The organism is Kitasatospora sp. NPDC004272 (assembly GCF_053603035.1).
The window spans coordinates 1-57,332 of the sequence record NZ_JBSGET010000023.1; the positions used below are offsets into that span (position 1 = coordinate 1).

A 57,332-nucleotide genomic window follows, 5' to 3' on the forward strand; every position below is an offset into this window, starting at 1 on the left:
GGGACCCGCTCCGCGGGTCCCTCCGCGCCTTCGGCGCTCCGGTGCGCCGAGCGCTCCGCGCTCGGGCATCCGCGCTCCGCGCGGATGCGGACCCGCTCCGCGTGTCCGGCGATCGGCTTCGCCGATCGCGGCCGGGCGCTTCGCGCCCGGCTCGGGGCGCGCCTCCGCTTCGCTCCGGCGGCCCGGGCGGCTGATCATCGCTCAACTCGTCCAGGTGGATAGCGGGTTGATGGAGGAACGGCCTTCGGCTGGGCTGACTAGGGCAAAGGCCCGGCCTGGTGCGCACGGTACAGGCCGGCAGGGGCGAGCCCGGAAAGAAAACCACACACGTATACGGGTACGCAGGTGCGCGGGTACCGGCCTGTACCAACCCAAGAACAGACGTGGCCAACCAACCCCACCCCCACACCTGCATCACTTCCACACGCCAAACCACCCCGCCCACCCCAACACCCCCACCCCGAACCAGACAAGGCCGAACACCAGCCAGCACAACCACCGACCTCGCTACAGACCACCAGAACAAAATGGTCAAGCCCCAGCTACTGAACTTGAATGCGTGAAGTCGGTCAGCCATCCATGATCAGGCCGGTCTCGGTGAGGCAGCCGTCGACCAGGTCCGGGCGGTACTGGATCTGCTTGAGCCGGCGCTTCACGGCCCGGGTGATGTGGCTGAGGTCGGCGGCGGCGAGGTTGCCGATGTCGCGCTTGACCAGCTACCAGATGCCCTCCTGCGGGTTCAGGTCCGGCGCGTAGGTGGGCAGCTGGAACACGGTGAGCCATGAGGAGTTCGCCTCGATGAACTCCCGCAGCGGCTTGGTCAGGTGGAGGCGGACGTTGTCCCACACGAGGACGATCGGGCCGCCGAGCTGGGTGCGGGCGCGGACGATCGGGTCGCGGAAGTCGCGCCGGCCGAAGCCCTTCGGCTCGTCCTTGCGGCCCCGGTACTCGCGGATCGCGTAGATCAGCCGGGACCGCTCGCCCGGCTTGTAGCAGGTCATGCCGGCCATCGACACCCGGCCCGAGCCCCGGCCTCGCACCCGCACCACGGGCGTCTGCCCGATCCGGCCCCAGGTCCTGGCACGCGGCGGCGTCATCGACTGCCCGGCTTCGTCCTCGAAGACCAGCCAGGCTCCGAGCTCCGCTGCGATGCTCTTACCCGCGGCCAGGTCTCTTTCTTCCACACCTCGACCGCCGCGTCGTCGCGCTCGATCGCCCGGCGGGCAGGCTGCTGCCAGGACCAGCCGCGCCGCTTGAGTAGCTGCCACGTGCCCTCGACGGTGTACGAGACGTGGAACAGCCGACCGATCAGCGCCTTGATCCGCGCGAGCGTCCACCGCTGGTCCGCCCAGCCGTGGGCGAGCGGTCCACGCTCCAACTCCCTTTCCAGCCTGGCGATCTGGGCCAGACTGAGCCTCGGGCGGCCCGGTGATCCCTTCGACCGGACACCGGCCTCTCCGCGCTCGCGCCAGGCCCGGCGCCACCGCTCCACCGACCGCCCACTCACCCGCAGCGCGGCAGCGATCCCCCGGTTCTTCTCCCCACCCCCGAAGCGTTCCACGGCCTGCAGCCGGATCCGCTCACGCGCGGCCCTCTCGGCGTCGGTCAACCCGCCGCCCTGCGCATACCTCACAAAGGCAGGACTACCGGAGCCCGCCCACCGCTGTCAGGCAAACGGCTCCGACATCACCCAATCAAGTTCAGTATCCAACGGATCGAAGCGGAACGATCTTGGCCTTCCGGCCGATCGCCTTCGCGGTCAATCCGTAATAACGCACGTTCCCAACCCGCTTACGCTCCTCAAGGAACCCAGCCCCGATAAGCTCCTTACGAGTACGCGAGAACACCGTGGGCTGCCAGCCAAGACCACCGGCGGTGTCGTTCCGCGGATCTGTCCGGTTTGATCACGTGATGCCGAAAGTGGCACACGCCACGCCCCGGCGGCCATGCCTACAGGTGGGCGTGCGAAGCGGTCGCCGCAGAGCCCGGACCATCACGTTCCCGGGGCCGGCGCCGCCTGAGGGAGCGTTGGTGGTTGCCAGTGCTGTCAAGCCAAGTCGTAGACCGTGACGGGCACCTCACGCCGGATCAACTGCTCCACGATGAGGGGCTCGACCAGTTCCCAGCGACCGCCGGCAAGCCCGCAACCGATCCGCGGCATGTGCACCGAAGCTCGGAGTTGCAGCGCACGTTCGGCGACGATGGCGAGGGCGGCGCTGATGGCCTCGTACCTGACAGGTGGGGTGCTGCTGGGGCGGTAGCCGTGCTGGCCGATCATGTTGGCAACGAGGAAGCTGTCCTCTGCGGGCACGAACTGCACCGCGCCGAGCGCGAAGCCGCTGGTCTCCCGGTCGTGGTACCAGGCCTTGTATGCGGCCCTGGTCTGCGGCCAGCGTCGGGCGAGCGGCAGCACGAAGCCCTTACCCCAACCGCCCGCATCGTTGCAGACGTGCGCGATGATCTTCGGACCTTCACCCTGGGGTACGGTTGCGTCACCGACGACATAGCTGATCTCCTGAGCCACAGCGCGACTCTAGCCAGCGGGTCCGACAGTCCACCACAGCATTACGAAAATCAGCTCAGCAGAGCAAAGCCATTACGAAAAGCTACCCGGATTGATGCTAGCCAAATAGCGGGCGTGACTCGCTTGTTCGCCGGGCGGAGCAAACAGAAACGGGCATGGCCGCCGGATGATCACGAGATGTCGAGTACCTACTGACTTCGGCGCATCAGGATGAATCTGTGCGAAGTGCCTGATGAGCCTCAAGCGGTGGCTGCACCGGTGATGTGTGAGACATGCGGATAGGGGCGGGCTGACCGCCACAGGACGACTGCGTCGGGAGTCGGCGCGGATACAAGCAGCCGAGTCGTTCGAACAGGAGGTCAAACCGGCGGAGGTAGCCCGACTGGACCACGGTACCGCCTGTCGCCGCGCTGTCTGGAGGAACTCGCCGCGTATCTGGACCAGGGTCCGGCCGCGCACGGCTGGGTGGAGGACCAGGTCTGGACGGCCTCGCGGGTGGTCACGCTGATCGGGCGGAAGTTCCACGTCACCTACAGTGTCTCCGGGGCGATGCGGCTGCTGCACCGGCTCGGTTTCAGCCCTCGGGTCCCCACGCGCCGGGTGGCCGAGCGCGACGAGCAGGCCGTCGCCGCATGGAAGGAGGTGACCTGGGCGGAGGTAAAAGCGCCAGGGCGGCCTGCGGAGGCTGCATCTGCTTCGAGGACGAGGCAGGCTTCACCCGCCAACCGCCCAAAGGACGCACCTGGGGCCGACGTGGCCGCACCCCGATGGTGACCGTCAGCGACCGCCGCGCGGGACGCCTGTCCGTGGCGGGACTGATCGCGACGCGGCCCAGATCGCGCCCCCGGCTGTGCCACCGCCTTGTCACCCACCCCATGGGCAAGGGCAGGCGCCGCAGCATGGGCGAGCGCGACTTCATTGCCCTGGTCGACGGCGTCCAGCAGCTCGTCAAGGCGCCGATCGTGCTGGTCTGGGACCGCCTGAACACCCATGTCTACCGCACCATACGCGAGTTGGTCGCCGAGCGCACCTGGCTGACGGTGTTCCTGCTTCCCGCCTGCTCGCCTGACCTCAACCCCGTCGAGTGGGTCTGGGCACACGTCAAACGCAGCTTCGCCAACCTCGCCGCCATGTCCCTCGACCGACTCGAAGCCCTCGTCCGCAACCGGCTCAAACGCCTGCAGTATCGCCCCGACACCCTCGACGGCTTCATAGCCGGCGCCAGCCTGATCCTCGACACCCCAACCTCACCCTGACGCGCCGAAGTCAGTAAAGATGTCAACAACGAGTAGCTCTCCGGCTCTTCAGTAAAGCCCTAACTGGTTCAAGCAGTCTGAGCTGCTCTGAGTTTGGTGGAGTCCCCAAATCCAGGGTTACGATCCCGGCGTAAGGAGAACCATCTGCTGTGCCAGCACCACGCAAGTACCCCGACGAGCTCCGTGAGCGCGCGGTTCGTGAGGTCCGCGCCACGGGCTGCCCGATCGTGCACGTCGCGCGGGACCTGGGCATCCACCAGGAAGCCCTGCGGAACTGGGTCCGCCGGGCCGAGGCCGACGCCGGAGAGCGCGACGACCGGCCGACCAGCAACGAACTCGAAGCACTCAAGCAACTCCGTCAGGAGAATGCGGAGGTGCGGCGGGCCAACGAGATTTTCAAGGACGCCAGCGTGTTTTTTGCCCAGGAGATCGACCGTCCCCGGACGAGGCCGAGCAGGTGATCGCCCCCGCGTGACGGCTTCGGGGTCGATCCCGTCTGCCGGGCGCTGGACCTGTCGCCGTCGACCTACTTCGCCCGCAAGCAGCGTCCGAAGTCCGACCGCCGGCTGCGCGACGAGCAGCTCATGCCGCTGATCGCCCAGGTCCACGACGAGTCCGGTGCCACCTACGGCGCACGGAGGATCACCTGCGCGCTCCGGCGCAAGGGCGTCGAGGTCGCCCGGTGCACGGTCGAGCGGCTGATGGCCGAGCTCGGCATCGAGGGCGTCATCCGCGGCCGGCGACGTCGCACGACGATCCCGGACCCGGCCGCGCCGAGGCCGCCGGACCTGGTCGACCGTGACTTCAGCGCCGAGCGGCCCGACCAGCTGTGGGTCGCGGACATGACCTACGTGCGGACCTGGTCGGGCCGGGTCTACGTCGCGTTCGTCCTGGACGTGTTCTCGCGGACGATCGCCGGATGGCAGATCGCTGACCACATGTGGACCGAACTCCCCTTGGACGCGCTGGAGATGGCTCTGTGGCGGCCCCACTCCGGGCTGATTCACCACAGCGGCAGAGGGTCGCAATACGTGTCCATCCGCTACACCGAACGGCTCTCCGAGATCGGCGCTGCCGTGTCGGTCGGCTCCGTCGCGGACTGGTACGACAACGCGATGGCCGAGGCGCTGAACGGCACTTTCAAGGCCGAGCTGATCGAGATGCAGGGCCCGTGGACCGGCTTCGAGCAGGTCGAGCGGGCGATCTTCCGGTGGGTCACGTGGTACAACGGGGAACGGCTCCACCCCTCCCTCGACTACGTTCCGCCAGCCGAGTCCGAACACGACTACTGGCGAAGCCAGGAAGCAACACTGCAGTCCGCCTGAACACACGATCACGGACCCCACGAAACTCGGGACAGCTCACCTCAGTGACTGCCACCTACGCGGGACCGGTGTACACCAGGCCGTGCTCGGCGTTGCACGGCTCCACAACCGCGCGCTCGCCGGATAGGACAGCTGTATGGAGGCCCGTCCTGCACAGAATCAATGGAGTTCGCATTCCCACGGTTCGATATCCGGCTCACCCGGCGGAAGCTCTCCCTTGCAGTACTGGTAGAGCCACGTTGCCGCCCTGCGCTCGGCGTGCTTTTCGTTGACCGGCTCGCCCCGTTCGTCCAGTTCGAGGACGTTGGCGAAGATGGCGAAGCAGATCTCCGCCTGAGAAGGGGACTCACGGAGTTCTTCCCAGTAGTCGATCCCTTCCAGCATCGGATGACCCACCGAGCCACGGGCGAGCCATCCGGCGAAGCGCCGGAAGGCACCTGAGGTACCGGGACTGAGGTGTGAAGGCATGCCATGAATCTAGCCTCAGCCGGCCAGGGTCAGAGCACCGGCCTGGCTCCGGCCACTCCAGAGCTGACGGTGCCAACCACACCAGGCCTGACGGAACAACCATATAGGGGAGGGCTGCCCGCCGACTGCATGTCGGACCGGCCGGGGCTCGACTGGTGTCGGCGGGCAGCTGCCAGTCGTCTGCCCCCGCCCCGGCAGATCATGCCACCCCGCCGGGCAGCCGCCCTCCCGCATACGTGCTTCACTTCTGACTGGGCGTTTCATCCCTGAGGCTGGGGCTCAGGTTCCGCGCCAGGTTGGGGTGATCTCGCCGGTGAGTCGGCGGGTCATGAGGCTGATCATGGCGATGTGCACCATGGCTTCGGAGCGGGCTGGGAGTGCCTCGTAGTCGCGGGCGAGGCGTCGGTGGTTCATGAGCCAGCCGAAGGTCCGCTCGACGACCCAGCGTCGGGACTGAACAACGAATCCCCTGGTGGCGGGGTCGCGTCGGACGATCTCGACATCGATGCCCAGTGTGGCGGCGTGTTCGACGACGGCGTTCTTGTAGCCCATGTCGGCCCAGGCCTTGCCGACGGTCGGGTGCTCGGCCGCGACCGCGGTCAACAGCTGTCGGCCGGCGGTGTTGTCCTGGACGCTCGCGGCGGTGACCAGCACCACGAGCAGCAGGCCGATCGTGTCGGTGACGATGTTGCGTTTTCTGCCGACGATTCGCTTCCCGACATCGGCGCCCTGGCCTGCGGCAGGGACATTCGTGGAGGTCTTGATGCTCTGCGAGTCGATGATGCACGCCGTCGGTTCCGGATCGCGGCCCTCGGCGGCGCGAACCAGGCGGCGTAACAGACCATTGAGCTGCTCGAACACTCCTTCCTTCTGCCACCGGGCGAAGTAGGCGTAGACGGTCTCCCAGGGTGGGTAGTCGTGCGGGAGGTAGCGCCAAGGGATGCCGGTGCGGTCGACGTACAAGATCGCGTCCAGGAGGTCCCGAAGCTCGTGCTCGGGAGGCCGGCCGAACGCGAGGGCCCGCTCGGTCCGCGCTCGGCGCCAGGCGGTGAGAGCGGGCTCGACGAGGGCCCAGCGGGCATCGGACAAGTCGCTCGGATACGGTCGACGATCCGTCATGATGACGGCATACCGCAGGATCGCCCCTCTGCCCAGCGTGCGCGGCTTTCGAGAGACGAACAGGCTCAGACCCGGCATCCGTGGATGAGACAGGAGAAAGCACACAGTTCCGGCGGACATTCGCACAACAGCAGCACTCCCGCCTCCGAGGCCCCAAGCGCCACCGAATGCCAGCAGCCCAAGCAGCCCGAAAACCAGGATCAACCCACCCGATCACGGGTGAAACGCCCAGTAAGAAGTCGTCTCATTTGGGGATCATCCGGAGGAATCCGCCGAGCCAGGCGACGGTGGGCTCGATGACCCAGCGGTGGGGGACTCGATGCCTCGGCGGGCGATCCGGGCGGGCATCTGGGCGTCGGGCATCCGATGGTGGTCAGCGGGCCGGGTGAGGCCCCGATCGACGTCGAAGAACAGACCAATGATGCCCGCTTCCACTTCGCACGAATACGCACCGGTCTGCCCGACGAGGTGGCCGACGCTTCGGCGTTGCGCGGCTGGGGTGACACGGACGGTGCGGACACGCTCGCCTGGATCGCCGTCGATCCGGATCCCGACCGATGGCCGGTTGTGGTGTGGAGCCGGTCCAAGGGTCAATGGCTGGTCCAGGAGTGCGGAATGGCGGAGTTCTTCGTCGGCCCGTTTACGGGCGAGCTCGCCCGGTGTCCGCTGAGTGACAGGTCGCTCTGGGGTCACTTCGAACAGGAGTACATCCCCTGGTGGGGAGAGTGACTGCCAGTCAGCGGCGCCGGCCGCACGGGCTGACGCGCTTGCAGTGGGGATCCCGTGGTCGACCCGGGCGACCACCCGGGTACCGTCGTCCGTGCTGACGGCTGCGTGGAGAGGTAGCAGCTCGCTGTAGGCCCGGAGCCAGGCGCTCGGCGATCGGCACGCCCGAAGCCCACTGGCCCGAGTGAGATGACTTCCAAGGGCGTCCGCCGGTAGATGCCGGCAGCAGGGCAGGCATGGTTCACCCGATCATGGAGTTCTCTACGGTTCATGATCATCGAGGATCCGCGCCTCGCCAAAGCGGCCGTCGAGTTCTTCCTCGTCCGGGCCGCCGCCGTCGTTCACGGTCCGCTGCCTGATTCGACGCGCCTGGGCCTTCTACCGCTGGAACACCCGCCCTCGGAGCCCACTCATCCGATGTCCTACCGGCGGACGCCCTGACTTGAGGTGCGCGGGGTTCGCTTCGGCGACCGCGCGGAGCGTCCGGCCCCGCGCCCGCCGGTGTGGTCGGACGCTTTCCGGGGGCGCCGGGGGCGGGGCGTCAGAGTGGTAGTGAGAGGAGCGTGTAGCCGCCGATGTCGATGTCGTCGCAGACCTGGGTGAGGCGGTGGACCACGGCGGCGGCGCCGGTGCCTCCGAGGGGAGCGGTCAGTTCGACGGTGGCGGTCCCGGCGGCGGGGAGGTCGACCTCGGCGACCGGTCGGCCGAAGTCGTGGCCGGCTGCCCGGCGTTGACGCAGGTCGTCGAGGACCGCGTCCGGGTATCCGCCGCAGCGGGCGTCGGCGTCGACGGCGGCGTCACCGATCCACAGGTCCTGGCCCGGTTCCCGTCCGGTGACCTCGGCGCCCAGGGCGGCGAGCGGCTCGGCCAGGACCGGGTCGTCGACGTGGAACAGGGTGTCGGCCGGGGAGAGCGGTAGGCCGAAGCCGGGGAGCCGTTCGAACCCGGTGATCTGGAAGGTGCGCACGCACAGGGTCGTCCGGGCGTCCTCGCCGAACGGGTTGGCCAGGGTGAGGACGATCCGCTGCGTTTCGCCCTGCGGCGACAGCACGGTGACGTTGCGCTGGCCCACGTGCCGGTCCAGGTCGGGCCGGAAGGTGCTGGTCAGCGGGTCCGACAGCGAGGCGATCTCGACCACCAGGCATTCGTGGCCGCCGTTGACGAACACCGGGGTCCAGGGTGTCGTACAGGTCAGCGTCTCGGCGAGGCCCGCGGCGATCGGCGTGCGCTCCGAGGTGCCGATGAAGGTCGCCTGCTGGGGCGTCAGACCGGCGGACGGGTCCGCCCACCAGAACTGGGCGCGTACGCCGGGGGCGGCCGCGTGGCCGAGGTTCTGTGCGGTGACCGACACCGTCACGGGGTCGCCGGCCTGCACCCTCCCCCAGGTGTCGGCGGGTGCCACCGCGATGTCCGGGCTGGCGTAGTAGACGGCGCCGGGGGGCAGGGGCCGTGCCCCCTGGTCGCCGGGTGCGGCCCGCACGACGAGCCACGGGGTGTAGGTCGGCGGTGGTCCCTCGCCCTGGGGGCGGCGGGGCGTGTCATCGGCGGGCGGTGTCATGGTGGGCCTCCCTTCGCATTCCCTGGCGTCGTTCCCGGCGGTCGTTCCCGGCGGTCATTCCCGGACGACGGGGCCGGGGTGGCCGGCCGCGTCCTGGAACACCCAGGTCGGCCAGCCGATGCCGCGGTCCCCGTCGAGGTCCCAGTCGAGGAGCTGGGTCGTGGGGCTGCCGATCAGGGCGACCGCGACGTCGACGGCGTTGCCGAAGGCGCCTTGCGGGCTGCCGTTCGCTTCGGCGCGCTGCATCCGCAGCTGCCACTCGGCGGCGTCGAGGACGGTGGGCTTGCCGCCGGCGGGCGCGGCGAGCGGGTTGTTCTGGGTGGACGGGAACCGCGGTACGGCGCCGGGTCCGGCGTCGGTGAAGGTGAAGCCGTCCACGAAGTGCAGCGGCCACCACGGGCCCTCCGGGTAGGACATCTGCGCGGGTGGTTCGAGCGGCTCGGTCGGGTACTGCGGCCAGTTGCTCTCGTCCGGCGCGACGGGGGTCCACAGCGCGGCGGGGTAGCCGTCCCCCTCCTGCGCGGACGGGCTGCGGCAGGTGCCGAGCGCGGAGTCCGGCGGGACGACGGTGCCCCAGGTCTGGAACTGGATCTCGTTGTGGGCGAGTTGCACCGCGTACGGCGGTCCGAGCCCGCTCGTGCTGAGCAGGTCGTGGAACGCGTTCTCCAGGCGGGCGAGGAAGGAGTCCGTCCAGCCGGCCTGGCAGCGCAGGTTCTCCCAGCCGGGGTCGGTGGCGTCGTCCAGCAGTTCGACCGCCGCCCAGATCAGCGCCGCCGCCGCGGCCAGTCCGGCCAGCAGGTACTCCGCCACGGCGAGGATCGCCGCCGCGATCGCGCTCGCGATCTCCGGGACGGACGGGTCGGGCTGGGTGACCGGCGGCTGCGGGACGGACGTGCCGCCGACGACCACGCTGCCGTCCACCTCGACCCAGTCGGGGCGGTCGCCGCAGGCGTCCGGCTCCTGGATCCGGTGGGGCGGCGTCGAGCCGAGCAGCGCCGCCGAGCTCGTGATCCAGGTGGTCAGCCAGGTCATCGCGTACGCGCCGTCGAGGCCGGGCCCGTCGACGCCCGGCGAGGGCGGGTCACCGACCGCGTCGTGGTAGCTGTCCAGCCAGAGCGTGAGGAGTTCGGGCGGCAGGAAGCCGGTGAGGGGGACGCCGTCGCGGACGGCGTTCAGCACGAGGTCGGGTGCGATCCCCCCGATGGCGAACCGGTCCTGCAGTTCGGACCCGGCGATGTCGTCCCAGGTGCCGCACGGCGGGAGCGGTACCCGGCCGCCGGTGCCGGCCGGGAAGACGATCTCCTGGCCCGCGGCGCGCACCCGTTCCCTGGTGCGGTAGTAGCCCCACACCCAGGCGTCCACGTGGTGCGACACCCAGCGGTGGCGCCACCAGTGGGTCCGGTACGGCGACCCGACCACCCCGTTGACGAACGGGTTCCCGCACAGCGCCCCGGCGTACCCCGCGGTGGCGCCCAGGCCGAAGGCCCGGATCCGCGGGTCGCCCGAGGCGGCGGCCTTCTGCCGCAGCGCGTGCCAGAACGTCCCGGTGCGGTGGGCGTGCACGGTGTCGCGCGGCACCCAGGTGCCGGCCGGCCGGGCCTTGGGGCGCGGCCGGGTCTTGAGGATCGCGTCCTTCAGCGTGGACCTCAGGCCGCTGATCGAGGCGAACTGCCCCTGCAGGGCGGTCACCACGTCGGGCAGCCCCCGCAGGTCGTCCTTCATCGCCAGGAGCGCGAGTTGGTCCTTGTCGCGCACGGCGTGCTCGAAGCGGCCGAGCACGTCCTTCAGCGTGCGGAGGTTCGCCGCCATGCCCGGGGTGCCGGGGGTTCCCGCGAGCAGCCCGAGGACCGGCGCCCACACCCCGAACATCGGCGCGCTGCCGGCGGCGGCCGCTGGGTGGGTCGGCAGGAAGTCCCCGAGCGCCGGACCGAGCGCGCCGAGGCGGAAGAACGGCAGATCGGCGTCGTCCGGCACCGGGCCACCGCCGGAGCGGAGGGAGTCGAGCACGAGATCTGCAACCGTCAGCTGCGTGGGCACGCCGGTCACGACGCTTCACCTCTTCACGGGAAGCCGACGGCGGCCACAGGCGCTGGCGTCGCGTCATGCTCCACCGCAGGCCGTACGAGCGCGGTACTTCCACCGTGCCCCCGTCCTCACGCGGACGCAATCGGGGCGTTCGCGCAGTCGACCGGACCCGGTCCGCGGACGCGGACGCGGTTCGGGTGGACCTCGGTGCCCGGTCCTCCACGGGGGCGAACGCGCCCCGGGGGCGCTGCCTCCCTCCAGGGCCGGGAGCCTCCAGGGCCGGGAACCGGAGGACCGCCCCGCCGGGATGGGAGCCGGGGCGGGGCGGTCCCTCGGGTCGTGGGCCCGGTCTCAGAAGATTCCGGGGCCGGGGTTGAGGACGTGGCGGGGGTCGTAGCGTTCCTTCGCGCGCCGGAACTCGGGCCACGCGGCGCCGTAGTGGGCGATCCAGTCGGCCTTGGTGAAGGCGAGCGCGCCGATGGGGTAGCGCGAGCCGCCGACGGTGCGGGCCTTGCGGTAGAGCTCGGCGTTGCGCTGGAGCCGGTCGGTGGCGAACGCCGGGTCGGGGCCGGGGGCGGCGGAATTGTCGAGGATGTCGAAGAGGTACATCCACGGGGTGGAGTCCGCCCGGGGTTCCCGGAAGGCGGGGTGGTCGACGCCGTTGCGCTTCGCGGGGATGAGCAGGAGCAGGGAGCCGGGCGCGTAGTCGTGGGGGTCGAGTTCGGCGAGCGCGTCCTGTGTGAACCGCTCGATCTCCGAGGCGCTGAACCAGACGTCGAACCAGGGCTTGACCAGGTGGTCGTAGTCCAGGGCGGCGTCCATCTGGGCGACCAGCCGGTTGACCTGGTTGACCCAGTCCGGGTAGCTCAGGTCGAAGACCGTGGCGGCGGACGGGGGCTGGCTGAGGCCGCGCAGCAGGTGCTCGCCGTCGGGCGGGGAGCCGGGCGTGACGGGCACGCTGATGATGAGTTGTCCCACGAAGGAGGTCGCGGCCGGGGCCCAGGTGAGGTAGGCGCCGAGGACCTCTCCGCGTTCGGTGAGGGTGCGCAGGTCGCCGACGGCCCCGTCGCCGGTGGGGTAGGTGAACTGGTACGTCCTCATCTCGGGTTGCGCCGGCACCAGGTCGAGCTTGGCGCGCACGATGATGCCGCACTGTCCGAGGCCGCCGAGCGCGGCCTTGAAGAGGTCCGCGTGCCGGTCGGCGGAGCAGACCAGGACCTCGCCCCGTCCGGTGACGACCTCCAGTTCCTGGACGTGGTCGATCTGCAGGCCGCGGGATCCGGCGCCCGGGGAGGCGCCGCCGACCGAGAGCGTGCCGGCGATGGTGAGTTCGGTGTAGCCGGTGAACAGCGGCGGGGTGAGCCCCCGGGCGAACGCGGCGGTCATCAGCTCCGTCCACAGCACGCCGCCGTCGACGTCGGCTCCCTGCGGGCCGATCCGGTGGATGCGTTTGAGCGCGCGCATCTCGATGACCAGGCCGTTGTCGTTGAGCGACTGCCCGTAGGTGGTGTGGCCCTCCCCGCGCGCCGACACCTTGATGCCGCGGTCCGCGCAGAACCTGACCATCTTGGCGATGTCGCCGACGGACCCGGGCCGCAGGACCGCGCCCGGCGTGCGGGTCACGATGTGCCCCTGGTCGATGCTGTCAGCGGCTCTGCTGGCGGCGTCGAGGAGGATCTCACCGTCCAGGCGGGGCAGCCGGTCGAACGGGCCGGCGGCGGCGTCGGCCACCCAGGTCGCGGCGGCCGCGCTGAAGCCGACCGCCGCGACGCCGAGCGTCGCCCCCCTGACGAGCGCGCGGCGCGACAGCCCCTGCGCGCGGGTTTCCTTCTCCATTGCTTCCCCCTCGGTCCCGGTCGCACGGACGGGTCGTGAGGATGCGGTCGGCAGCGAGCGGGCAGCGTGCCGTACCGGGCTCAGGAGGTCCGTACGATGATCGAATCGAGCTGGAGGCTAGCACCGACTCGCGGGGTTCGTACATGCGCTGACAGATCGTTCGATTTCGAACGGGCATGATCCCCTCCGCGTTGTTTGAGCACAGACAACAAAGAGGAGTGAGAGCCCCGCCCGCGATTCCGTGCACGACCGGAGAAGGACGCCACCGTCCCGCAGTACCGCCGCGGCTCGCGGCTGCGGCGCGTGGAAAGCGTCGATCAGCGGGGCGGGGTGGGTCAGCCCTGTCGGCTGAGCTGCTCGGCGGCTCCGGCGGGGACGTGGTGGAGCGTGAGTGCGGGGGCGGCGGCCAGGATCGAGCGCTGCAGCCGCCGCAGGGCGGCGGACGGTTCCGCGCCGAGCTCCCGGTGCAGTGCGTTGCGCAGGCGCCGGTAGACCTCCAGGGCTTCGCCGCGCCGGCCGGAGCGGTGGAGGGCGAGCATGAACTGGCCGTGCAGGTTCTCGTGGGTGCGGTGCCGCAGGACGAGCACGGTGAGTTCCGCGAGCAGTTCGCGGTGCCGGCCGAGTCCGAGGTCGGCTTCGATCCGCCGGTCGAGCGCGTACAGCCGGATCTCCTCCAGGCGGCGGCGGTGCATCTCCAGTTGCGGGCCGGTCTGCACGTCGGTGAGGGCGGCGCCGGTCCACAGGGCGAGCGCGCCGCGCAGTTCGCGGGCGGCTCCGGAGTGGTCGCCGACGTCCATGGCCCGGTGGCCGCGGGCGGTCCGGTGCTCGAACTCGCGCACGTCGCTGCGACCGCCCGCGAGGTCGAGCAGGTAGCCGCCGGGCAGGGTGGTCAGCACGTCCTTGGCGGTGCGGGGGCCTCCGGCGGGCAGGGCGGCCTCGATGAGTTCGCGCAGTTGCAGGACGTAGGTCTGCAGCGTGGTGCGGGCGCTGCGGGGCGGGGTCCTCCCCCACAGCTCCTCGAACAGGGACGCCACCGGCACCACCTGGTTGGCGTGCAGGGCCAGCAGGGCCAGGACCTGGCGGGTCTTGGGCGCGGTGGGCGCCACCGGCGTTCCGTGTTCCCTGACGTCCAGCGCGCCCAGAACAGCGATGTCCACGTCGTCTCCTGTACGTACGTGAGTGGTGGTCGGTCAGGTTTCGCGCGGTTCGTTCGCGCCTTCCGTCCTGACCGGGCATCAGTAGAAAACGGGACGGGCGGTTTGTCAATGATGAATGCTTCGCTCCGCTTCACTCTCCGCCCTGGATAGGGGAGTTGACAGATCGCGTGGCTTCGCGGGTCGGAGCGCGGAGGCCCTGTCGGTCGGCTTGCCTTGCGCTTTAGGATACGAACTGAGCGGTTTTTTAATCGACATCGGCCTGTCCACAACAGCAGGTCGAGGAGGCACAGTGGCGACACAAGACAGGGCCACCCGCACCCGCAGGACCATCCTGCGGGCCGCGGCACAGGTCTTCGAGGAGCGCGGTTACCAGGCGTCGACGATCTCCGAGATCCTCGCCGCCGCAGGGGTGACCAAGGGGGCGCTCTACTTCCACTTCCAGTCCAAGGAGGAACTGGCACGCGGCGTGCTCACCGAGCAGGACATGCGGATCGTCGTCCCCCGACGCCCTTGCCGGACGCAGGAGTTGGTGGACATGTGTTTCACCCATACCCACCTGCTGCAGACCGATCCGATGGTCCGGGCCGGCGTGCGCCTCTCGCTGGACCAGCAGGCCACCGGGATAGACCGGGCCTCGGCGTTCCGCAGCTGGCGCGCGATCGTCACGGACGTGCTCGAACAGGCGCGGGCGCAGGGCGAGTTGCTTCCCCACGTGGTGCCCGGGGAGACCGCGACGGTACTGGTCGGGGCGTTCGGCGGCGTGCAGCAGATGTCCCAGGCGATGACCGACTACCAGGACCTGGCCGATCAGATCGCCGCGCTGCTGCGGCACATGCTGCCCAACGTGGTGCTGCCCTCGGTACTGGCCGCGCTGGACCTGGCCCCGGACCGCGGTGCGCGGGTGCACGCCGAGCTCGCGGCCGCACCGGCGGGCGGGGCGGTGGAGGGATCGGTGGGCGATCCCGGCGCTGCGGGCGGGCCGGCGGGCGGAGCGGCGGAGGTCCGGCCCGTCGGGGTGGGGTGACCGACCGGGCGGTCGGTTCTAGCGGAGCCTCAGGAAGCGGTGCAGCGAGGCCGTCATCGCGGTGACGAACGCCTCGCGCTGCGGCGGCGGGACGGCCTCCAGGGACAGGTAGGGGTTGAGGTCCTCCAGTTCCACCAGCAGGAGGTCGCCCGCCGTGGTGCGGCAGGCGTCCACCCGCTGGATGCCGTGGTCGAGGGTGTTCCACTCGATGAAGCGGCGGGCGAAGGCCAGGTCCTCGGGGGTGGGGCGGTAGGGGACCAGCTCCCACCGGCGGGCCGGGTCCGGGGCGTGGAGGGCGTACTGGAAAGCGTCGTCGACGAAGTAGAAGGAGACTTCGTGGTCGAAGTCGACCAGCGGCTGGAGCAGTCGGCCGTCCCAGTCCAGCCCGGGCAGGGCCGCGCGGTCGACGGGGGTGAGGCCGATCGAGTCGGCGCCGGTCCTCGGCTTGGCCAGGTAGCGGTCGACCTCCGGCAGCAGGCCGAGGTCCTCGGCGCGGTCGACGGTGGGGATGACCGGGAACCCGGCCGCCGTCAGGTCGAGCAGGTAGCCCTTGCCCGCCATGTCGCCGCGGCCGGTGAGCGGGTTGTAGACCCGGGTGCCGCACTCGGCGGCCCGTCGGCGGAACTCCTCGTACTCCCGGCGGTAGTGCAGGACGGGCCCGCTGTTGCGGACCACGACCGCGTCGAAGCCCGGCATCAGCGCGGCCGCGTCCTTCGGGTGGCACAGGGCCAGGTCGAAGTGCTCGCGCAGGCGTGCGGTCAACTGGACGTCCTCGTCGCCGTAGCGGCGGCCGCGCGCCGGGTAGGCGAGGTCGGTCACGAACAGGATCCTCGAACGCTCGGACACGCTGGCGTCCTCTCCGGTGGGCGGGCGGCCACTCTATGCGGCGAAGGGGCGGGGCGGGAGAGGAGAGGGGGAAGGGGGACGGCGGCCGGGGAAGGGGTGGTGCCCCTCCCCCGGCCGGTGCGTTCAGCGGCCGGGGCGGTCGGCCTTCTGCCGGAGGCGGGCCCGCGGGCGGGAGCCGGAGGCCGCGGTGCGGGGCGCGGCGGTGCGGGCCGGGCCGTCGGGCATGGTGAAGGCGAACAGGCCGGCGGCGACGGCGACCGCGGCCAGGACGTAGTAGCTGAGCTGGTAGGAGGCCAGCGGCGGTTGGGCGCGCCCGGCGCCGCTGGCGCCGAGAACCAGGACGGAGGTGACGACGGCCGGGGCGAGGGCGTTGCCGGTCTGCCGGACGACGGTGTTGAGGGTGGCGGCGTGGGCGATGTCGGCGCGGTCGACGGTGCTGAACGAGGCGATGGTGGTGGGGATGAAGACCGCGCCCATGGCGAGGCCGAGCAGGAACATGTAGCCGCGGAAGGTCCACAGGCTGGTGTCCGCGTCGGCGGTGGCGAACAGCAGCATCACGGCGGCGACGCCGAGCAGGCCGGTGCCGATGATCAGGCGCGGGCCGACCCGGTGGTAGACCGCGCCGACCACCTGCATGGTCACCAGGACGCCGAACGCCTCGGTGAAGGTGGTGCTGCCGCTGTCCAGCGCGGAGCCGCCGCGGGCCTCCTGGATGAAGATCGGCCCGAGGAACATCGCGCCCATCATCGGCACGTAGCCGACCAGGCTGATCAGGTTGGTGTCGCGGAACAGCCGGTCGCGGAACAGGCGCAGCCGCAGGACCGGTTCGGGCGTGCGCAGTTGCTGCCGGACGGCGGCGGCGAGCAGGGCGGCGCCGGCGGCGAGCGCGCCGATCACCTGGGGGCGGTCCCAGCCGAGGTCGGGGCCGGCGCAGACGCCGTACATCAGGGTGGCGGTGGCGGCGCCGCACAGCAGCAGGCCGGGCAGGTCGAGGCGGCCGGCGCTGTGGTCGCGGTGCTCGGCGAGGAAGAGGGCGCCGAACAGGACGGCGGCGGTGCCGAAGGGCACGTTGACGTAGAACACCCAGCGCCAGGACAGGCTGGTGATGAGCAGGCCGCCGAGCAGCGGGGCGATGGCGGGGGCGATCTGCTGCGGGATGACCATCAGCCGGGAGAGCCGGACCTGTTCGGCGTGGCTGAAGGTGCGGAAGAGCAGGGCCTGCGAGGTGGGCATGAGCAGGCCGGCGGCGAGTCCCTGCAGGGCGCGGGCGCCGACCAGGGCGGTGAGGTTCGGGGCGGCGCCGCACAGGCCGCTGGCGGCGGTGAAGGCGGCGAGGGAGAGCAGCAGCGTGCGGCGGCCGCCGTGGCGTTCGATCAGCCAGGCGGAGGCCGGGATCATCATGCCCAGGCAGACCGGGTAGATCACGACGACCCCGGTGAGGGCGGCCGGGGTCAGGTCGAACTGCCGGGCGATGCTGGGGAGGGCGACGGTGGTGATGGCGCCGTCGATGATGCAGATGAAGGTGGTCAGGACAGCCATGATGGGCACGACACGGCGCTGGCCCAGGCGGGTGCTCATAGAAGCTGAGCATACTCACTATGATGTTGCTCAGGAAACCTGCGGGACTGCGGAACCCGAGGTCTTCGGGGGCCGGCGGACCCGAAGCGGATGGAGAAGTCACGGCATGGCAGAGGAAGCGGCCGCGCGACAGCGGTTCGGCAGCAGCGACGTCCTGGTGGACGAACTGTTCGCCACCACCCACCGGTTGCGCGTCTTCGTGGACGGCAGGCTGCGCGAGCACGGCGCCTCGGTGGCCCGGCTGCGTACCCTGCGGGTACTGGCCCTGGCGGGCGAGCCGCTGCGCATGCGCGACCTCGCCGAGCACGTGGGCAACGCCCCCCGCACCACGACCACCATCGTCGACAGCCTGGAGCGCGACGGGCTGGTCGAGCGCGTCCGGCACCCCTCGGACCGGCGGGCGTTCCTGCTGACCCTCACCGAGGAGGGCGCGCGCTGCCACCGGGAGGCGGAGGAGCTGGACCGGGCCGCCCTCGCGGCGGCCACCGGCGCGCTGAGCGGCGCCGAGCGCGAGCAGTTGCGCGCCCTGCTCGGACGCATCCGCGCCGCGGTGGACACCGAGGGCGCCGCGGCGGACGGCGCCGGGGCCGCGGGCCCGGAGCGGGACGACGACTGAGCCCGGCCGCCCGACCACGCGTCGGACTGCCGGGGCGGAAGGGGTGGCCGGAGCGGAAGGGGTGGCCGGAGCAGCAGGGGCCGCCGGAGCAGCAGGGGTTGCCGGAGCAGCAGGGGTTGCCGGGCGCCGCTGCCTGGGCGTACCGCTGCCTGGGAGCGCCGCTCCCAGGACGGGCGCTCCGCTCCCCCCGCGCCGGGCGGGCGGCCATGCTCGGAGCGGGCCGGGAGGGACCGGCGGCGACGAGTGGGAGGAGCGCGTCCGATGAGGGAATCCGTGCTGGAGGTGCCCGGTGCGCGGCTGCGGCACTTCGTCCGCGGGACGGGGCCGGTGCTGGCGCTGGTCGCCGGGGGCCACGGGGACGCCGGGGTGACCGACGCGCTGGCCGCCCGGCTGGCCGACCGGTACACCGTGGTCACCTACGACCGCCGCGGGCTGTCGGGCAGCGCCGTGGACGAGCCGGGGCGGACGACGGTGGCGGTGCACGCCGAGGACGTGTCGCGGTTGCTGGCGGCGGTCACCGGGGAGCCCGCCCTGGTCTTCGGCAGCAGTCTCGGCGGGCTGGTCGCGCTGGAGTTCGCGCTCCGGCACCCCGGGCGGGCCCGCGCGGTGGTCGCGCACGAGCCGGCGGCCGTCCGGTTGCTGCCGGGGCCGGAGCGGGCCGTGGCGCTCCGGGACCTGTCGGGGGCCCGGGAGGCGTTCGAGGCGGCGGGCGTCGATGCCGCGCTGCGCAGGTTCGCGGAGTTCGCGGGCATCGATCCGACCGATCGCGAGCCCGACGCCCCGGTGCGGGCGCGGGGGCCGGAGCAGGTGCGCAACGCGGAGTTCCTGCTGCGGTACGACCTCGCGTCGCTCCGGGAGCACCGGCTCGACCTGGCCGCGCTGAAGGGTTCGGGCGTGCGGGTGGTGGCCGGGGTCGGCGAGAACTCGGGCCGCTTCTGGCCGCACCGGTGCGGCGAGTTGCTCGCCGCGGAGCTGGGCACCGGCTGCTCGGTCTTCCCCGGCGGGCACAACGGGTACGCCTTCCGTCCGCGGGCGACGGCGCGGCGGCTGCACGAGGTGCTCGGCACGCTGGGGAGCGGCACCGGGTGAGGGTGCGTCGGCTGAGGGGAGGTCAGTGGGCGGGGACGGCTCCGGAGGAGGGGGCGGGGAAGGGGTGGCGGAGGCCGTACGGCGGCGGTTTGATGACGAATTGATAATCAGAGGACTCGGGCGGCGGTCGGATGGTACTCATACGCGGTGATCATGCATACCTCCCGGTCGATCCGCCGGGTGCTCCCTGCCGCCGCCCTGGCGCTCCTGCTCGCCGCCTGCGGCAGCTCCCCCCACCAGAACAACGCCGCCCAGCCCACCGGCTCGGCGAGCCCCTCGGCCTCGCCGAGCCCGAGCCCGAAGCCCACCGGGGCCGACGACCCCGCGCTGAAGGGGTTCTACACCCAGCAGATCGCCTGGGCGCCGTGCGCGGACGACCCGGCGACCGACAAGGTCGACGAGTCCGCGCTCCAGTGCGGCCGCCTGAAGGTGCCGCTGGACTACGCCGCCCCGGCCGGGGAGGGCATCGAGGTCGCGCTCTCCCGCAAGCCCGCGACCGGCTCCGACCGGCTCGGCTCGCTGCTGCTCAACCCGGGCGGTCCGGGCGGCTCCGGCATCGAGCAGCTCCAGTACAGCGGCGACGCGTACAAGGACCTGAACGCCCGTTACGACCTGGTCGGCTTCGACCCGCGCGGGGTCGGCGCCAGCACCGCCGTGCACTGCCTGGACGACGCCGCGCACGACACCTGGGCGCTGTCCGACGACCGCGCGGACGACCGGGGCAAGGCGTACGCGGACGCCTGCGCGGCCAACTCCGGCAAGCTGCTCGCGCACGTCGGGACCGCGGACGCCGCCCGCGACCTGGACGTGCTGCGCGGCGCGCTGGGCGACCCGAAGCTCAACTACCTGGGCTTCTCCTACGGCACCTACCTGGGCGCCAGCTACGCCGAGCAGTTCCCCGACCGCACCGGCCGGCTCGTCCTGGACGGCGCCGTCGACCCCACCGCGGACCAGCTCGACCTGCTGGTGCAGCAGTTCGCGGGCTTCGAGAAGTCGCTGAAGGCCTTCGCCGCGGACTGCGCCAAGCAGTCCCAGTGCAGCCTCGGCAAGGACCCGGACAAGGCCGCGCAGAAGCTCGCCTCCTTCCTGGACGGCCTGCGCGAGCACCCGCTGAAGGTCGGCAAGGACCGCGAGCTGACCGAGACCGCGGGCTGGACCGGCACGCTGAGCATGCTCTACGGCAACCAGCAGTCCTGGACGTACCTGCGCAACGCGATCGACTGGGCGATCCTCCGCGACAAGGGCGACTACCTGCTCAACATGGCGGACGGGTACAACGGCCGCGACGACAAGGGCCACTACAGCAACATGTTCGACGCCTACACCGCGATCCACTGCGACGACCCGGGCGCGGAGACCCCCGGCGCCGACCGGCTGCAGGCCGCGCTGGCCGAGGCCCACAAGCAGGCCCCGCTGGTGAGCGCGCACTTCACCGAGGCGAACCTCTTCGACCCGGACTGCCGCTCCTGGCCGTACCGCTCGACCGAGCAGCCGCACGTCGTCAAGGCCACCGGCAGCGCGCCGATCCTGGTGGTCGGCTCGACCGGCGACCCGGCCACCCCGTACGCCTGGTCGGAGAAGCTGGCCTCCGGCTTCGCCAACGCCACCCTGCTGACCCGGGACGGCGACGGCCACACCGCGTACAACAAGAGCACCTGCATCAAGGACGCCGTGAACGGCTTCCTGGTCAACGGCGTCATGCCGGCCGCGGGCACCCACTGCCCGACCTCCTGACGCTCCGTCACCGCCCGGTGCGGTCGGGCCCCGCCGGGACGGCTTCCCGGCGGGGCCCGACCGCCGTCGGGGCCGGGGGTGTTCAGCGCAGGCGGGTGAGCAGGATCCGGCCGCCTTCGTAGACGCCGCCGTCGATGGCGACGACCCGGCCCCCGGCGTAGCGCAGGGCTTCCCGGACGTGCTGCGGGGGGATGCCGAAGTGCTTGGTGAGGGTGCTGTGGCCGTGCACCAGGACGGTGCCGCCGAGGGTGCCGAGGACCCGGGCGACGGGGTCGTGGGGGTGGCCGGTCCGGGCGCCGCGGAAGGCGCCGCGGGAGCTCATCAGGCGGCTGAACTCCAGCCAGGCTTCCGGGCGTTCGTCGGTGAGCGCGCGGGCGGCGGCGGCGTTGACGGCGGCGACGCTGGCTCCGAGTTCGAGGTACTGGGTGGTGTCGGAGTGGACCAGCAGGTGGTCCTCGACCAGGGCGGCGGCGGGCAGCGCGGCGAGCCAGGCGAGGTGGGAGGGGGTCAGCCGGCGCAGGTCGTCCTCCTGGCCGCCGAAGCGGGACCAGCCGCCGTGGAACCCGCCGGGCTGGTCCCAGCCGGGGACGGGGGCGGTGCCGAAGCGGTGGGCGGCGAGCAGCTGCACCTCGTGGTTGCCGAGCAGGGCGCCGACCCGGCCGCCGGCGTCGCGGGCCTGGGCGGCGAGGCGGCGGATGTCCTCGATGACGCCGATGCCGTCGGGGCCGCGGTCGACGTAGTCGCCGAGCATCCAGAGCCGGGCCCGGCCGCCGCACCAGTGGCCGTCGGCGTCGGCCAGAGCGGCGCCCCGCAGTGCGTCCAGGAACTCCGCGCGGTGGCCGTGGACGTCGGCCGCCGCGTACAGCGGGGCGGGTGAAGGGGGCACGGCGGGACGCTATCAGGGTGCGGGTGGGACAAGTGGTGTGGACGGGACCGGTGTTCCGGTACGGTACGTCAGCCGCACGGCTCTTTATGCATACCTTATGTCCATACTTGGGGTTTCCGTGAACATCGATTTCAGCCTCGACCCGACGTTCTCCTGGTACGTCGTCCTGCTTCTGATCAGCGGTCTGCTGACCCTCATCGTCGGCCTGGTGCCCGCCTCCGGGCTGAGCGTCGGCTGGCGGGTCCTCACCGTGATCGCCGGTCTCGCCTTCTTCGGCTACGGCGTCTACCTCGCCTTCTTCTTCGAGGGCGAGCGCTACACCATCATCTTCAAGGCGTTCATCGTGCCGATCGCACTGCTCGTCAACTTCTTCCGCTCGCTGAGCAACCGCAAGAAGGGCGGCGCGCCCGTGCCGCCGCAGGCCGGTTACCCGGTGCCGCCGCAGGCCGGCTACCCGGTCCCGCCGCAGGCCGGTTACCCGGTGCCGCAGCAGCCCGGCGCCCCGGTCCCGCCCCAGGCCGGCTACCCGGTCCCGCAGCAGCCCGGCGCCCCCGTGCCGCCGGCCGCCGCGCCCGCGGCCCCGCAGACCGCCGGCGAGCCGAGCGCCTGACGGGCCGTTCCCCGGGCCGACCGGGGCTGTTGACGGGCTTTACGTGTTCATGGATAGTCTCACGCGCGGGAGCGCCCCGCGGGTGGGAAGGGGTGGCGGAATGGGAGTCGACGGGCTGACGGCGTCCGGTGCGCGGGAGGCGCGGGTGGATCCGCGGCTGAGCGACCGGGTCGTCGAGGCGCTGCTGCTGGTCGGCCTGCCCGTCGCGCACGGCGGGCACGGGCCCGGCGTCCACCTGCTCCCCACCGGAGCCGACGCCGCCGCGGGCGGCTCCGACCCGGAGCGGTGGCCGCTCACCCTGCGCTGGCTGTGCTCCGCCCGGCTGGAGGACGCCGCGGCGGCGGGGGGTGACGGTCCGTGGCCCCGGACCCGGCAGGTGGTGGTGGACAGCCTGGAGACGGCGCTCGCCGAACTCCTGCCGTCCCTCGGCCTGCGCGCCACTCGGGCCACCTCGAACGGACCCACCCTGGTCGGTCCCGAAGCGGACCCGGGAGCCGGGGAAGCAGACGCGCCCGGTGCGCCCGGTGCGTCCGGTGCGTCCGGGAGCGTCGTGGCCCCCACCGGAGCAGCGACGCTCCCGGCGGACGCCGTCGCGGCCGTCCGCCGCAGCGCCGCCCTGGCGGGACTGCCGCTGGCCCTGGGTCCCCGGGCGGCCGGGGTCGCGCTGGCGGTCTGCGCGCCCCTCCGGGCGGAGGCGGCGGCAGAAGCGGCGGCGGACGCGGAGACCGGGGCGGCGGCGGATCCGGTCGTCGACGTCGCCTGGCGCTCCTCGCCGCAGCTGCCCGGCAGCCCGCCCGTGGCCACGGCCGTCCGGGAGGCGATGCACCACGCGGTGGGCACCGCCCTGACCGCCTGCGGGCTGCGCACCTCCTGGCACCGGCCGCCGGACGGCCCCCCGCACCTGCACGCGGCCGACACCCGGGCGTGAACGTGGTCCGGACCCCGATCGCGGGTCCGGACCGAGTACGTTCCCGGGCACGGACCGGGGCGCGGCCGGGCGGAGGAGTGCTCCGCCCGGCCCGGGCCCGGTGTGGTGGCGGCTACCCGTTGGTGAGGGTGAAGGTGGTGCCGGGCTGGCGGACGATGTCGCCGGTGGCGGAGTTGCCGACCTGCACGTTAGTGAGGACGGCGCTGCCGCGGGCGCCGGACATCGCCAGGATGCCCGCGCCGTTGTTCGACTTGTCGATCCGCACGTTGCTGATCCTGACGTCGGGGATCGTCCCGCCGCCGGTCTTGAACTGGATGCCGTCGTAGGTGCTGTCGTGGATCTCGGTGTCGCGGATGACGACGCCGGGGATGTCGAGGTTGGCGGCGAACAGGGTGAGCGCGCCGAACTGCTGGGCCTCGTTCCAGAACGCGCCGCCGCTGCGGTGGATCTCGTTGTTGGCGATCAGGGTCTGTCCGGAGAAGGGCAGCGGGTCGTGGTCGGTGGCGAGCATGATGCCGGGGTAGTTGGCGGTGTCGTAGACCAGGTTGTTCTCGATCCGGTTGCCGTAGCCGCCGTAGACCGCGATGCCGGTGGCGCGCCACGGGAGCCGGACGGTGTTGTTGACGAAGGCGTTGTCGTGGCCGACGTCGACCGAGGTGTTCTTGACGTACTTGTTGGCCCAGACGGCCATCGAGTCGTCACCGGTGGTGCGGAAGGTGGAGTTGAACACCGTGGAGTTGCGGGTGCCGTCGGCGAAGTTGATGCCGTCGGCGTAGGTGTCGCGGATCCGCATGCCGCTGAACTGGAGTCCGTCGGCGGGGTTCCACAGGTCGGGGATGTTGTCGTAGTCGCGGCCGACCCAGACGGCGACGTTGGCGTGCTCGATCCAGACGTTCTCGATCTTCGTGTTCTTGCCGAACCGGCCGTTCAGGCCGACGCCGCCCTCGGAGCCGTCGGAGGCGCCGCGGATCCGGCCGGAGCCGAAGATCGCGAGGTCGGAGATCTTGGTGTTGTCGTCGATGTCGAAGCCGAAGTTGCCCTCGTGCGGGTGGTTGATGCCGCCGACGACGTTCTGCGGTTCGGTGAGCGTGTAGAACTGCGAGTACCACATGCCCGCGCCGCGGATGGTGACGTCGCGGATGCCGACCTGGTTGTAGGTGCCGCGGTGCAGCGGGTCGACGGTGAGGATCTTCTGCTCCTGGCGCCACTGGCCCGACGGGATCCACACGCAGGAGATGCTGCCGTTCTGGTTGGCCGTCACGGCGGCCTGGATCGCGGCGGTGTCGTCCTTGCCGTCGTCCGCGACGGCGCCGTAGTCGGTGATCGATGTGCACTCGGCCGGCTTGGCCTTGGGCGGGGCGACCTGCTCCAGGTCGATCAGGTCGATGGTGTAGGAGGAGGCGGTGTCGCCGCCGTCGCGCTGCAGGCGCAGCTTGGTGCCGGCGGGGTAGCTCTTGGGCAGCAGGGCGTGGGTCTCGTCGAAGAGCCGGCGGGCGTCGGCCTGCGGGGTCTGGGTGAGGCCCTCGGGCTGGTCGGTGTTGCCGTACAGCCAGCTGTACTTGGAGGTGAGGTTCAGCTTCTGCACGAACACGTTGTCGGCGTAGAGGCTGAGGGTGGCGTCGGTGCCGCCGCCGCCGGGGGCGTCGGGGATGGAGTTGCGCACCACGATGGAGTTGGTGGGGACGGTGGAGGTGATCTCGACGTACTGGCCGGTGGCGGTGAGTCTGACGGACTTCCGGTTGGAGGACTCGGAGGCGTAGTTGGTGTGGCCGAAGGTGCGGGTGGCGTCGGCCTGGAGCAGTTCGCCCTGGTAGTTGCCGTCCTCGGCCTCGTAGGAGGTGAAGGGGGCGGCGGCGCCGCGGCCGACCACGAGGGAGCGGCTGTAGGTGTTGTTGCCCTCGTTGGTCTCCTTGGCCGTGTTGGTGGCGTCAGCGGTGGCGGTGACGGTGGCGCCGCCGGCGACGGCGGTCCAGGTGCCGGTGACGGGCAGGTTGAGGGTCTGTCCGGCGGCGAGGGCGGGGGTGGCGGTGTCGAGGGTGGCGGTGCCGACGGTGAGCCGGGTGACCGTGGCGGGGGCCGGGTCGATGCCGCGGTTGTGGAGCTTGACGGTGAAGGAGGTGACCGCGCCGGCGGCGGGGCTGGTGGGGTTGGGGGTGGCGTCGAGGACTTCGAGGTCGGGGCCGGGGGCCTGGCGGACGGTGATCGGGGTGCCCGCGGTGAGCAGGTTGTTGTCCTCGTTGCGTTCGCGGACGGTGTTCTTGGGGTCGACCCGGGCGGCGGGCAGGTAGCTGCCCTGCGGGCGGGTGCCGATCTCCTTGCTGACGGTGGCGGACTCGCCGGCGGCCAGTGCGGGGACGGCGGCGCTGTCGGCGAGCGCGCCGCCGAGCAGCAGGTCGACGCTGCTGGCGGGGGCGGGCAGGTTGCCGGTGTTCTTGACGGTGGCGCGCAGGGTGATCGCGGTGGCCTCGTCGGGGTCGGCCGGGGACCAGGCCACGTCGGTGACGGTGAGGTCGGGGTTGGGCGCGGGGGTGCCGATGGCCTGGAGTTCGGCGACCTGTCCGGCGGGGGCGCCGGTGTTGGAGGCGAACTTCAGTTGGAGGTCGGCGACCCGGCCGGTGACCGGGACGGTGACGCTGTTGCCGCCACCGACGGGGTCGAAGCGGTAGTCGGCGGCGGCCTTGAGGCTGGTGTAGTCGGTGGCTCCGGCGGCCCGGCCGAGCAGTTGGATGTTCTGGGTGCGGGCGGCCCACGCCTGGTCGGGGTTGAGCTTGACGACGACGCTCTGCAGGTCGGCGTCGGTGCCCAGGTGGACGGTCAGGGTGTTGGGAACGCCCGCGCTGCCCTCCCAGTAGGTGGCCAGGCTGCCGTCGTTGGCGTTGGCCGGGGCGAAGGTCCACGCCTGCCCGGACGCCTCGATCGGCTTGCCCGCGGCGAGGTTGCTGCCGCCGGTGCCGCCGCCGGTGCCGGTGCGGGTGACGGGGGCGCTGGGGTCGGACCGGTTGCCCGCGGCGTCCTTGGCCCGCACGGTGTACGTGACGGTGGCGGTGGCGGGCTGGGTGTCCGTCCAGGTGCGGACGGTGGCGGCGGTGGACGCCTTCAACTGGCCGTCGGCGTAGACGTCGTAACCGGTGACGGCGGTGTTGTCGGTGGCCGCGTCCCAGGTCAGCTTGATCTGTCCGGCGGCGGGCTCGGTGTAGGCGAGGTTGCCGGGTGCGCTGGGCTTGACGGTGTCGCCGGGGTCCTCGCCGGTGCGGGTGACGGGGGCGCTGGGGTTGGACCGGTTGCCCGCGGCGTCCTTGGCCCGCACGGTGTAGGTGACGGTGGCGGTGGCCGGGCGGGTGTCCGTCCAGGTCAGTGTGGTGCCGTCCACCGAGGCCGCCAACTGGCCGTCGGCGTAGACCTCGTAGCCGGTGACGGCGGTGTTGTCGGTGGCCGCGCTCCAGGTCAGCTTGATCTTGCCGGGTTCGGGCTGGGTGTACGCCAGGTTGGTCGGCGCGCTGGGGGCCTGGGTGTCGCCGGAGGTGGGGCCGTACGCCTCGAACTCGGCCAACTGGGCTGCGGGCCAGGCGGAGTTGGCGGTGAACACCAGCCGCAGGTAGCGGGTGGTGCCGGCGGGCAGCGAGACGGTGACCTGGTTCCCGGCGGCCGGGTCGAAGCTGTAGGGGGCGGGGGCGAGCAGGTCGGTGAAGGTGCTGCCGTCGGTGGAGCCCTGCACCTTGAAGGTCTCGGTGCGCTGTTCCCAGCCGGGCGGGAGCTTCAGCACCAGCCGGTCGACCTTGGCGGCGGAGCCCAGGTCGCCCTGGATCCACTGCGGGAAGGCGTTGTTGGCGCTCTCCCAGTAGCTGGTGGGGTTGCCGTCGCCGGCGTTGCCCGCCGCGTAGTTCTGCGAGCTGCTGCCGGCGGTGAGGGTGCGTCCGGCGAGCAGGTTGGCGGCGGCGGCGCTGGTGCCGTGGACCTCGAACTCGGAGATCTGGGCGGCCTGCCAGCCGCTGTTGGCGGAGACCTGGACGCGCACCCAGCGGGCGGTGGCGGCGGGGAAGTCGATCCGGACGGTGTTGCCGCTCGCCGGGTCGAAGGCGTACCCGGTCGAGGCGGCCAGCGGGACGAAGGTGCTGCCGTCGGTGGAGCCGAGGACGGTGAGCGTCTCGCTGCGGGCGCCCCAGCCGGCGGGCAGTTTCAGCACCACCTGGTCGACCTGGGCGGCGGCGCCGAGGTCGACCTGGACCCACTGCGGGAGGGCGGCGCTGCCGCTCTCCCAGTAGCTGGCCTGGTTGCCGTCGTTCACGTTCGCGGCCGTGTACTGGCCGTTGGTGCTGCTCGCGGTGACGACCTTGCCGGCCGCGAGGTCGGGGCCGCCCGCGGCGCGGGCCGGGAGCACCGGGCCGGCCAGCAGGAGCATGCCCGCCAGGGCTGACGTGGCCGTCAGGCGTGGCAGGGGGAGCTTGGATCTCATGGCGTCCTCTGTCTCGGAATGAGTGGGGCGAGAAGAGTCGAAAAACCAACAGACATCTGTTCGTTTTTTGCGTGAGGGCACTCAAGAGTTACAGAGGGGTGATGAGGGTGTCAACGGACCGCAAAGAAGGTGCGCATGCGGAACGCCCGGGGCCGCCCGCCCCGGTGGGTACGGGCGGCCCCGGGCGCCGGCCTGCGGATCGAGCCCGCGCCCGGGCCGTCGCGGCAGGTCAGGCCGGGAAGCCCCCGGCGTCAGGCTGGGAATCCTCCGGCCGCTGGCGCGGCCGTGGCCCGCGCGAGGTCGGCCACGGCGCCACGGCGGCGAAGCACGGCGGACGGCGCCGCGGCGCGGCTCCCCGCCAGGGCGATGGCGTCCCGGACGGTGCCCGCCCGGACCGCGAAGACCTGCACGCCGCCCAGGGGAGCCGACCCGGCGGGGACGGCCGGCCGAGTGGGAACGGTCACCAGCCAGACCGGGAGCGGCACGGATCCGGACACCGCCCCGCCCGGCCGCACGGCGGACGACGGGAACGGCCGGAGCCGGGAGGCGGGGGCGGAAGCGAGGGCCATGGGGAATCCGTTCGGCTACGACTGAGCGACCTGCCCTCCCACGGTAGGCAGAGTGGAGCAACAAGTACAGCGATCACTGCAAGATTTCTACTGCCCGCCTGTCCCGACCCGGGCCTGGTCGTAGCGGATCCGAGCAGTTCAGCAGGGGCGAGCCGGGCCGATTACCGCCATGGCGGCGGTCACTATCACCGGGAAGGCCCCTCCGCCGAGCGCCCGGATCACAGTGTCGGCACGGGTTCTTGCGTCAGTTCGCAAGAATCCTGTCAAGTTCTTGCGGAGGCGTCTGCCGTGGCTTCTCAGTACCCGCTCAGCCGGGACTCATCGCGGGCCAAGACGGGCGGCGGAGCATCGTCCGCATGACAGCACCACCCGAATCACGGACCTCCTCCCGCAGGCAGGAGCGTCACACCAGGCGGACCCGGCGGATCAGGCGGGCGGCGGTCGTGGCGGTGGTGCTCTCGGCGCTGGGCTCGTGGCTGGTGGTCTCCCGTTCGACGACCGGCGCCCCGGCGGGCGCGGTGGCCTCCGCGGCGGTCACGGCGGGCGGCGGGGCCGCGGACGGCGCGACGGCGGAAGGCACCCCGGGCGGTGCGACGGACAGCGCTACGGAGGGCGCCGCCGCGACGGACGCGGACACCGCGCTCGCCGCGGCGGTCGGCGCCCTCGACGGGCACTTCGCCGTCACGGTGGCCGATCCCGACGCGGGGACGTCCGCGGCCTGGGGCGACGACTCCTTCGTCACCGCCTCGATCGTCAAGGTCGACATCCTGGCCGCGCTGCTGCTGCGGAACGACGGCGTGCTGACCGGCGACCAGAAGGCCGCGGCCGCGCTGATGATCGAGCGGAGCGACAACGCCGCGGCCACCACGCTGTTCGAGGCGGTGGGCGGCGCGCCGGGGCTGGACGCGGCCAACGCGGTCTTCGGGCTGACCGGGACCACCGCCGGGACGGACGGCTTCTGGGGTCTGACCGAGACCACCGCGGCCGACCAGGAGCAGTTGCTGCGGGTGGTGTTCACCGAGGACTCGCCGCTGGGCTCCGCCTCCCGCGCCTACCTGGCGAAGCTGATGGGCCTGGTCGCGGACGACCAGGACTGGGGCGTCTCCGCGGCGGACCAGGGCGGTGCGGTGAAGCTGAAGAACGGCTGGCTGTCCCGGGACAGCACCGGGCTGTGGGTGGTCAACAGCATCGGCCTGGTCGAGTACGGCGGCCGGAGCCTGCTGGTGTCGGTGCTGAGCGACGGTTCGGCGAGCGAGGAGGCGGGCATCGCGCTGGTCGAGTCCGTGGCCTCGGCGGCGGTGTCGTCCTTCGCGGACGCCGCCCGGGAGTAGGGCGGGGTCGTCCCGCTCAGGGCGCCGCGGCCGCGCGGGCGACCACCCGCAGGTAGCGTTCGATCGCCAGGTGCTGGAGGAGGAGCGCGACGGGGCGGCCGAGCCGGGCGTACCAGGCGGCGAGCCGGGAGAAGGCGACGACCTCGAACCACACCTCGCCGTCCGCGTCCATGCTCACCGTGAAGGACTCCTCGCCGCACTCGGGGTGCCCGGGCAGGGTGCCGTAGGCGAAGCCGATCCGGTCGGGGGTCTCGACGGCCCAGACCACCCGGCAGGGGATGACCAGCCGGGGCAGGCGCAGCCCGGGCAGGCCGATCCGGAGCAGGACGGTGGTCCCGGGGGCGGTGCGGGCCGCTGCCGGGTGGACGGCGAAGCCCGAGCCGAGCTGCGCGCCCCAGCCGAGGACGTACCCGCCCGCGCGCTCCAGGACGGCCCGGCCGTGGCCGAGGTGGACGCGTCGGCGCAGCCAGGAGTAGCCGGGCGGCAGGGCGGCGGCCGCGGTGGCGCCGACCTCGGGGTAGCTGGGCGCGGCGGCGCTGGCGGCGAGGTGGCGTTGGCGCGGGTCCTTCGGGGGCATCCGCCAGTTGTACGACGGTCGGGGGCCGGCGGCCAAGCCCGGCGGCCGGGGCCGGGGCGTTGCGCCTGGTCGGGGCGGTGGGGTGTGGCGCGCCTCACCGCCCCCCTCCGGCCGGAGGGGGGCGGGACGGGGCCGGGGTCAGCTCTGGACGGAGGCCCAGAACTCCTCGAAGGAGAGCTTGCCGTCGCCGTTGGCGTCCTTGGCGTTGATGATCGCCTGGGCGACCGTCTCGGTGACGTGGTAGTCGCCGAGCTGGGCCATGACCGTCTTGTACTCGCGCGCGGTGACCCGCCCGTCGCCGTCGACGTCCAGGCGTGCGAATGCCGTCCGTGCCGCTTCGATGTCCGCCACCGGACCCACCCCTCTTCTTGCTGTAGCACCGGTACTTGACGCCGTGTGTGCGGCGCGCGGGCCACAATAGCCGCAGTTCCGGACGCGCCGACAGGCCGGTCCCGGTCGGGCGGGGTCCGGCGCCGTCGGCGCGGTCGCGGGAGCACCGGCATACGGGGGGCACCGACGTGCGGGCGGCACCGACGTGCGGGCGGCACCGGCGTGCGGGCGGCTCCGCGCTCCCCCGGCGCGCGGTGGTCCGTGCGGCGTGCGACCGCGCGCTGCCGTAGCGCGGGCCGCAGTGGAAAGGATCACCCCCGCAGGTCGCGAGCGGTTCCAGGGAAGGGCACGGCCATGGCGAGCGAGTTCCAGCGGTACAAGTTGACCGGCATGTTCCACGCGTTCGACGCGGACGGGAACGGCTACCTCGATCAGGAGGACTTCCGGGCGCTGGCGGACCGCTGGGGGCGGCTGCCCCGGGTGGCGGCGGATCCGGAGCTGGCGGCCCGGGTGGAGCGGGTGATGCTCGGCTGGTGGGACGCGCTGTACGAGGCGGCGGACACCAACGGCGACGGGCTGGTGGACATGGACGAGATCCTGGCCATGGTGGACCGGCTGCCGGAGATGCGGGAGGCGGTGACCACGACGGCGGACACCATCTTCGAGGCGATCGACGAGAACGGCGACGGCCGGATCTCCCGGGAGGAGCACCGCCGCCTGGTGGAGGTGTGGAACGGGCGGCCGACCGACACCACCGGCGTGTTCGAGCTGGTCGACCTGGACGGCGACGGCTTCCTCTCCCGGGCGGAGTTCACCGAGCTGTGGGCGCAGTTCTGGATCAGCGCGGATCCGGCGGACCCGGGCAACCACCTGTGCGGGGCGCTGGCCCCGGCGGCGGGCGCCGCCGGGGCGTGACGCGCCCGCTCAGCGCTTGGAGATCCGGACGTCGCGGATGTCGACGGGCAGCGTCGGGAAGCCGTCGCCGGGGCCGTTCTGGTCGTCCTCGCCGCCGGCGGCGATCTTCTGCAGCACGTCGAGTCCGGCGGTGACCCGGCCGAAGGGGGTGTAGGCCGGGGAGAGCTTGGTGTCCTTCCAGACGATGAAGAACTGGCTGCCGTTGGTGTCCGGCCCGGCGTTGGCCATCGCGACGGTGCCGGCGGGGTAGGTGGCGCCGGTCAGGTTCTCGTCGGGGAAGGAGTAGCCGGGGCCGCCGCTGCCGGTGCCGGTCGGGTCGCCGCACTGCAGGACGTAGAGCCGCTGGGTGGTGAGGCGGTGGCAGTGGGTGCGGTCGAAGTAGTCGCGTTCGGCGAGGAAGCGGAACGAGTAGGTGGTGCAGGGGGCCTGGTCGGTGAGCGCCCGGAAGGTGATCGCGCCCTGGCTGGTGCGGAGGGTGGCGCTGTAGGGCCTGGCGGCCCGCTCGGCGTCGAAGACCGGGATGCCCTTGAAGTTGTCGGCGGGCACGGCCGCGGTGTAGGTGCACCCGGCGGCCGTGCTCCCGGTCGCGCCTCCGGCCGTGGGGGCCGCGGACGCCGGGCCGGCGGTGGTGGACAGGGCGAGCGACACCATGGCCAGGACGGTCGGTCCGGCAGCCCAGGTCGTGCGCTTCATTCGACGGCCTCCGCGAGTGGTGGGGGTTCGAGCAGTGGACGGAATTGGCAGGGACCTGCCCGTGCTGCCCGTCCCTCGAACCTCCCCGTACCCTCGCCCCGCCCTTCCCGCCGACCCGCCGGAGCCCGCCGGACCCTCGCCGCTCCCCCGTCCCCGCACGTCAGGCGCCCGCCCCGCAGGTCTCCCCTCGGCAACGGTTCGCCCAAGATCCTTCTCGACCGTCCGTTCGATGTGACACCATCGTCCGCTATCCGGTGCACGCGGCACCGGAGGGCATCGGGGGAACGGGAGAAGGACAGCGATGACCGGCTTCGTCGTGCGCCGGCTGCGCGGGCGGCTGCCGCTGGCCGCGGCCGCGCTGCTGACCGTGCTGATCACCACCTCGGTGCTGACCGCGCTGGTGGCCTTCGACCGCGGAGCGGCGGAGGCCGGACTGCGGCGCGCGCTGCAGGGCGCGGGCGCGGCCCGGGCGACCGTGCTGGTGGGCGGCGACCGCCCGGCGGCCGACCGCTCCCGGGACGACGCGGCGGTCGCCGACTACGCCCGCGGGCTGTTCGGCCCGCTGCCGGTCGACGTGGAGAGCGTGGCCCGCAGCCGCTCCTACGGCCTGCCGGGGGCCGCCGACCGGCCCGACCTGACGGTGCTGGCCGCCCTCGACCGCGACCGCGCCTCGCTGCTCTCCGGCAGCTGGCCAATCGGCGGCACGCCCCTCGTCCAGGCCGCCGTCCCGCAGAACGCGCTGGCGGGCCTGGGCCTGGACGCGGCGGCGCTGCCCGCCCGGCTGGAACTGACCGACCGCTTCACCGGCGCGCCGCTGGCGGTGGAGGTGACCGGCGTCTACCGGGCCGCCGACCCGTCCGATCCGTACTGGCGCACCGACCCGGCGGCGGGGCGCGGCGTGCAGGTGCTGGCGTACACCACGTACGGGCCGCTGCTGGTGGACGACGCGGTGTTCACCTCGGGCGCGGTGGCGCAGGCGAGCCGCAGCTGGCTGCTGCGGGCGGACTTCGCGGGGCTCACCCCGGGCGCGGCGGCGGCGCTGCGCGAGCGGGTCGCCCCGGCGGGGGCGGCGCTGGAGCGGGACGCGGCGCTGACCGCGGGCACCGAACTGGACGTGCTGCTGGGCGAGTTGGAGTCGGGTGCGCAGGTGGCGCGTTCGACGCTGCTGGTGGGCGCGCTGCAGTTGGCGGTGCTGGCGGGCGCGGCGCTGCTGCTGGTGGTGCACCTGCTGGCGGACCGGCAGGAGGCGGAGAACCGGCTGCTGCTCTCGCGCGGCGCCTCGCGCGGGCGGGTGGGCGCGTTCGCGGCGGGCGAGGCGGTGCTGCTGGCGGTGCCGGCGGCGCTGCTCGCGCCGCTGCTGACGCCGTGGCTGGTGCGGCTGCTGGCGGCGACCGGTCCGCTGGCGGACGCGGGGCCGGACGGCGCGCTGCCGTGGCTGGTGTGGCCGGTGGCGGTGGCCTGCGCGCTGGGGTGCGTGCTGCTGACGGCGCTGCCGCCACTGGCCCGTTCGGCGGGTGCGGCGGTGCTGCGCCGGGCCGGGCGGCGGCAGGCCCGGGTGTCCTCGGTGCTGCGTTCGGGCGCGGACGTGGCGCTGCTGGCGCTGGCGGTGGTGGCGTACCGGCAGCTGGCGCGGTACTCGGGGGTCTCGCACGGGGTGGATCCGCTGCTGGTGGTGGCGCCGACGCTGGCGCTGTGCGCGGGCACGGTGCTGGTGCTGCGGCTGCTGCCGCCGGTGTCGCGGCTGGGCGAGCGGTGGGCGGCGCGGACGACGGGGCTGGGGTCGGCGCTGGCGGGCTGGCAGTTGGCGCGCCGTCCGGGCCGGGCGGCGGGGCCGGTGCTGCTGCTGGTGCTGGCGGTGTCGGTGGGGATGCTGGCGATCGGCCAGCGGGCGTCCTGGTCCGGGTCGCAGCACGACCGGGCGGCGTTCGCGACGGCGGGCGGTCTGCGGATCACCGCCTCCTCGCTCCCGGCGGCCGGGCAGGGCGGCGTTTACGCGGCGCTGCCGGGCGGGGAGCGGATCGTGCCGGTGGCCCGGCGGGAGGTGCCGCTGCCGCGGGGCGCGGCGGCGACGGTGCTGCTGCTGGACGCGGGGCGGGCCGCCGCGCACCTGCCGGTGCGGGCCGACCTGTTCGGCGGGCGGGACGCGCGGCAGGTGTTCGGCCCGCTGGCCTCCACCGCGCGGGGCGGCGTGCCGCTGCCGGAGCGGGTGGAGCTGGACGTCACGGCGCAGGGGTCGCCCGCGCTGTCGCTGCTGGTGCGCGACCGCTTCGGACTGACCTACCCGGTGGCGGTGCCGGCGCTGACCGGCGGCGCGCAGCACGTGGGCGTGGACCTGGCGGCGGACGGTCCGAACGGGCGCCTGGCGGGCCCGCTGACCCTGGTCGGTCTGGCGCTGGAGGTGCCGGGGTCGGCCGGGCGGCTGAGCGTGGACCGCCTCTCGGCGGCGGCCGCGCCCACCGCCGACTGGTCGCTGGGCGGCTCGGGTGCCGCGGGTGCCGCAGGCCGTCCCGGGGCTTCCGGCGGTTCCGGCGGTTCCGGCGCGACGGTCACCACCGGCGCCGGCCGGCTGCCCTCGGTGTCCTGGCCGGCGGCCTCCGGCGGGGCCCGGCACCTCGTGCTGGCCCCCGCCGACCTGCCCGCCGCGCCGGAGCTGTCCGCGGTGGCCACCGAGTCGTACCTGGCGGCGGTGGGCGCGAAGGTCGGCCAGCAGGTCCCGGTGCCGTTCGGCACGGTGACCCTGCGGGCGCGGGTGACGGCGGCGGTGGCGGCGCTGCCCGCGACCGAGGGGCCGGGCGTCGCCCTGGACCTGGCGGCCGTCGACCGCGACCTGGACGCGCGCGGGGAGCCCGCCGCGGCCCCGTCCGAGTGGTGGCTGCCCGCCGCCGGGCCGGGGGACGACGCCCCGCGCCGGGCCGCCGCCGAGTTGCGCGCCGCGCCGTTCGCGCAGCACGCGCTGGAGCAGGACGCGCTGGCGGCGGAGCTGCGCGGCGATCCGCTGGGCGCGGCCCCGCAGTCGGCGCTGGCCGCGCTGGCGGTGGCGGCGGTGGTGCTGGCGGCGATCGGCTGCGCGGCGTCGGCGGCGGGTGCGGCGGCGGAGCGGGCCCGGGAGTTCGCGGTGCTGGCGGCGCTGGGCGCGCCGCGGCGGCGGCTGCTGCGGACGGTGGCGGCGGAGCAGGGCGTGCTGGCGGTGCTGGGCGTGGGCACCGGTCTGCTACTGGGCACCGCGCTGGTGCACCTGGTGGTGCCGCTGGTGGTGCTGACTCCGGCGGCGGCCCGGCCGCTGCCGGCGGTGCTGGTGCGGCTGCCGCTGGGGCAGGTGGCGGCGTTGGGGGTGGTGACGGCGGCGGCGCTGCTGCTGCCGGCCCTGCTGGTGGGGCGGCGCGGGCGCGACCTGGGTGCCCGGCTGCGCGGCGTGGAGGAGCCGTGAGCGTGCCGTCCCCGTCGAAGCGTTCCACCGTCCGACCCGTCCGACCCGTCCGTCCTGGAGGAGATGTGAGCACCCCGCCCGCCGTGGCGCCGTGGGTCCGCACCCGGCTGCGCGCGGCCCGGGCGTCGGCGTGGCTGACGGCGGCGCTGGTGCTGGTGGCGGTCTTCCTGGCGGCGGCGCTGCCGCGGGCGCTGGACCGCGGTGCGGACGGTGCGCTGCGCGAGCAGTTGCGGGCGGCCGGCCGGGACGGCGCGGTGGTGACGGCGACCTCGCTGCGGTTGGGCGCGCAGGGCGGCGGTTCCCCGGCCCGGCAGTTGGACGTGCTGGCGCAGGAGACGGTGCGCCGGCTGTCGGGGCCGCTGCGGCCGACCGGGCTGGGGGCGGTGTACGGCTCGACCACGCTGGCGGACCGTTCGCTGCCGGGTCCGGAGCTGCCGCGTCCGAACGGCATGGCGCCGGTGCTGGGTCTGGCGTACCTGCACGGGGTGGACGACCGTTCGGCGCTGACGGCGGGCCGCTGGCCGGCCGCGACGGACGGCGCGGACTTCGAGGTGGCGCTGTCGGAGCGGGTGGCGCGGACCTTCGGGGTGTCGGTGGGCGCGGTGCTGGACGCGGGCACGGACGCCTCGCTGTCGCCGCCGAAGCACTTCCGGGCGACGGTGGTGGGGCTGTTCGCGGCCGCCGATCCGGCCTCGCCGTTCTGGGCGGGCACGGACTGCCTGGTCGAGGCGTGCCTGAGTTCGACGGTCGCGCTGGGCGAGCGGACCCGGTACTGGCGGGCGGCGGCCCTGGTGGGGCCGGGCGAGCTGGCGGACCTGGGGTTCTGGTCGGGCAAGTCGCCGCAGGACTTCGTCCGGGTGCCGGTGGACGTGTCGGCGGCGCGGGCCGACGAGCTGCCGCAGTGGCGGGCGGCGGTCGGTGCGCTGACCGGCGGCCCGCAGCGCACCGAGCTGCAGGTGGCCTCGGGGCGGCCGGACCTGCAGGTGCGTTCGCAGCTGTCGGCGCTGCTGGAGACGGCGGCCGGGCGGCGGGCGGCGGTGGCGCCGCTGGCGGTGCTGGGCCCGGCGGGCGCGGCGGGGGTGGCGTTGACGGTGCTGCTGCTGGCGGCGGCGCTGGCCGGTGAGCGGCGAGCGGGCGAGTTGCGGCTGCTGCGGGCGCGCGGGGCTTCGCGCGGCGGGGTGCTGCGGCGGCTGCTGGGCGAGGGCGCGGTGACGGTGCTGCCGGCAGCGGTGCTGGGCACCGCGGCGGCGCTGGTGCTGCTGCCCTCGCCGCGCTGGGGCGGGTCGGTGCTGGCGGCGGGCGCGGCGGCGGCGGTGGCGCTGCTGGTGTTCCCGGTGCGGGCGGCGCTGTTCCCGCGGGCGGGCGCGGCGGCGGGCCGGCGGCGGGTGGTGGCGGAGCTGTCGGTGCTGGTGCTGGCGGTGGCGGCGGTGGTCGCGGTGCGCCGGCGCGGGGTGGCGCCGGCGGGCGGGGGCGTGGACCTGCTGCTGGTGGCGGCGCCGCTGCTGATCGCGCTGGCGGGCGCGGTGCTGCTGGCGCGGGTGCTGCCGCTGCTGGTGGGCGCGGCCTCGCGCGGGGCGGCGCGCCGTCCGGGGGCGGTGGGTTTCCTGGCGCTGGCGCGGGCCTCGCGTCCGGCGGTGCTGCCGTTGCTGGCGCTGCTGCTCGCGGTGACCACGGCGGGTTTCGGGGCGACGGTGCTGTCCTCGGTGGACGCGGGCCGGCTGCGCGCGGTGCGGGCGGAGACCGGCGCGGACGCCCGGGTGACGGCCCGGACGGTGCTGCCGGACGGGTTCGCCGGGGCGGCGGCCGGGCTGCCGGGCGCCCGGGCGGGCGTGTCGGCGTGGGCGGACCGGGCGGCGTCGGTGGCCGCGCCGGACGGGACGGTGCTGTCGGGCGTGACGCTGCTGGTGGTCGATCCGGAGCAGTACGCGGCGCTGGCCCGCCGTAACGGGCAGCCGGGCGTGCCGGCGGGCGCGCTGGCGGGCGGCGGGGCGGACTGGGTGCCCGCGCTGGTGACGCCGGGGCTGGCCGGGCGGCTGGGGACGGCCTCGCACCCGCTGCACACCGGCCGGTCGGTGCTGTCCTTCCGGCTGGCGGGGACGCTGCCGGCCGGGGGCGCTCCGGCGCTGGGCACCGGTGAGGCGCTGGTGCTGCCGGTGCGGCAGGCTTCGGCGCTGGTCCCGTCGCTGGCGGCGGCCAACCTGTGGCTGGGCTCGGGCGAGCTGCGCGCGCCGCAGTTGCGGGAGCTGCTGGGGCGGCTGGATCCGGCGGCGGCGCCGGAGGGCGGGGCGTACGCGGTGCGCACGGGCGCGGAGGAGGTGGAGCGGCTGGCGGCGGACCCGCTGCAGCGTTCGGCGGCCCGGGTGTTCGCCTGGTCGGTGGCGGCGGCGGGCGCGTTCGCGGTGCTGGCGGTGCTGCTGACGCTGGTGCGGTCCGGTCCGGAGCGGGCGGCGGTGCTGGCCCGGCTGCGCACGATGGGGCTGCGGCCCCGGCAGGCGTTGGCGGTGGTGCTGCTGGAGTCGCTGCCGACGGCGCTGGGCGCGGCGGGCGCGGGCGGCCTGCTGGCGGTCGGCGCGGCGCTGCTGCTCGGTCCGGCGGTGGACCTGTCGGCGCTGGTGGGGCTGCCCGCTCCGGGCGGCGTCTCCCCGTCCGTGCGGGCGGCGGCGGCCTGGTCGCTGGCGCTGGCGGCGCTGTTCGCGGCCACCGTGCTGGTGGAGGCGCTGGTGTCAGGCCGCCGCCAGATCGCGGTCGAGCTCCGGGCCGGGGAGGACCGCTGACCTCCGGCTCCCTCGCTGTCCCCCGTCCCGAACTTCCTTGCAGGAGGAGAACGTTGAGCACCGAACCCACTTCCGGCGGCCCGGACGTCCCGAGCCTGGACGAGCTGCGCAGCCGGGCCCTGGCCGCGGCCGCGCCCCGGCGCTACGGGGCGGACGCGGCGATCGCCTGCGACCGGGTGGTGAAGATCTTCACCGCGGACAAGGTGGAGGTGCAGGCGCTGCAGGGCCTGGACCTGACGGTGGACCGGGGTGACCTGGTGGCGCTGGTGGGCGCGTCCGGCAGCGGCAAGTCGACGCTGCTGAACATCCTGGCGGGTCTGGAGACGCCGACGGCGGGTTCGGCCCGGGTGGACGGCTGCGACCTGCTGGCGATGTCCGCCAAGGAGCGGCTGCGCTACCGCCGCGAGGTGGTGGGTTTCGTCTGGCAGCAGACCGCCCGCAACCTGATGCCCTTCCTGACGGCGGCGCAGAACGTGGCGCTGCCGGTGCAGCTGCGCGGCGGGCGTTCGACGCCGGCGGCGGCCCGGCGGCGCGGGCAGCGAGTGGCCGAGCTGCTGGAGGCGCTGGAGATCGGCGATCTGGCGCACCGCCGTCCGGCCGAGCTGTCCGGCGGGCAGCAGCAGCGGGTGGCGATCGCGGTGGCGATGGCCAACGGCCCGTCGGTGCTGCTGGCGGACGAGCCGACCGGCGAGTTGGACACCGAGACGGCGGCGGGCGTCTTCCGCGCCTTCCGGACCGTCAACCGGGAGCTGGGCGCGACGGTGGTGATCGTCACCCACGACCCGATGGTGGCGGGCGAGGTGCGCCGCTCGGTGGCGATCCGGGACGGCCGCACCGCCAGCGAGGTGCTGCGCCGCACCGAGGTCGACGAGCACGGCACCGAGACCACCAGCGAACGCGAGTACGTGATGCTCGACCGCACCGGCCGGGTCCAGCTCCCGGCCGCCTTCCTGGCCGCCCTCGGCATGGAGCACCGGGTCGCCGCCGACCTCGCCGCCGACCACATCGCGCTGCGCCCCGACGATTCGGGGCACTGACCGCTGACGGGTCGCCGAGGGGTCGGCTGCGGACCGCTGACGCCCCGTCGGCCGGGCGGGGCGCGGGGCCGACGGGGCGTCACGGTACGGGGCGTGCGGCACGGGGTGCGCGGCGGGTGGTGCGTGGTGCGGGGTCAGCTGCCGGGGAGTTGCCGCTTCAGCAGGAGGTTCCACCGATCGGCGCCGTCCTCGTTGACGGGGCCGACCGCCTCCCAGCCTTCCTCGCCGAGTCGTTCGAGGTCACCGACGGTGCGGCCACCGGGCTGGACGACGGCCCAGCGGTACTCCCAGCGCGGGGCGACGGTCCGGGCGGCGCCCGGTGCGGGGTCGGCGAGGGCGGCGGCGGTGGTGCCGACGGCGACCGCGGCGGTCGCGGCGGCGGTGGCGGCCAGCCGCAGGTGGCGCGACCGGACGGGGCGCCGCGGGGGCCGGTTCGCGCTGCTGCCGTTCCCGGTCACTGGACGGTGACCTCGAAGGCGACCTGGGCCCGTTCGCCGACGGTGGCGGTGACCAGGTCGGGGCCGGGCGCCCCGGCGGCGCTCAGCGCGGGGGCGAGGGCGTACCCGTCGGCGTCGGTGACGGCGTCCGCGTCGCTGCCGCCGGGGAACTTCAGACCGGGTCCGGGGGCGGAGAAGTGCACGGTGGCGCCCGGTACGGGGTGGCGGTCGCCGTCGACGGCGCGCACCTTGAGCCGGACGGGTGCCTGCTGTCCGGCGGGCACCCGCTGGCCGTCGCCCTCGGCCGCCCACAGCCGTTCGACCCGGGCGCCGGGATCGGCGGCGGCGACGGTGGCGGCCGGGGCCGGGGCCGGGGCGGCGCGCACGGGTGAGGAGTGCGCCTGGGTGCTGGTGGCGGTGAGGACGGCGGCTGCGGCGAGGGCGGCGGCCGCGGCGGCGGCGCGCCGGTGGAGGGGGTTCATGCGGCTCCTGGAGCAGGATCGGTTCAGCACGGGCGGAGCGACTTGAGGGCGTCGTTGTAGGCGTTGCCGGAGGCGGCGGGGGCCATCGCGGTGGCGGTGCCCGCGTAGTCCTTGCCGGGGTACCAGCAGTAGGCGACGGGCGAGTTGTTGACCCAGGCGGAGATGCCCTCCGCGCCGGTGAACCGGGAGCCGTCGGGAAGTTCGAGGCGTTCGGTGTCGGTGAGTTCGGTGCCGGGCAGCAGGGCGACGGCGGCGTGGTCGTAGTGGACGCCGTCGTAGAGGCAGACCCAGCCGGCCGGGCAGTCGACGTGCCGGGCGGCGCGGCTGTCGCCGTTGAGGACGTGCACGCCGGGCGGGTTGCTGACACCGGTGGTCCGGACGGGGGGCGTGGGGGCGGGGCTGGCCAGCGCGGGAGTGGCCAGGGCCGGGGCGGCCAGGGCGGGGGCGGCGCCGAGCAGCAGGGCGGCGGCGAGGGCGAGCGGGCGTGGGCGCATCGGGCGGTTCCTCACTTGGAGTTGGGGAGTGTCTCGGTCCAGACGGCCTTGCCCTTGAGCGGGGCCTCTTCGGTGACCGGGCCGATCCGCTGGTAGCGCCGGGTCCGCTTGCCGCAGTCGAGGATCCGCTCGTAGGCGCCGGTGACCTGCACGGATTCGAGGCCGACGTAGCGGATGTAGCCGACGCCGGGCCCGGCGGTCAGCCGGATCTCGGTCTCCTTCTCGATCGCGTTGCTCTCGGTGACCGAGATGCCGTAGTCGGCGCCGAAGCCGGCCTGCAGGCCGGCGGAGAAGGCCCGGAAGCCGGCCCCGGCCTCGGCGCCGGCCTCGGCGCCGGTCGAGAGCCCGAGGTCGGCCTGGCGGGTGTAGCTGCGGCTGAGGGCCTCCTTCGTCCGCACGGTCCGCTCCATCGGGGCGGTTCCGTTGCGGTTGTCGAAGGTGAACTCGTCGGCGATCTCCCGTTTGAAGACGGGTTCGCCGTCGGGTTCGAAGTGCCACTGGCCGTCGCACTGGACGGTGGACTCCTGCGCCCCGGCGGGCGGGGCGGCGGCCAGCGGGGCGGTGGCGGTGAGCAGCAGCACGGCGGCGAGGGCGCGCCCGGGGCGCCGGGGGGTCAGGAGTTCCACGGCGTCCCCAGCAGTCGGAGGGCGGTGGCCTGGTCGGTGCTGTCGGTGGTGTACCAGACCTGGGCGTCGGAGCCCTTCTTGATGGCGAAGTCGGCGTACACGGTCTGCTGGGGCTTGATCTGCCGCCAGATGACGTCGCTGGTGCCGCGCAGGGTGGCGGCGCACTTGGCGGGGTCGGTGTTGGGGGACCTGCCGCCGTCGCAGTCGTAGACCACCAGGGAGAGGTCGGCGGGGGCGCGGCCGGTGTTGGTGTAGGTGAGGCGTCCACCGGCGGCGGTCTCGCACCAGGTGACGGTGCCGCCGGTGACCGGGAGGGCGGGCCCGGCGGCGCCGGTGCAGACCGGGTCGGCGTCGCGGGCGGCGGGCGGCATCGCGGCGGCGGCCGGGCCGGGGGGAACGGCGGGGGCGAGGGCGGGGGCCGGGGCGGCGGCGGTCAGCGCGAGGACGCTCGCGAGGACGGCGAGGGCCGCCGGGAGGCGGCGGGGTGTGCGGGGCATGTCTCTCCTGATCGGATCCTGCCGGGGTGGGGCGCCCGTGGGACGGGACGGCCGCCGAACCGATCGACGGTCACTCTCAGTCATCACCAGGGCGGTGGCATGCCTATCGCTTCGTTGACGCACTGTCACCCGATCGGCCAGCACCCGGCCCCGCCCGGGGGATCCGTCCCGCTCGGGGCGGTGACGGAAGGTCAGCAGGCGACCGGACGACGGGCACGAGCGGAGCGGCCGGACGACGGGCGAGGGGCGTCCGCCGGATCCCGGCCTGCCGCAGTCGGCGGTATCCCCGGGCCCGGCGGGTACCGCACCTCGCCGCAGGACCCGCGCCGCCCGTGGTGAGCGGTCAGGCCCTCGGCAGGCGGTCGAGGATCTCCCGGTGGTGGGGGCTGAGCTCCGGGAGGGCGTCGAGCGGTGCCCAGCGGTGGGCGTCGTGCTCGGTGAGCGTGACGGGGGCGCCGTCGGGGACGGTGGCGGTGTAGACGAACTGGCGGGCCCGGACGCCGGCCCGGCCGGTGAAGTCGGCGGCGTGCAGGTAGGCCAGGGGGAGGCCGGTGAGGCCGGTCTCCTCGGCGAGTTCGCGGGCCGCGCCGGCCCGCGGCGCCTCCTCGGGGTCGAGCGAGCCGCCGGGGATCTCCCACCGGCCGCCCAGGTAGTCGCCCGGCTGGCGCCGGACCAGCAGGATCCGCCCGCCCGCGTCCAGGACGGCCACTCCGCCCAGCAGCGCCTCGATGCCGTCGGCCCGCGCCTGCCGGACCAGCTCCCCGTGCTCCGCCTCCATGCCCCGCCCCCGCTTCGTCCACCCGTCCCGCCGACCCTACCTGCCCCCGCCGACACTCCGTCGGCCGCCGGGCCCGGCCGCCCGCTCAGCCGTAGTGGGCGGCCGGGACGGCCGCCGGGCCGGTGGAACCAAGCCGTCGAACCCACCCCGACCCTCGCGGGTGGTCACGCGCCGCCCGGGCAGCGCGGGCGTCCCGGCGGGGCCGTGTCGATCCTGCCGGGGCGGCTGTGCGACCCTGGCACCCGTGCTCGCGTACTGGACCGCCGTTCGGCGGCTGCACCCGCTCGACCTGCTGGCCGGCGGGCTGCTCGCCCTCGGCCTCCTCTTCCTCGCCACCGGTCTGCTCCCGGCGGACTCCGCCGGGGCGGCGGTGCAGCGGGTCGCTCCGCTGCTCGCCTTCCTCGCCTCGGTGATCGTGCTGGCCGAGCTGACCAGCGCCGCGGGGGTGTTCGACGTGATCTCGGCCCGGGTGGCGCGGGCCGGCCGGGGCAGCTACCCGCTGCTGTTCGTGCTGTGCGTGGGGTTCGCCGCGCTCACCACGACCGTCCTGAACCTGGACACCACCGCGGTGCTGCTCACCCCCGTGATGCTGGCGCTCGCCTCCCGGGTGGGGATCGCGCCGCTCCCGCTGGCGATGACCACGGTCTGGCTGGCCAACACGGCGAGCCTGCTGCTGCCGGTCTCCAACCTGACCAACCTGCTGGCCGCCGACCGGGTCGCGCTCTCCAGTGCCGGGTTGGCCCGGGCGATGTGGGCGCCGCAGCTGGCCGCGCTGCTCGCCACCGCGGCCTGCCTGTGGGGGTTCTACTGGCGGCGCGGGCGGCGGGGCGCGGACGGCTACCTGCCGCCGGCCGTGGAGCCGCCCGCGGACCGGGTGCTGTTCCGGATCTGCGCGCTGGCCTGCGCCGGGTTCCTGGTCTGCAGCCTGGTGGCCGCCGTCCCGCTGTGGGCGGCCTCGGGCGGGGCGGCGGCGGTGGCCGTCGCGGCCTACGCCGTGCGCCGCCCGGCGGCGCTGCGCGCCTCGCTGGTGCCCTGGCGGCTGCTGGTGATGGTTCCCGGGATGTTCCTGGTGGTGCAGACCGTGGACGCGCACGGCCTGCACCGGCTGCTCGCCTCCGCGATCGGCACCGATCCCGGGACGGTGGGCATGTTCCGCGCCTCGGCGGTCGGCGCGGGCCTGTCCAACCTGCTCAACAACCTGCCGGTCTACCTGGCCGGCGAGGCCGCCGTCCCGCCCGGCAACCACCAGCAGCTCCTGGCCCTGCTGATCGGCACCAACATCGGCCCGCTGATCACCCCCTGGGCCTCGCTGGCCACCCTGCTCTGGTACGAGCGCTGCCGCTCCGCGGGCCTGCGGGTGCCGCTGCGCAGCGTGGCCGGCACCGGAGCCGTCCTCGCGGTCGGCGGCGTGGCCCTGGCCACCGCGGCGCTGGCCCTGACGGGCGGCGCCTGAGGCTCCGGCCGCAACGCCTCCGGCCGGGTCCGGGTCGCGGGGCGGCCCGGACCCGGCCGCGGGTCCTCGGGGGGTCAGGAGAAGTCGGTGATCACGACGCGCGCGGTGCTGCCGTCCTTCAGCGACTCGTAGCCGGCCTCGATGTCGGCGAGGCCGATCTCCTTGGAGACCAGGTCGTCGAGGTTCATCCGGCCCTGGAGGTACATCGAGGCGTAGAAGGGGATGTCCCGCTTGAGGTGGGAGGAGCCCATGTAGACGCCCTGCACCTTCTGCGACTGGGAGAGCGCGGCGATCGAGGAGACCTCGACGCCCGCGTCGCTGCCGCCGACGCCGATCAGGTAGAGGCCGCCGCCCTTGCCGAGCATCCGCAGGCCCTGGGCGGTGACGGGGCGGGCGCCGACGAAGTCGAAGACGTGGTCGGCGCCGCCGCCGGTGATCTCGCGGACGGCCTCGACCGGGTCGGCCGTGCGGGAGTTGACCACGTGGGTGGCGCCGAACGCCTTGGCGCGCTCCAGCTTGGCGTCCTCGATGTCGGTCACGACGATGGTGCCGGCCCCGGCGATCCGGGCGCCGCTGACGGCGTTCATGCCGACGCCGCCGGCGCCGATGACCACGACCGTGTCGCCCTGGCGGACGTCCGCGCTGTTGAGGACCGCCCCGGCGCCGGTGAGCACGCCGCAGCCGATCAGTGCGGCGGGGGCCCAGGGCATCTCGTCGGGCACCACGGCGAGCTGGTTCTCGTGGACCAGCACCTCCTGCGCGAAGCCGCCCAGGCCCATGCCCTGGGCCACCGGCGCGCCGTTCCGGCTCAGCCGGGAACCCTGGTCGGGCGTGCGCAGGGTGGCCTCGGGGCGCAGGCAGATGTGGGTGCGGCCGCTGAGGCAGTTCACGCAGGAGCCGCAGTACTGGATCAGGCTGCCGACCACGTGGTCGCCGACCTGGACCTGGGTGACCTGCGGTCCCACCCCGGTGACCAGGCCGGCCACCTCGTGGCCCAGGACGACCGGGAACTCGCCGCCGATGAACGTGGCGACGCTCAGGTCGGAGTGGCACAGGCCGGAGGCCCGCACCTGGACGCGGACCTCCTGCCCGATCGGGTCAGCGAGGTCGATCTCCTCCACGACGAAGCCCTGGCCCAGGCCCTTGGTGACGGATGCCTTCACGGTGTTGCCTCTTTCGTCCGTACTTCCGCCCCGCCGACGTCGCCGGGCGCGGTCGTGGCACGCCCGGTTCGTGAGGTTTCGGGCTGCTCTGCCACTTCCCCGAGTGTGGCACCGGATCGCCGAAAAGAAAAGAGACACCTGTCGATCAGTGCATGTCAGGGCAGGTACGATAAACTCCCCCTGTGCCAGGAAAGCCCCCGGAGCAGCCGCTCCCCCAGCCCGCTCCCCCGCCCCGGCCCGCTCCCCCGGCCGACGACGGCGCGGAGCCGCTCGACGCCCGGGTCCGGCGTACCCGGGACCGGCTGCGGGAGGCCGTGCTGCGGCTGGCCTCCGCGCAACCGGTGGAGGAGATCGCGGTGGCGGACCTGGTGCGCGAGGCGCGCGTCAACCGCACCACCTTCTACAAGCACGCCGCCAGCCCGGCGGCGGTCCTGGAGCAGGTGCTGTACGAGGAGCTGGACCGGCTGCGCGCCGACTGGATCGCCGACGTCCTGGCGGGCGGGCTGCCGGTGCCGGTCGTCTGGGAGCGGGCCTCGAACGCGCTGCTCGACCACCTGGAGCGCCACGACGCCCTCTACACCACCGGGCTCGCGGGCCACCGCAGCGCGGCCCTCCACCAGCTGCTGGTCGACCACTTCACCGTCTCGGTGGCCACCCTGCTGGAGCGCGACCCGGCGGCCGTCCCCGGCCGGGACGGCCCGCTCGCCTGGCGGGTCGAGGCGAGCAGCCGCTTCCTGGCGCACGGCGAGGTCGGCATCGTCGAGGCCTGGCTGTCCCTCCCGGCCCCGCGCGAACGCCACCTGTTCGTGTCCGCCGCGACCGCCCTGCTGCCGTCCTGGCTGGTCTCCCGCCCGCGCTGACCGGCCCCGCACCCGGCCCCGGGCCCGCACGGCTCCGCCCCCCGAACGGTCCCCCCGGGCCTCCCGGCTTGTAGGCTCGCGGGGAACAGCTCTGAAATCTTGAAGGGGGAACCCGGTGCGCGCCTGTCGCTGGATAACTGTGGTCGGTGGAGTCGTCGCGCTGAGCAGCCCGACGCTCGCGTACGCCCGCGGCGGGGGCGGCAGCCACGGGTTCAGCGGCGGCGGCAGCCACAGCAGCGGCGGCGGCAGCCACGGCTCGTCCGGTGGCGGCTTCGGCTTCGGCCACGGGGTCGGTTTCGGCTACGGGGCCGGTGGCGGCGGGTTCCTCGCCCTGCTGATCATCGTGCTCCTGGTGGTCCTGTTCCTGTGGATCAGGTCCCGGCGCCGGAAGGCGAAGCAGGGCTCCGACCTGAACACCGTGTCGGACCGCACGGCGCACCGCGCGGACGAGCGGGCCCGCGAGCGGGCCGTCCAGGTCGGGGCCCGGGTCGACGCCCTCGCCGAGACCGATCCGACCTTCGAGCGCGGGGCGCTGGAGGCCCGGGCCGCCTGGCTGTACACGACCGCCCAGCAGGCGTGGACCCGCAACGACCACGCGGTGCTGCAGCAGATCCTGTCCCCGGTGCTCTACGGCAAGTGGGCCGAGGAGCTGCAGGACTACGCCTCGCGCGGCGAGGTCAACGTGGTGGAGGTCCTCTCCGGCCCGGTGGTCGAGCTGGTCGACCTGGCGAACCGCACCGGCGAGGTGAACGACACCGTCACCTTCCGGATCACCGCGACGCTCAACGACTACGTGCGCACCGGCTACGGCTCGGACTCGGTGCGCAAGGACGGCTCGACCCGCCCGGTCGAGTACTGGACGCTGCGCAAGAACCAGGCCGGCGAGTGGATCGTCTCCTCGATCGAGCAGGCGGCCGAGGGCGCGCACCACCTGACCAACGCGATCGAGACCGACGGCTGGGACCAGCGGGAGGTCGCCCGCGAGGCGGTGCTGGAGGTGGCCGGGCGGACGGCGGTCCGGGGCGCGGGCGACATCCTCTCGCTCACCAACGTCTCGTGGAGCGCGGACGCCGACGCCGCCGTCGGCGACCTGAGCGTGCTCGACGGCCGGTTCGACCGGGCCGTCCTGGAGGTCGCCGTGGAGCGCTTCCTGGAGGAGTGGGTGATGAACGACGGCAGCCTGGACTTCACCCCCGTGCGCACGCCCAACCGGACCGTGATGCGCGAGGCCGTGATCAAGTCGGTCACGGTGCGCTCGCTGCTCTCCCGGGAGCCGATCGCCTTCCGGGTCGCGGTCGCCGCGGAGGGCGTCTACTACGAGGTCGACCGGCGCACCGAGCAGGTGCTCCGCGGCGACGCCCGCACCCGCCGGCCGCTGGCCTTCGCGTTCGACCTGCGGATGGACGACGCCTCGGCCGACACCTGGACCGTGGTCGCCGCCACCGCGGAGTAGCCCGCCCCGCTCCCCCGGCCGGCAGGCGCCGTCCGGTCGGGGGTGTCCGGTCGGGGGTGTCCGCGCGGGCACCGCTACTCGGTGGTGGTGAACTCGGCCATCATCGCCATGTCCTCGTGCTCCAGGTTGTGGCAGTGCACCAGGAAGCGCCCGGCGTAGTCGGTGAACCGGACGGCGACCTCGACGCCCTGGGCGGGCAGCACGTCGACGGTGTCCTTCCAGCCGGCGTCGTTGCCGCCGGGCCCGCCGCCGGCCCGGCCGAGCACCTGGAACGGGTCGAGGTGCAGGTGGACGGGGTGGTGGAAGTCGGTGACGAAGCGCCAGACCTCGATCTGGCCGAGCCTGGGCGCGGCCAGCGAGCGGCCGGGCCGGTACTCCTGGCCGTTGACGGTCCAGTGCTGCTTGCCCTTGTGGAACACGAAGGTGCGGGTGTTGACGGCCTTCGCGGGGTCGAGGCGTTCGACGGTGGCGAGCTTCCCGGGGAGGCGGAAGCCGTCCTCGGCGGCGGGGCCGACCTCGAAGGCCATCACCTCGCCGGCGGGGCCGTCACCGAGCCGGTTGCGCAGCCGCACCCGCGTCCCGGCGGGGTAGCGGGAGAAGTCGACCAGCACGTCGCAGCGTTCGGCGGGTGCGAGGTCCACCGAGTCGTGGCGCAGCGGGCGTTCCAGCAGTCCGCCGTCGGAGCCGATCTGCACCAGCGCCCCGCCGCCGGACGGCTGCGGGTCCAGGGCGAGGCGCAGCCGCCGGGCGTTGGAGGCGTTGAGCAGCCGCAGCCGGTACCAGGCCCGGTCGACCCGGGCCAGCGGCCAGGGCGCGCCGTTGACCAGCACCACGTCGCCCAGTACGCCGTTCATGTAGGCGTCCGGCACGCCGGGGGCGCCGCCGGGGAGTTCGGGGTAGGCGAAGGAGCCGTCGGCGGCGAACGAGCGGTCGGCGATCATCAGCGGCAGCTCGCGCGGGCCCCGCGGCAGCCCGAGCGCGGCCTCCTCCTCGTCCCGGACCAGGTGGAACCCGGCCAGGCCGCGGTAGACCTGCGGGCCGGTGAAGCCCATGGTGTGGTCGTGGTACCAGAGCGTGGCGGCGCGCTGCGCCATCGGGTAGGTGTGCTCGCGCTGCGGCAGGACGGTGGCGCCCTCCGTCCCCGGCGTGCCCGCCATGCCCGGCATGTCCCCCATGCCGGCCATGTCGTGCTGCCCGGTGCCGACCAGGTCGAGCGGGTAGCCGTCGCTGTCCTGCGGGGTGTGGCCGCCGTGCAGGTGGACGGCGGTGGGGCGGGGCAGTTCGCTGCGGTGGGTGATGACGGTGCGCCGGCCGCTGCGGGACTCGACGGTCGGGCCCGGGAAGGTGCCCTGGTAGCCCCAGACCTCGGTGTCGTGGCCGGGCAGCAGCCGGGCGGTGGCGCGGCGCGCGGTGATCTCGTAGTAGTCGGCGCCGGCGTCGCTGCGGACGGGCCGCAGCACGGCGGGGACGGGCAGTTCGACCGCGTAGCGGGCGGGCAGCGGCAGGGCGCTGCGCAGCAGTCTGCCGGGCTCGCCGCCGGGCAGCAGCCGGTTCATCAGCGGCGGCAGGCCGACGGCCGCGCCCAGTCCGAGCGCGGCGACGCCGCCGGCGCCGAGCAGTTGGCGCCTGGTCAGCGGCCCGCTCACTCGGCACCCGCCCCGGTGCCGGCGGCGGTCCCGGCCTTCGCCTGCGGCCCGGTGACGGCGTTGGCGTTGGCATCGGCATCAGCGGCTCCGGCCCGGGCCTTGAACGCCTCGACGGCGAACTTCTCCGCCATCACGAACACGCCGACGCCGAGCGGGACGTGCAGCAGCAGGATCCGCTCGTCGCCGAAGGCGTACTGCACGATACACAGCAGGGTGAGCACCCCGTACTGGACGGCCGGGCCGCTGGGGCCGCGCGAGAGGCTCCGGACCAGCAGGCCCGCGACGGCGGTCAGCAGGGCTGCGCCGGACAGCGCCATCGCGGTCTGCCGGTGGGCGTCCAGCAGCGGGTAGTAGCCCTGCAGGAATCCGCCGGCCAGGAACGGCATGAGCAGGGCCAGCAGGGCGGTGAGGCCGGCCGTCACCCGGAGGGCGATCAGCGGCCAGCGGGGTGGTTCCCGGAACTCGGACATGGCATCCCCCGTGATCGAAATGATTCGCGATCCTACGGTCCGCGGTCCGCCGGGTCCGTCTGCTTTCCGAGGAGTTCGCGGGCTCGCCGGCCGGGCCCCCGTTCCCCGGCTGGTCCGGAGGCCGTGCGGGGGCGGATCCGGGTGCGCGACCGCTCAAGTGCCCCTTGAGCGCCCCTTGAGCGCCACGCCCCGCAACCGGCTCCCCCGTCCGCCGGGGGCGGAACGGACGGTGCCCCGCCCCGCCGGCCGAGCGGCCTGGCGGGCGGGGCGGGACACCTGGTGCGGGGTCGGCCGCGGGGGCCGCCGGGGTCAGTTGGCGGGGACGGTGTCCTTGAACGCGGTGCCGGCCGTGCGCAGCGCGGCGATGTTCGAGGCGACCTGGGCGGGGCTGAGCACCTGGTCCTTGACGAAGTACACGTAGTCGACCTGCTGGTCGTACGAGCGCGGCGTCGTGGAGTACTGCCCGGCCAGGTCGATCAGCCAGTGGTTGAAGTCGATGAACTGCGGGGTCTCGGGCAGGTAGGGCTCGCCGTGGGTGGCGACGACCTGGCCGTCGATGTAGTAGGTGATGTTGCTGTTGTCGATGGTGAACTGCAGCAGGTGCCAGCCGTCGTAGGACTGGCGCTGCTCGCCGTGGGTGTTGACGGCGTTCCACGGGTCGGGGTTGTAGGTCTCCCAGCTGGTCTCGTACATGATGTTGCTCTGCTCGCCCCAGCCGCCGTTGGGCAGGTACTCGAAGTCCTGCTCGCCGTAGTTCGGGTCCATCGGGGCGTTGAGCGGGGTGAAGGCGAAGAAGGTCTGGTTGACGTGGTCGCCGTCGGGGCCGCTGTTGGGGGCGTCGGCGAACTTGACCCGGGCCGCGTAGGTGCCGTTCTTGAACTTCCGCGCGGTGGTCTGGATCTCGGTCTCCTTGGTGCCGGAGGCCGTGCCGTCGGTGGTCAGGCGCAGGTTGAGCACCTTGCTGCCGCCGACGGTGGGGAAGGTGACGTCGGCCGGGGACCAGGTGGCGCCGGAGACGCCGGGGCCGCCCTGGCCGGACTTGACGGTCCAGCCGTGCTGCTGGACGGCGGCGTCCGCGCTGGTGTTGTAGGAGAAGTCGTCGAACAGGACGGGCGCGTTCGGGTCGACCGGCGGGGTGGAGGTCGAGCCGGACGGGGAGGAGCTGGGGGACGAACTCGGCGACGGGGAGGGGTTGTTGCCGGCCGGGGCGGTGCCCCAGATCAGCGCGCCGTCCTCCTGCAGGGTGACCTTCTGCCAGTCCGCGTAGCCGGTCTGGGTGCCGCTGAAGGAGTAGTCGTCGGACTGGGTGAGGGTCTGCCAGTCGGAGCGGTAGAAGCGCAGCTGCATGTCGCCGGTGGACTGGCCGGGGGTGAGCGAGCCGGCTCCGGCGGTGAAGCCGATCTCCAGGTAGCGGTCGGCGGTGGCGGTGGGGCTGGCCAGGGTGCCGAAGGTGCCGGTGATGTTGCCGCAGCCCTTGACCGCCCAGGAGCAGGCGAAGCGGTAGGCGGTCGACGGGCCGTCGGCCTTGAAGTAGTAGCGCAGGGTGATCCGGTTGAGCGCGACGGTGCTGCTGCCGGTGTTGGTGACCTGGAGCCAGGGCTCGGACTGGTCGGCGGTCGCGCCGGAGGCGCTGGTGCGGTACTGGACGCTGAACGCGTCGGCGGCCGAGGCCGGGGCGACGGTCAGCGCGGTGGCGGCCAGGCCGGCCGCGGCGATCGCGGCGGCCGCGGCGAGCCGGGCGCGCCGGCTGGTGGTGCGGGGGCGTGCGGACACGGTGGTTCCTTCCGTGGGGGGAGTGCCCCGCGGTGCGGCGGGGCGGAGGGACGTTCCGGCGGTGCACGTGCGGGGTGCGGCGGCGGAGGTGGTCCGCGTGCTGCGGGCGGCCGCTGACGGTGGGTCGGCGGCCGGGTCTGTGGGGGCCCGCCGGGGCGCGTCGAGGACGCGTGCGGTCGGGCCGGGGCCGGTCAGGGCGGCCGGGGCGGCCGGGGCCGGTCAGGGCGCGTCGGGGACGCGTCCGGTGCGGTGGACGCCGAGGGCGGCCAGGCGGGGGCGGTGCGCGGCGAGGGCGGGCAGGAAGTCCCGGGCGTAGTCGCTGTCGGGGTTCCAGGCCCGGTCGGCGATGGCGCACAGCCGGGGGTAGGCGAGGTAGTCGAAGTGCTCGGGGGTGCTGACGAACTCGCTCCACAGCTGGGCCTGGGTGCCGAGCACCCGGGCCCGCTCGCTCTCGTCCCAGTGCGCGGGGGCGGCCTGGTGGGCGTGCGCGGTGGGCAGGTCGACGACGTACCCGGCCTGGCCGAGCGGTTCGTCGGGGAGCTCGCTCTGCGGGTAGTCGAGGTAGGTGGCGCGGTGCGGGGCCATCACCACGTCGTGGCCGCGCCGGGCGGCCTCCCGGCCGTGCTCGGCGTCCCGCCAGGGCATCACGGTGAACTCGACGGGCAGCGTGGCGCCGTCGGTCTCGGCCCAGCAGACCGGAACGCGTCCGGCGTCCAGCAGGTGCCGGCCGACCTGGCCGAGGAACCAGCCGCGCAGCTGGGCGGGGGCGGCCAGGCCGAGTTCGGCGGCCCGGCGGCGGGCGGCGGGGCTGTTCTCCCACTCGGTGGTGGGGCACTCGTCCCCGCCGAGGTGGACGTAGCGGGAGGGGAACAGCTCCATCGTCTCGTCCAGCACGGCGCGGCAGAAGGCGAGCGCCTCCTCGTGCACGCCGAGCACCGTCTCGCACACGCCCCAGTCGGTCCACACGTCGAGCTGCCGGTCGGGCTGGTTGCCCAGGTGCGGGTAGGCGGCGAGGGCGGCCCGGGTGTGGCCGGGCATGTCGATCTCGGGGACGACGGTGACGCCGCGTTCGGCGGCGTACCCGACCAGGCGGCGCAGTTCGGCCTTGGTGTACGCGCCCTGGTGGGGCAGCGCGTCGTACGCGGTGGAGCCGGCGTGGCCGGCCATGCTGCGCTCGCGGCGGGCGCCGACCTCGGTGAGCCGGGGGTAGGCGTCGACCGGCAGCCGCCAGCCCTGGTCGTCGGTCAGGTGCAGGTGCAGCACGTTCAGCTTGTGCAGGGCGATCCGGTCGACGGCGGCGAGCAGGCGTTCGAGGGGCTGGAAGTGCCGGGCGGTGTCGATCATGAACCCGCGCCAGGCGTGCCGGGGCCGGTCGGTGATCCGCACGGCGGGCAGGCTCCACTCGACGCCGGGCGCGGGCTCCGCCGAGAGCGCCTCGGGCGGCAGCAGCTGGCGCATGGTCTGCACCCCGTGCCGCAGGCCGGCCGGGCGGGCCGCGAGCAGCGTCACCTGGAACGGGTCGACCGTCAGCCGGTAACCCTCCTCCCCCAGTTCCGGCCCGGCGGCGGGGTCCAGGGCCAGCAGCACGGTGCCCTCCGCCCCGGCGGCCAGCGGCAGTCCGGTCGCGGGGCGCAGCAGGTCGCGCAGCAGGTCGGCGACGGCGGCGGCCTCGCCGTCGGCGCGCACGGTGGTCCGTTCGGTCAGGGTGAACCGTCCGGCAGCGGGAACGAGATCGACCGGGGTCGGCAGGATCACGGGGTGGTCTTCTTCCGGGGGTAGGGAGGCGGGCGGGGTCCTGCGGGTGGGACGGGGGCCGGGGCGGCCGGGGCCGGGTGTCCGAAACCGGGTGTCCGGGCGGGGTGTCGGGGCGGGGTGTCGGGGCGGGGTGTCGGGGCGGGGTGTCGGGGCGGGGTGTCGGGGCGGGGGCTCAGCCCTTGACCGCGCCGGCGGTCATGCCGGTGGTGACCTTGTTCTGCAGGAACAGGAAGACCAGCAGGACGGGGAGCATGAAGAGGCTCGCGGCGGCCATGGTGGCGCCCCAGTCGGTGCCGAAGACGTTGGCGAAGGAGGAGAGCCAGACCGGGAGGGTGCGGGCGTCCTGGTTCTTGATGATCAGCGTGTTCGCGAAGGCGAACTCGTTCCAGGCGGTGATGAAGCCGAACAGCGAGGTGGCGAGCAGGCCGGGGGCGAGCAGCGGGAGGGTGATCCGGCGGAAGGCGGCGGCCCGGGTGCAGCCGTCGACCTGGGCGGCTTCCTCCAGTTCGGCGGGGACGGCGGCGAGGAAGCCGCGCAGGGTGACGATGGTGAAAGGGAGGGTGGTCATGAAGTAGACCAGGGTGAGCATGCTGAGGTTGTCGAGCATGTCGGTGTCGCGGGCGATCACGTACATCGGGATCAGCAGGGCTTCCCAGGGCGCCATCTGGGCGGTGAAGACCAGCAGCAGGAACGCCCGGCGGCCGCGCCAGCGCAGCCGGCCCACGGCGTACGCGGCGAGCAGGGCGACGACCAGGGAGAGCAGGACGGCGCTGAGGGTGACCAGCAGGCTGTTGCGCCAGTAGCCGCCGAAGCCGGGGGCGTGGATCGCGGTGGAGAAGTGTTCGAGGGTGGGGTGCAGCGGCAGGAAGGCGGGGGTGGCGGACTGGATCTCGGCGGTGGGCTTGAAGGCGGTGACCACCATCCAGTAGACCGGGAACGCGGCGGTGACCAGGACCGCGAGCGCGGCGAGGTTGAGCGGCAGCCGGCGCAGTCGGCGGGGGGCGAGGAGCTGGCGGGGGGCGAGGGGGTTCACGCCTCGGCTCCTTCCTGGCGGTGCATCCGCCGCAGGGTGTTGACGAGGGCGGCCAGCAGGATCAGCACGGTGAGCGTGGAGGCGGCGGCGCCGAGGTCGTACTTGTGCAGGTTCTGGGCGATCTGGAAGGCGTAGACGGGCAGCGTGGTGGTGGCGCCGTTGGGGCCGCCCTGGCTGACCACCCAGATCTGGGCGAAGCACTTGAAGGTCCAGATCACTTCGAGCGAGGTGACCAGGGCGAACAGCGGCCGCAGCACGGGGACGGTGACCAGCCGGAAGGTCTGCCAGGCGCCGGCGCCGTCGATCCGGGCGGATTCGTAGAGCTCGTTCGGGATGGTGGTCAGCCCGCCGTAGAGGGTGAGCGCGGCGAACGGGACGGACTGCCAGACCACCAGCAGCACCAGGACGGTGAAGGTGGCGCCGGAATGGGCGAACCAGGCGTAGTCGTGGTAGCCATGCAGGCCCAACTGGTCAAGTGCCCAGTTGACCACCCCGAAGCGGGACTGGAAGAGCCACTGGAACACGGTGGTGGCGGCGATCACCGGGGTCGCCCAGACCAGCACCAGGGCGCTCATCACGGCCAGCCGCATCCGCTTGCCGAGCCGGACCAGCATCAGCGCGACCAGCGTGCCGAGGCCGGTGATCAGCACGGTGTTGAGGGCGGTCCAGCCGAGGGTGCGCAGCGCGACGGTCCAGAACTTGGGGTCGGTGAGCAGCGTGGTGTAGTTGTCGAACCCGACAAAGGGGGCGCCGCCGCGGATCAGTTCGGCCAGCCGGAAGTGCTGGAGGGAGATCACCAGGTTGCGGGCGACGGGGTAGAGCAGCAGGTACGCCGCGCCCACCAGGGTCGGGGCGATGAGCAGGTAGGGCCGGATCCGGGTGCGGAGCGGCGGTGACGCGTTGGTGGGCACGGCGGGGTGTACTCCTGTTCGACGGTGCTGCGGACCCGGGGGCGGGCCGGGCGGGGGCCCGGCCGGGCGGGCCGGGCGGGGCCTGGCCGGGGTCAGTTGCCGCTGAGCGCCTTGGTGATGGCCTGGCTGGCGGTCTTGCCCGCGGCGGCCGGGTCGGCGCCGGTGAGGACCTGGGTCATGTACTGCTTGATCGGGTTGTCGGCCTCGACGGCGGCCCAGTCGGGCGAGTTGGGGGTGGCGTGGCCGTTGACCGCGCCGGCCGCCATCGCGGCGGCGCCCTCGTCGCCGCTGAGCACGGAGGCCAGGGTGGTCCGGTTGGGGACGTAGTTCATCTGCTTGGCGATCTCGGTCTGCCACTTGTCCCCGGCCAGCGCCTTGACCACTTCGTAGGCGGCCTGCTGGTGCTGGGAGGACTCGGGGACGATCAGGTCGGAGCCGCCGGTGAACACCGCGCCGGGCTTGTCGGCGGTCTTGCCGGGGATCGGGAAGAAGCCGAGCTTGTCCTTGAGCTCCGGGTTGGCCTTGAGGATGGCGGCGGCGCCGCCGGGGGTGGAGATCACCTGCGCGGTGTGGCCCTGGGCGAACACCTCGGCCTGCGGCGGCTTGGCCTCGTCGGCGTCCTTGGGGCCCTTGCCGAGCGCCTGGAGCTGCTGGTAGAAGCCGATCGCGGCCTTGGCCTGCGGGGTGTCCAGGGTGCCGGCCCACTTGCCGTCGGAGCCCTTGGCGGCGAGGTCGCCGCCCTCGTCCCAGAGGAAGCCCGCCAGCACGTACCAGGTCTGGCCGGTCAGGTAGATGCCCTCGTTGCCGCCGGTGTTGAGCTTCTGGGTGTCGCTGATCCACTCCTCCCGGGTCTTGGGCGGGGTGGTGATGCCGGCCTGCTGGAACAGGTCCTTGCGGTAGATGACCACCCGGTTGGCGGCGTACCAGGGGATGCCGAACTGCTGGCCGCCGATCTTGCCGGGCTCGGCGAGGCCGGGGATCCAGTGCGCGCCGTCGAGTTCGGCGGTCTTGTCGCTGAGGTCGTGCACGCCGCCGCTGGCCGCGTACTGGGCGACCTGGGTATTGCCGACCTCGATCACGTCGGGGGCGTCGTTGCTGGCCAGCGCGCTGGTCACCTTCTGGCCGATGCCGTCCCACTCCTGGATCTGCACCTTCAGGGTGGTGCCGGGGTGGGAGGACTCGAAGTCGGTCTTGAAGTCCTTCAGGAAGGTGTCGGTGACGCTGTCCTTCATGATCCAGACCGTCAGCTCGGCCGGTCCGGCCGTCTCCTGGGAGCCCGAACCGGAGCCGGAGGAGCAGGCGGTCAGGGTGGCCGCCCCGAGCAGCAGGGCGATCGCGGAGCGCAGGGTGGTCGGAAGTGCGGTGGATCTCACGGTGGGTGCCGCCTCAAGGTGACTGGGGATGCGTGTGGGGGCTGTTCCAAGGAGGCCGACTGTTTACCAGTACAGTGGACTGGTCCGGTCGGTGGTAAGAGAAGGTGGCACAGCCGCCACGGCCCGTCAAGGCCCCTCACGTCCACTTCACACGGGCTCCGACCTGCAAGGAAACCTTCCAGTTCGGGGCTTCCCGGGGCTGGGACGGCACTGGTAAGGTCCGCGAACTGGTCTGGTATGGTCTGACCAGTTCGAAGCGAAGGGATGGAACGATGGCGACGGATTCGTCCGGCGGAGCGGGATTGAAGCGCGATCAGGTCAGGGAGTACCTGCGCGAACTGGTCGAGTCGCTGACCCCCGGCGACCCGGTCCCCTCCGAACGGACGCTCTGCACCCAACTCGGCGTCTCGCGGCCGACGCTGCGCGCCGGGGTGGACGAGCTGGTGGCCGCGGGGCTGCTGGTGCGCGAGCACGGGCGCGGCATGTTCGTCGCCCCCGCCAAGATCGTCCAGGAGCTGACCCCGTCCGGCGGGGGCGGGCCGTCCTTCAGCGTGCCCCGGGCGTCGGGGAGTTGGACCAGCCGGGTGCTGGAGTTCAGCTCGATGCCGGCCGGTGCGGCCATCGGCCGCAAGCTGTCGCTCTCACCGCCGACGCCGATCCTGCACATCGTCCTGCTGCGGCTGGTGGACGGCGAGCCGATGGCGATCGAGCACCTGC

General features: G+C 73.7%; 45 protein-coding genes and 4 pseudogenes (1 of these 49 running past the window's edge). 20 read left to right on the plus strand and 29 right to left on the minus strand.

Translation table 11 applies throughout. The features are described from left to right. Positions 1–569: 569 nt before the first annotated feature. Together ACWEO5_RS10150 and ACWEO5_RS10155 are read right to left on the minus strand one after the other, a co-directional pair. Positions 570–1,633 (minus strand): annotated as a pseudogene (locus ACWEO5_RS10150) (IS630 family transposase). Positions 1,634–2,047: 414 nt separating this feature from the next. Beyond that, entirely contained in the window at positions 2,048–2,524 is a 477-nt protein-coding gene (locus tag ACWEO5_RS10155) for a macro domain-containing protein (RefSeq protein ID WP_452161936.1), read from the minus strand. 265 nt (positions 2,525–2,789) lie between these two features. Between ACWEO5_RS10155 and ACWEO5_RS10160 the strand changes: the two are divergent. The 3 pseudogenes from ACWEO5_RS10160 to ACWEO5_RS10170 form a co-directional block, all read left to right on the plus strand. Beyond that, positions 2,790–3,780: pseudogene (locus tag ACWEO5_RS10160) on the plus strand (IS630 family transposase). 149 nt (positions 3,781–3,929) lie between these two features. Next, positions 3,930–5,105 (plus strand): annotated as a pseudogene (locus ACWEO5_RS10165) (IS3 family transposase). A 40-nt stretch (positions 5,106–5,145) separates the two neighbouring features. After that, positions 5,146–5,232, plus strand: a pseudogene (locus ACWEO5_RS10170) (IS5/IS1182 family transposase); the annotation flags it as partial. A gap of 32 nt (positions 5,233–5,264) precedes the next feature. Here ACWEO5_RS10170 and ACWEO5_RS10175 read toward each other — a convergent pair. Together ACWEO5_RS10175 and ACWEO5_RS10180 are read right to left on the minus strand one after the other, a co-directional pair. Continuing rightward, complete coding sequence (locus ACWEO5_RS10175; protein ID WP_452161938.1) at positions 5,265–5,573, minus strand: DUF7677 family protein; 309 nt, start codon at positions 5,571–5,573, stop codon at positions 5,265–5,267. A gap of 279 nt (positions 5,574–5,852) precedes the next feature. Further along, positions 5,853–6,692 (minus strand): IS5 family transposase, encoded by an 840-nt coding sequence (locus ACWEO5_RS10180; protein WP_452162032.1) that lies wholly within the window; start codon positions 6,690–6,692, stop codon positions 5,853–5,855. A 366-nt stretch (positions 6,693–7,058) separates the two neighbouring features. Here ACWEO5_RS10180 and ACWEO5_RS10185 point away from each other — a divergent pair, with 366 nt between their 5' ends. Both ACWEO5_RS10185 and ACWEO5_RS10190 read left to right on the plus strand, forming a co-directional pair. Next, a complete protein-coding gene (locus tag ACWEO5_RS10185) occupies positions 7,059–7,421 on the plus strand; it encodes a hypothetical protein (RefSeq protein ID WP_452161940.1) in 363 nt (120 codons plus the stop codon). 267 nt (positions 7,422–7,688) lie between these two features. After that, positions 7,689–7,859, plus strand: a complete 171-nt coding sequence (locus ACWEO5_RS10190) for a hypothetical protein (RefSeq protein ID WP_452161942.1) — start codon at positions 7,689–7,691, stop codon at positions 7,857–7,859. Positions 7,860–7,959: 100 nt separating this feature from the next. Here ACWEO5_RS10190 and ACWEO5_RS10195 read toward each other — a convergent pair whose 3' ends face one another. From ACWEO5_RS10195 to ACWEO5_RS10210, 4 genes are all read right to left on the minus strand, one after another. After that, the gene (locus ACWEO5_RS10195; protein WP_452161944.1) at positions 7,960–8,976 is read right to left on the minus strand and encodes a hypothetical protein; all 1,017 of its coding nucleotides are present in this window, start codon (positions 8,974–8,976) and stop codon (positions 7,960–7,962) included. 54 nt (positions 8,977–9,030) lie between these two features. Further along, positions 9,031–10,983, minus strand: coding sequence for a hypothetical protein (locus ACWEO5_RS10200; RefSeq protein WP_452161946.1), 1,953 nt, complete (start codon positions 10,981–10,983; stop codon positions 9,031–9,033). A 369-nt stretch (positions 10,984–11,352) separates the two neighbouring features. After that, positions 11,353–12,837: an FAD-binding protein gene (locus ACWEO5_RS10205; RefSeq protein WP_452161948.1), complete on the minus strand. Its 1,485-nt coding sequence runs from the start codon at positions 12,835–12,837 to the stop codon at positions 11,353–11,355. Positions 12,838–13,172: 335 nt separating this feature from the next. Further along, entirely contained in the window at positions 13,173–13,994 is an 822-nt protein-coding gene (locus tag ACWEO5_RS10210) for an AfsR/SARP family transcriptional regulator (protein WP_452161950.1), read from the minus strand. Positions 13,995–14,283: 289 nt separating this feature from the next. On the opposite strand from ACWEO5_RS10210, the gene ACWEO5_RS10215 reads away from it, so the two are divergent. Continuing rightward, complete coding sequence (locus ACWEO5_RS10215; RefSeq protein WP_452161952.1) at positions 14,284–15,018, plus strand: ScbR family autoregulator-binding transcription factor; 735 nt, start codon at positions 14,284–14,286, stop codon at positions 15,016–15,018. Positions 15,019–15,036: 18 nt separating this feature from the next. Here the strand turns inward: ACWEO5_RS10215 and ACWEO5_RS10220 are convergent, their stop codons facing one another. Both ACWEO5_RS10220 and ACWEO5_RS10225 read right to left on the minus strand, forming a co-directional pair. After that, complete coding sequence (locus ACWEO5_RS10220) at positions 15,037–15,864, minus strand: hypothetical protein (RefSeq protein WP_452161954.1); 828 nt, start codon at positions 15,862–15,864, stop codon at positions 15,037–15,039. A gap of 123 nt (positions 15,865–15,987) precedes the next feature. Further along, on the minus strand, positions 15,988–17,403 hold the full coding sequence (locus tag ACWEO5_RS10225) for a DHA2 family efflux MFS transporter permease subunit (RefSeq protein WP_452161956.1): 1,416 nt from the start codon (positions 17,401–17,403) through the stop codon (positions 15,988–15,990). 145 nt (positions 17,404–17,548) lie between these two features. On the opposite strand from ACWEO5_RS10225, the gene ACWEO5_RS10230 reads away from it, so the two are divergent. The 3 genes from ACWEO5_RS10230 to ACWEO5_RS10240 all read left to right on the plus strand — a co-directional run bounded on the left by ACWEO5_RS10230 (position 17,549) and on the right by ACWEO5_RS10240 (position 20,881). Continuing rightward, positions 17,549–18,058: a MarR family winged helix-turn-helix transcriptional regulator gene (locus tag ACWEO5_RS10230; RefSeq protein WP_452161958.1), complete on the plus strand. Its 510-nt coding sequence runs from the start codon at positions 17,549–17,551 to the stop codon at positions 18,056–18,058. A gap of 261 nt (positions 18,059–18,319) precedes the next feature. Beyond that, positions 18,320–19,147, plus strand: coding sequence for an alpha/beta fold hydrolase (locus tag ACWEO5_RS10235; RefSeq protein WP_452161960.1), 828 nt, complete (start codon positions 18,320–18,322; stop codon positions 19,145–19,147). Positions 19,148–19,300: 153 nt separating this feature from the next. After that, positions 19,301–20,881 (plus strand): alpha/beta hydrolase, encoded by a 1,581-nt coding sequence (locus tag ACWEO5_RS10240; protein ID WP_452161962.1) that lies wholly within the window; start codon positions 19,301–19,303, stop codon positions 20,879–20,881. 82 nt (positions 20,882–20,963) lie between these two features. Here the strand turns inward: ACWEO5_RS10240 and ACWEO5_RS10245 are convergent, their stop codons facing one another. Continuing rightward, a complete protein-coding gene (locus ACWEO5_RS10245; RefSeq protein ID WP_452161964.1) occupies positions 20,964–21,767 on the minus strand; it encodes a metallophosphoesterase in 804 nt (267 codons plus the stop codon). 118 nt (positions 21,768–21,885) lie between these two features. Here ACWEO5_RS10245 and ACWEO5_RS10250 point away from each other — a divergent pair, with 118 nt between their 5' ends. After that, entirely contained in the window at positions 21,886–22,377 is a 492-nt protein-coding gene (locus ACWEO5_RS10250; RefSeq protein ID WP_452161966.1) for a hypothetical protein, read from the plus strand. 100 nt (positions 22,378–22,477) lie between these two features. Beyond that, complete coding sequence (locus ACWEO5_RS10255; RefSeq protein WP_452161968.1) at positions 22,478–23,305, plus strand: hypothetical protein; 828 nt, start codon at positions 22,478–22,480, stop codon at positions 23,303–23,305. 112 nt (positions 23,306–23,417) lie between these two features. Here ACWEO5_RS10255 and ACWEO5_RS10260 read toward each other — a convergent pair whose 3' ends face one another. Then, entirely contained in the window at positions 23,418–27,758 is a 4,341-nt protein-coding gene (locus ACWEO5_RS10260) for a discoidin domain-containing protein (protein ID WP_452161970.1), read from the minus strand. Positions 27,759–28,683: 925 nt separating this feature from the next. Between ACWEO5_RS10260 and ACWEO5_RS10265 the strand changes: the two genes are divergently transcribed. Then, positions 28,684–29,658: a serine hydrolase gene (locus tag ACWEO5_RS10265; protein WP_452161972.1), complete on the plus strand. Its 975-nt coding sequence runs from the start codon at positions 28,684–28,686 to the stop codon at positions 29,656–29,658. A gap of 16 nt (positions 29,659–29,674) precedes the next feature. Here ACWEO5_RS10265 and ACWEO5_RS10270 read toward each other — a convergent pair whose 3' ends face one another. Both ACWEO5_RS10270 and ACWEO5_RS10275 read right to left on the minus strand, forming a co-directional pair. Continuing rightward, on the minus strand, positions 29,675–30,235 hold the full coding sequence (locus ACWEO5_RS10270) for a DUF1990 family protein (protein ID WP_452161974.1): 561 nt from the start codon (positions 30,233–30,235) through the stop codon (positions 29,675–29,677). A gap of 138 nt (positions 30,236–30,373) precedes the next feature. Next, positions 30,374–30,586, minus strand: coding sequence for an EF-hand domain-containing protein (locus tag ACWEO5_RS10275; RefSeq protein WP_452161976.1), 213 nt, complete (start codon positions 30,584–30,586; stop codon positions 30,374–30,376). A gap of 333 nt (positions 30,587–30,919) precedes the next feature. Between ACWEO5_RS10275 and ACWEO5_RS10280 the strand changes: the two genes are divergently transcribed. Further along, positions 30,920–31,480 carry an EF-hand domain-containing protein gene (locus ACWEO5_RS10280; RefSeq protein WP_452161978.1) on the plus strand — a complete coding sequence of 187 codons (561 nt, stop codon included), beginning with the start codon at positions 30,920–30,922 and terminating at the stop codon, positions 31,478–31,480. A gap of 9 nt (positions 31,481–31,489) precedes the next feature. On the opposite strand, the gene ACWEO5_RS10285 is transcribed toward ACWEO5_RS10280, so the two are convergent. Next, complete coding sequence (locus ACWEO5_RS10285) at positions 31,490–32,173, minus strand: peptidylprolyl isomerase (protein ID WP_452161980.1); 684 nt, start codon at positions 32,171–32,173, stop codon at positions 31,490–31,492. Positions 32,174–32,474: 301 nt separating this feature from the next. On the opposite strand from ACWEO5_RS10285, the gene ACWEO5_RS10290 reads away from it, so the two are divergent. The 3 genes from ACWEO5_RS10290 to ACWEO5_RS10300 all read left to right on the plus strand — a co-directional run bounded on the left by ACWEO5_RS10290 (position 32,475) and on the right by ACWEO5_RS10300 (position 39,411). Next, positions 32,475–35,600, plus strand: a complete 3,126-nt coding sequence (locus ACWEO5_RS10290) for an FtsX-like permease family protein (protein WP_452161982.1) — start codon at positions 32,475–32,477, stop codon at positions 35,598–35,600. Between the two features lie 65 nt (positions 35,601–35,665). Beyond that, positions 35,666–38,374 (plus strand): hypothetical protein, encoded by a 2,709-nt coding sequence (locus ACWEO5_RS10295; RefSeq protein ID WP_452161984.1) that lies wholly within the window; start codon positions 35,666–35,668, stop codon positions 38,372–38,374. 53 nt (positions 38,375–38,427) lie between these two features. Continuing rightward, a complete protein-coding gene (locus ACWEO5_RS10300; RefSeq protein WP_452161986.1) occupies positions 38,428–39,411 on the plus strand; it encodes an ABC transporter ATP-binding protein in 984 nt (327 codons plus the stop codon). Positions 39,412–39,545: 134 nt separating this feature from the next. Here ACWEO5_RS10300 and ACWEO5_RS10305 read toward each other — a convergent pair whose 3' ends face one another. The 6 genes from ACWEO5_RS10305 to ACWEO5_RS10330 all read right to left on the minus strand — a co-directional run bounded on the left by ACWEO5_RS10305 (position 39,546) and on the right by ACWEO5_RS10330 (position 42,725). Beyond that, positions 39,546–39,869 carry a hypothetical protein gene (locus ACWEO5_RS10305; protein ID WP_452161988.1) on the minus strand — a complete coding sequence of 108 codons (324 nt, stop codon included), beginning with the start codon at positions 39,867–39,869 and terminating at the stop codon, positions 39,546–39,548. Next, positions 39,866–40,330: a hypothetical protein gene (locus tag ACWEO5_RS10310; RefSeq protein WP_452161990.1), complete on the minus strand. Its 465-nt coding sequence runs from the start codon at positions 40,328–40,330 to the stop codon at positions 39,866–39,868. The genes ACWEO5_RS10305 and ACWEO5_RS10310 overlap by 4 nt, the downstream gene beginning before the upstream one ends. A 23-nt stretch (positions 40,331–40,353) precedes the next feature. Next, entirely contained in the window at positions 40,354–40,824 is a 471-nt protein-coding gene (locus ACWEO5_RS10315; protein ID WP_452161992.1) for a peptidase inhibitor family I36 protein, read from the minus strand. 11 nt (positions 40,825–40,835) lie between these two features. Continuing rightward, positions 40,836–41,450 carry a hypothetical protein gene (locus ACWEO5_RS10320; protein WP_452161994.1) on the minus strand — a complete coding sequence of 205 codons (615 nt, stop codon included), beginning with the start codon at positions 41,448–41,450 and terminating at the stop codon, positions 40,836–40,838. Beyond that, on the minus strand, positions 41,438–41,947 hold the full coding sequence (locus ACWEO5_RS10325; protein WP_344552378.1) for a hypothetical protein: 510 nt from the start codon (positions 41,945–41,947) through the stop codon (positions 41,438–41,440). Before ACWEO5_RS10325 ends, ACWEO5_RS10320 begins: the two co-directional genes overlap by 13 nt. Before the next feature lie 343 nt (positions 41,948–42,290). Beyond that, positions 42,291–42,725 carry an NUDIX hydrolase gene (locus ACWEO5_RS10330; RefSeq protein WP_452161996.1) on the minus strand — a complete coding sequence of 145 codons (435 nt, stop codon included), beginning with the start codon at positions 42,723–42,725 and terminating at the stop codon, positions 42,291–42,293. Between the two features lie 244 nt (positions 42,726–42,969). Between ACWEO5_RS10330 and ACWEO5_RS10335 the strand changes: the two genes are divergently transcribed. Then, on the plus strand, positions 42,970–44,178 hold the full coding sequence (locus tag ACWEO5_RS10335) for an SLC13 family permease (protein ID WP_452161998.1): 1,209 nt from the start codon (positions 42,970–42,972) through the stop codon (positions 44,176–44,178). A 74-nt stretch (positions 44,179–44,252) separates the two neighbouring features. Here ACWEO5_RS10335 and ACWEO5_RS10340 read toward each other — a convergent pair whose 3' ends face one another. Then, a complete protein-coding gene (locus ACWEO5_RS10340; protein WP_452162000.1) occupies positions 44,253–45,341 on the minus strand; it encodes a zinc-binding dehydrogenase in 1,089 nt (362 codons plus the stop codon). Between the two features lie 182 nt (positions 45,342–45,523). Here ACWEO5_RS10340 and ACWEO5_RS10345 point away from each other — a divergent pair, with 182 nt between their 5' ends. Both ACWEO5_RS10345 and ACWEO5_RS10350 read left to right on the plus strand, forming a co-directional pair. Beyond that, positions 45,524–46,201 carry a TetR/AcrR family transcriptional regulator gene (locus tag ACWEO5_RS10345; protein WP_452162002.1) on the plus strand — a complete coding sequence of 226 codons (678 nt, stop codon included), beginning with the start codon at positions 45,524–45,526 and terminating at the stop codon, positions 46,199–46,201. Positions 46,202–46,316: 115 nt separating this feature from the next. Beyond that, positions 46,317–47,654, plus strand: a complete 1,338-nt coding sequence (locus ACWEO5_RS10350; protein WP_452162004.1) for a TIM44-like domain-containing protein — start codon at positions 46,317–46,319, stop codon at positions 47,652–47,654. A gap of 74 nt (positions 47,655–47,728) precedes the next feature. On the opposite strand, the gene ACWEO5_RS10355 is transcribed toward ACWEO5_RS10350, so the two are convergent. From ACWEO5_RS10355 to ACWEO5_RS10385, 7 genes are all read right to left on the minus strand, one after another. Continuing rightward, positions 47,729–49,300: a multicopper oxidase family protein gene (locus ACWEO5_RS10355; protein WP_452162006.1), complete on the minus strand. Its 1,572-nt coding sequence runs from the start codon at positions 49,298–49,300 to the stop codon at positions 47,729–47,731. Continuing rightward, positions 49,297–49,770 (minus strand): hypothetical protein, encoded by a 474-nt coding sequence (locus ACWEO5_RS10360; protein WP_452162008.1) that lies wholly within the window; start codon positions 49,768–49,770, stop codon positions 49,297–49,299. Before ACWEO5_RS10360 ends, ACWEO5_RS10355 begins: the two co-directional genes overlap by 4 nt. Before the next feature lie 309 nt (positions 49,771–50,079). Next, positions 50,080–51,543, minus strand: a complete 1,464-nt coding sequence (locus tag ACWEO5_RS10365; protein WP_452162010.1) for a cellulose binding domain-containing protein — start codon at positions 51,541–51,543, stop codon at positions 50,080–50,082. Between the two features lie 219 nt (positions 51,544–51,762). Further along, entirely contained in the window at positions 51,763–53,298 is a 1,536-nt protein-coding gene (locus ACWEO5_RS10370; RefSeq protein WP_452162012.1) for a beta-N-acetylhexosaminidase, read from the minus strand. Positions 53,299–53,470: 172 nt separating this feature from the next. Further along, a complete protein-coding gene (locus tag ACWEO5_RS10375; protein WP_344552391.1) occupies positions 53,471–54,331 on the minus strand; it encodes a carbohydrate ABC transporter permease in 861 nt (286 codons plus the stop codon). Beyond that, positions 54,328–55,242, minus strand: coding sequence for a carbohydrate ABC transporter permease (locus ACWEO5_RS10380; RefSeq protein WP_344552393.1), 915 nt, complete (start codon positions 55,240–55,242; stop codon positions 54,328–54,330). Before ACWEO5_RS10380 ends, ACWEO5_RS10375 begins: the two co-directional genes overlap by 4 nt. Positions 55,243–55,334: 92 nt before the next feature. After that, positions 55,335–56,615, minus strand: a complete 1,281-nt coding sequence (locus tag ACWEO5_RS10385) for an extracellular solute-binding protein (protein ID WP_452162015.1) — start codon at positions 56,613–56,615, stop codon at positions 55,335–55,337. 272 nt (positions 56,616–56,887) lie between these two features. Here ACWEO5_RS10385 and ACWEO5_RS10390 point away from each other — a divergent pair, with 272 nt between their 5' ends. Next, on the plus strand, positions 56,888–57,332 hold the 5' portion of the coding sequence (locus tag ACWEO5_RS10390; RefSeq protein WP_452162016.1) for a GntR family transcriptional regulator. 404 nt of this gene lie beyond the right edge of the window; only the first 445 of its 849 coding nucleotides appear in the window; its start codon is at positions 56,888–56,890; the stop codon falls past the right edge of the window.

Bases quoted from the DNA above. Each gene is read 5' to 3' on its own strand.
- ACWEO5_RS10175 (WP_452161938.1), bottom strand. From the start codon at position 5,573: ATGCCTTCACACCTCAGTCCCGGTACCTCAGGTGCCTTCCGGCGCTTC.
- ACWEO5_RS10180 (WP_452162032.1), bottom strand. From the start codon at position 6,692: ATGACGGATCGTCGACCGTATCCGAGCGACTTGTCCGATGCCCGCTGG.
- ACWEO5_RS10185 (WP_452161940.1), top strand. From the start codon at position 7,059: ATGGTGGTCAGCGGGCCGGGTGAGGCCCCGATCGACGTCGAAGAACAG.
- ACWEO5_RS10190 (WP_452161942.1), top strand. From the start codon at position 7,689: ATGATCATCGAGGATCCGCGCCTCGCCAAAGCGGCCGTCGAGTTCTTC.
- ACWEO5_RS10195 (WP_452161944.1), bottom strand. From the start codon at position 8,976: ATGACACCGCCCGCCGATGACACGCCCCGCCGCCCCCAGGGCGAGGGA.
- ACWEO5_RS10205 (WP_452161948.1), bottom strand. From the start codon at position 12,837: ATGGAGAAGGAAACCCGCGCGCAGGGGCTGTCGCGCCGCGCGCTCGTC.
- ACWEO5_RS10225 (WP_452161956.1), bottom strand. From the start codon at position 17,403: ATGGCTGTCCTGACCACCTTCATCTGCATCATCGACGGCGCCATCACC.
- ACWEO5_RS10230 (WP_452161958.1), top strand. From the start codon at position 17,549: ATGGCAGAGGAAGCGGCCGCGCGACAGCGGTTCGGCAGCAGCGACGTC.
- ACWEO5_RS10235 (WP_452161960.1), top strand. From the start codon at position 18,320: ATGAGGGAATCCGTGCTGGAGGTGCCCGGTGCGCGGCTGCGGCACTTC.
- ACWEO5_RS10240 (WP_452161962.1), top strand. From the start codon at position 19,301: ATGCATACCTCCCGGTCGATCCGCCGGGTGCTCCCTGCCGCCGCCCTG.
- ACWEO5_RS10255 (WP_452161968.1), top strand. From the start codon at position 22,478: ATGGGAGTCGACGGGCTGACGGCGTCCGGTGCGCGGGAGGCGCGGGTG.
- ACWEO5_RS10260 (WP_452161970.1), bottom strand. From the start codon at position 27,758: ATGAGATCCAAGCTCCCCCTGCCACGCCTGACGGCCACGTCAGCCCTG.
- ACWEO5_RS10265 (WP_452161972.1), top strand. From the start codon at position 28,684: ATGACAGCACCACCCGAATCACGGACCTCCTCCCGCAGGCAGGAGCGT.
- ACWEO5_RS10270 (WP_452161974.1), bottom strand. From the start codon at position 30,235: ATGCCCCCGAAGGACCCGCGCCAACGCCACCTCGCCGCCAGCGCCGCC.
- ACWEO5_RS10280 (WP_452161978.1), top strand. From the start codon at position 30,920: ATGGCGAGCGAGTTCCAGCGGTACAAGTTGACCGGCATGTTCCACGCG.
- ACWEO5_RS10285 (WP_452161980.1), bottom strand. From the start codon at position 32,173: ATGAAGCGCACGACCTGGGCTGCCGGACCGACCGTCCTGGCCATGGTG.
- ACWEO5_RS10290 (WP_452161982.1), top strand. From the start codon at position 32,475: ATGACCGGCTTCGTCGTGCGCCGGCTGCGCGGGCGGCTGCCGCTGGCC.
- ACWEO5_RS10310 (WP_452161990.1), bottom strand. From the start codon at position 40,330: ATGAACCCCCTCCACCGGCGCGCCGCCGCCGCGGCCGCCGCCCTCGCC.
- ACWEO5_RS10315 (WP_452161992.1), bottom strand. From the start codon at position 40,824: ATGCGCCCACGCCCGCTCGCCCTCGCCGCCGCCCTGCTGCTCGGCGCC.
- ACWEO5_RS10325 (WP_344552378.1), bottom strand. From the start codon at position 41,947: ATGCCCCGCACACCCCGCCGCCTCCCGGCGGCCCTCGCCGTCCTCGCG.
- ACWEO5_RS10330 (WP_452161996.1), bottom strand. From the start codon at position 42,725: ATGGAGGCGGAGCACGGGGAGCTGGTCCGGCAGGCGCGGGCCGACGGC.
- ACWEO5_RS10360 (WP_452162008.1), bottom strand. From the start codon at position 49,770: ATGTCCGAGTTCCGGGAACCACCCCGCTGGCCGCTGATCGCCCTCCGG.